General features: G+C 72.8%; 44 protein-coding genes and 1 pseudogene (1 of these 45 running past the window's edge). 24 read left to right on the top strand and 21 right to left on the bottom strand.

Annotated features, from left to right (window positions below; all coding sequences use genetic code 11):
• Together ABZ154_RS20780 and ABZ154_RS20775 are read left to right on the top strand one after the other, a co-directional pair.
• Positions 1 to 1241, top strand: the 3' portion of a protein-coding gene (locus ABZ154_RS20780) for a hemolysin family protein (protein WP_356834635.1). 148 nt of this gene lie to the left of the window's left edge; 1241 of the gene's 1389 nt are visible here — the last part of the coding sequence; its start codon lies beyond the left edge, outside the window; its stop codon occupies positions 1239 to 1241.
• Entirely contained in the window at positions 1238 to 2335 is a 1098-nt protein-coding gene (locus ABZ154_RS20775; protein WP_356834633.1) for a hemolysin family protein, read from the top strand. The genes ABZ154_RS20780 and ABZ154_RS20775 overlap by 4 nt, the downstream gene beginning before the upstream one ends.
• A 121-nt stretch (positions 2336 to 2456) precedes the next feature.
• Here ABZ154_RS20775 and ABZ154_RS20770 read toward each other — a convergent pair whose 3' ends face one another.
• Together ABZ154_RS20770 and ABZ154_RS20765 are read right to left on the bottom strand one after the other, a co-directional pair.
• A complete protein-coding gene (locus tag ABZ154_RS20770; RefSeq protein ID WP_356834696.1) occupies positions 2457 to 4367 on the bottom strand; it encodes an AAA family ATPase in 1911 nt (636 codons plus the stop codon).
• A 359-nt stretch (positions 4368 to 4726) separates the two neighbouring features.
• Positions 4727 to 5356 (bottom strand): hypothetical protein, encoded by a 630-nt coding sequence (locus ABZ154_RS20765; protein WP_356834631.1) that lies wholly within the window; start codon positions 5354 to 5356, stop codon positions 4727 to 4729.
• Between the two features lie 183 nt (positions 5357 to 5539).
• Here ABZ154_RS20765 and ABZ154_RS20760 point away from each other — a divergent pair, with 183 nt between their 5' ends.
• Together ABZ154_RS20760 and ABZ154_RS20755 are read left to right on the top strand one after the other, a co-directional pair.
• On the top strand, positions 5540 to 6916 hold the full coding sequence (locus tag ABZ154_RS20760) for a peptidase C39 family protein (RefSeq protein WP_356834629.1): 1377 nt from the start codon (positions 5540 to 5542) through the stop codon (positions 6914 to 6916).
• Between the two features lie 225 nt (positions 6917 to 7141).
• Positions 7142 to 7924 (top strand): SAM-dependent methyltransferase, encoded by a 783-nt coding sequence (locus ABZ154_RS20755; protein WP_356834627.1) that lies wholly within the window; start codon positions 7142 to 7144, stop codon positions 7922 to 7924.
• A 55-nt stretch (positions 7925 to 7979) separates the two neighbouring features.
• On the opposite strand, the gene ABZ154_RS20750 is transcribed toward ABZ154_RS20755, so the two are convergent.
• The 3 genes and pseudogenes from ABZ154_RS20750 to ABZ154_RS20740 all read right to left on the bottom strand — a co-directional run.
• A complete protein-coding gene (locus ABZ154_RS20750; RefSeq protein WP_356834625.1) occupies positions 7980 to 9539 on the bottom strand; it encodes a PepSY domain-containing protein in 1560 nt (519 codons plus the stop codon).
• A gap of 167 nt (positions 9540 to 9706) precedes the next feature.
• Complete coding sequence (locus ABZ154_RS20745; protein ID WP_356834623.1) at positions 9707 to 10234, bottom strand: hypothetical protein; 528 nt, start codon at positions 10232 to 10234, stop codon at positions 9707 to 9709.
• Between the two features lie 467 nt (positions 10235 to 10701).
• Positions 10702 to 11629, bottom strand: a pseudogene (locus ABZ154_RS20740) (glycosyl hydrolase family 18 protein); the annotation flags it as partial.
• A 439-nt stretch (positions 11630 to 12068) separates the two neighbouring features.
• Here ABZ154_RS20740 and ABZ154_RS20735 point away from each other — a divergent pair.
• Positions 12069 to 13241, top strand: a complete 1173-nt coding sequence (locus ABZ154_RS20735) for an acyl-CoA dehydrogenase family protein (protein ID WP_356834621.1) — start codon at positions 12069 to 12071, stop codon at positions 13239 to 13241.
• Between the two features lie 3 nt (positions 13242 to 13244).
• On the opposite strand, the gene ABZ154_RS20730 is transcribed toward ABZ154_RS20735, so the two are convergent.
• Positions 13245 to 13382 (bottom strand): hypothetical protein, encoded by a 138-nt coding sequence (locus ABZ154_RS20730; RefSeq protein ID WP_356834619.1) that lies wholly within the window; start codon positions 13380 to 13382, stop codon positions 13245 to 13247.
• Positions 13383 to 13606: 224 nt separating this feature from the next.
• On the bottom strand, positions 13607 to 14005 hold the full coding sequence (locus ABZ154_RS20725; protein ID WP_356834617.1) for a hypothetical protein: 399 nt from the start codon (positions 14003 to 14005) through the stop codon (positions 13607 to 13609).
• Between the two features lie 203 nt (positions 14006 to 14208).
• Here ABZ154_RS20725 and ABZ154_RS20720 point away from each other — a divergent pair, with 203 nt between their 5' ends.
• From ABZ154_RS20720 to fxsA, 4 genes are all read left to right on the top strand, one after another.
• A complete protein-coding gene (locus ABZ154_RS20720) occupies positions 14209 to 14649 on the top strand; it encodes an Lrp/AsnC family transcriptional regulator (RefSeq protein WP_015607305.1) in 441 nt (146 codons plus the stop codon).
• A 46-nt stretch (positions 14650 to 14695) separates the two neighbouring features.
• A complete protein-coding gene (locus ABZ154_RS20715; RefSeq protein WP_356834615.1) occupies positions 14696 to 16342 on the top strand; it encodes an amidohydrolase in 1647 nt (548 codons plus the stop codon).
• Between the two features lie 549 nt (positions 16343 to 16891).
• Positions 16892 to 17659 (top strand): polyprenol monophosphomannose synthase, encoded by a 768-nt coding sequence (locus tag ABZ154_RS20710; RefSeq protein WP_356834613.1) that lies wholly within the window; start codon positions 16892 to 16894, stop codon positions 17657 to 17659.
• 75 nt (positions 17660 to 17734) lie between these two features.
• A complete protein-coding gene (fxsA, locus tag ABZ154_RS20705) occupies positions 17735 to 18346 on the top strand; it encodes an FxsA family membrane protein (protein WP_356834611.1) in 612 nt (203 codons plus the stop codon).
• 153 nt (positions 18347 to 18499) lie between these two features.
• Here the strand turns inward: fxsA and ABZ154_RS20700 are convergent, their stop codons facing one another.
• From ABZ154_RS20700 to ABZ154_RS20685, 4 genes are all read right to left on the bottom strand, one after another.
• On the bottom strand, positions 18500 to 18874 hold the full coding sequence (locus ABZ154_RS20700; RefSeq protein WP_003959706.1) for an RNA polymerase-binding protein RbpA: 375 nt from the start codon (positions 18872 to 18874) through the stop codon (positions 18500 to 18502).
• A gap of 266 nt (positions 18875 to 19140) precedes the next feature.
• Positions 19141 to 20514, bottom strand: coding sequence for an MFS transporter (locus tag ABZ154_RS20695; protein WP_356834609.1), 1374 nt, complete (start codon positions 20512 to 20514; stop codon positions 19141 to 19143).
• A gap of 46 nt (positions 20515 to 20560) precedes the next feature.
• Positions 20561 to 21325 (bottom strand): glycerophosphodiester phosphodiesterase family protein, encoded by a 765-nt coding sequence (locus ABZ154_RS20690; RefSeq protein ID WP_356834607.1) that lies wholly within the window; start codon positions 21323 to 21325, stop codon positions 20561 to 20563.
• A complete protein-coding gene (locus tag ABZ154_RS20685; RefSeq protein WP_356834605.1) occupies positions 21322 to 22017 on the bottom strand; it encodes a hypothetical protein in 696 nt (231 codons plus the stop codon). Before ABZ154_RS20685 ends, ABZ154_RS20690 begins: the two co-directional genes overlap by 4 nt.
• 102 nt (positions 22018 to 22119) lie before the next feature.
• On the opposite strand from ABZ154_RS20685, the gene ABZ154_RS20680 reads away from it, so the two are divergent.
• Positions 22120 to 23619 (top strand): PLP-dependent aminotransferase family protein, encoded by a 1500-nt coding sequence (locus tag ABZ154_RS20680; protein ID WP_356834603.1) that lies wholly within the window; start codon positions 22120 to 22122, stop codon positions 23617 to 23619.
• Positions 23620 to 23703: 84 nt separating this feature from the next.
• Here the strand turns inward: ABZ154_RS20680 and ABZ154_RS20675 are convergent, their stop codons facing one another.
• Both ABZ154_RS20675 and ABZ154_RS20670 read right to left on the bottom strand, forming a co-directional pair.
• Positions 23704 to 25344, bottom strand: a complete 1641-nt coding sequence (locus ABZ154_RS20675; RefSeq protein WP_356834601.1) for a hypothetical protein — start codon at positions 25342 to 25344, stop codon at positions 23704 to 23706.
• A gap of 37 nt (positions 25345 to 25381) precedes the next feature.
• Positions 25382 to 25576 carry a hypothetical protein gene (locus ABZ154_RS20670; RefSeq protein ID WP_003970432.1) on the bottom strand — a complete coding sequence of 65 codons (195 nt, stop codon included), beginning with the start codon at positions 25574 to 25576 and terminating at the stop codon, positions 25382 to 25384.
• A 322-nt stretch (positions 25577 to 25898) separates the two neighbouring features.
• On the opposite strand from ABZ154_RS20670, the gene ABZ154_RS20665 reads away from it, so the two are divergent.
• From ABZ154_RS20665 to ABZ154_RS20635, 7 genes are all read left to right on the top strand, one after another.
• Positions 25899 to 26291: an ankyrin repeat domain-containing protein gene (locus tag ABZ154_RS20665; RefSeq protein ID WP_356834599.1), complete on the top strand. Its 393-nt coding sequence runs from the start codon at positions 25899 to 25901 to the stop codon at positions 26289 to 26291.
• 290 nt (positions 26292 to 26581) lie between these two features.
• Entirely contained in the window at positions 26582 to 28000 is a 1419-nt protein-coding gene (locus tag ABZ154_RS20660) for a HEAT repeat domain-containing protein (protein ID WP_356834597.1), read from the top strand.
• A gap of 55 nt (positions 28001 to 28055) precedes the next feature.
• Positions 28056 to 28628 (top strand): DUF4240 domain-containing protein, encoded by a 573-nt coding sequence (locus ABZ154_RS20655; protein WP_356834595.1) that lies wholly within the window; start codon positions 28056 to 28058, stop codon positions 28626 to 28628.
• A 51-nt stretch (positions 28629 to 28679) separates the two neighbouring features.
• The gene (locus ABZ154_RS20650) at positions 28680 to 32282 is read left to right on the top strand and encodes a hydantoinase B/oxoprolinase family protein (protein WP_356834593.1); all 3603 of its coding nucleotides are present in this window, start codon (positions 28680 to 28682) and stop codon (positions 32280 to 32282) included.
• Positions 32283 to 32384: 102 nt separating this feature from the next.
• Positions 32385 to 33911, top strand: coding sequence for a hypothetical protein (locus ABZ154_RS20645; RefSeq protein ID WP_356834591.1), 1527 nt, complete (start codon positions 32385 to 32387; stop codon positions 33909 to 33911).
• 55 nt (positions 33912 to 33966) lie between these two features.
• Entirely contained in the window at positions 33967 to 34893 is a 927-nt protein-coding gene (locus ABZ154_RS20640) for a hypothetical protein (protein ID WP_356834589.1), read from the top strand.
• 84 nt (positions 34894 to 34977) lie between these two features.
• Complete coding sequence (locus tag ABZ154_RS20635) at positions 34978 to 39756, top strand: hypothetical protein (protein ID WP_356834587.1); 4779 nt, start codon at positions 34978 to 34980, stop codon at positions 39754 to 39756.
• Between the two features lie 117 nt (positions 39757 to 39873).
• On the opposite strand, the gene ABZ154_RS20630 is transcribed toward ABZ154_RS20635, so the two are convergent.
• Positions 39874 to 40227: a hypothetical protein gene (locus tag ABZ154_RS20630; RefSeq protein WP_356834694.1), complete on the bottom strand. Its 354-nt coding sequence runs from the start codon at positions 40225 to 40227 to the stop codon at positions 39874 to 39876.
• A gap of 626 nt (positions 40228 to 40853) precedes the next feature.
• Between ABZ154_RS20630 and ABZ154_RS20625 the strand changes: the two genes are divergently transcribed.
• From ABZ154_RS20625 to ABZ154_RS20610, 4 genes are all read left to right on the top strand, one after another.
• Complete coding sequence (locus ABZ154_RS20625) at positions 40854 to 43835, top strand: nitrate- and nitrite sensing domain-containing protein (RefSeq protein WP_356834585.1); 2982 nt, start codon at positions 40854 to 40856, stop codon at positions 43833 to 43835.
• A complete protein-coding gene (locus ABZ154_RS20620) occupies positions 43832 to 44275 on the top strand; it encodes a roadblock/LC7 domain-containing protein (protein ID WP_015607287.1) in 444 nt (147 codons plus the stop codon). The genes ABZ154_RS20625 and ABZ154_RS20620 overlap by 4 nt, the downstream gene beginning before the upstream one ends.
• Before the next feature lie 114 nt (positions 44276 to 44389).
• On the top strand, positions 44390 to 44782 hold the full coding sequence (locus tag ABZ154_RS20615; RefSeq protein WP_356834583.1) for a DUF742 domain-containing protein: 393 nt from the start codon (positions 44390 to 44392) through the stop codon (positions 44780 to 44782).
• Positions 44763 to 45371 (top strand): ATP/GTP-binding protein, encoded by a 609-nt coding sequence (locus ABZ154_RS20610; protein ID WP_356834581.1) that lies wholly within the window; start codon positions 44763 to 44765, stop codon positions 45369 to 45371. The genes ABZ154_RS20615 and ABZ154_RS20610 overlap by 20 nt, the downstream gene beginning before the upstream one ends.
• A gap of 128 nt (positions 45372 to 45499) precedes the next feature.
• Here ABZ154_RS20610 and ABZ154_RS20605 read toward each other — a convergent pair whose 3' ends face one another.
• The 4 genes from ABZ154_RS20605 to ABZ154_RS20590 all read right to left on the bottom strand — a co-directional run bounded on the left by ABZ154_RS20605 (position 45500) and on the right by ABZ154_RS20590 (position 48581).
• A complete protein-coding gene (locus ABZ154_RS20605) occupies positions 45500 to 46690 on the bottom strand; it encodes a lipid-transfer protein (protein WP_356834579.1) in 1191 nt (396 codons plus the stop codon).
• Positions 46687 to 47181, bottom strand: a complete 495-nt coding sequence (locus ABZ154_RS20600; protein ID WP_356834577.1) for a zinc ribbon domain-containing protein — start codon at positions 47179 to 47181, stop codon at positions 46687 to 46689. Before ABZ154_RS20600 ends, ABZ154_RS20605 begins: the two co-directional genes overlap by 4 nt.
• A 100-nt stretch (positions 47182 to 47281) precedes the next feature.
• The gene (locus ABZ154_RS20595) at positions 47282 to 47629 is read right to left on the bottom strand and encodes a DUF962 domain-containing protein (protein ID WP_356834575.1); all 348 of its coding nucleotides are present in this window, start codon (positions 47627 to 47629) and stop codon (positions 47282 to 47284) included.
• Between the two features lie 106 nt (positions 47630 to 47735).
• Positions 47736 to 48581: a M15 family metallopeptidase gene (locus tag ABZ154_RS20590; RefSeq protein ID WP_356834692.1), complete on the bottom strand. Its 846-nt coding sequence runs from the start codon at positions 48579 to 48581 to the stop codon at positions 47736 to 47738.
• 69 nt (positions 48582 to 48650) lie between these two features.
• Here ABZ154_RS20590 and ABZ154_RS20585 point away from each other — a divergent pair, with 69 nt between their 5' ends.
• Entirely contained in the window at positions 48651 to 49217 is a 567-nt protein-coding gene (locus ABZ154_RS20585; protein WP_356834573.1) for an NUDIX domain-containing protein, read from the top strand.
• An 88-nt stretch (positions 49218 to 49305) separates the two neighbouring features.
• Here ABZ154_RS20585 and ABZ154_RS20580 read toward each other — a convergent pair whose 3' ends face one another.
• Positions 49306 to 51666: a glycoside hydrolase family 31 protein gene (locus ABZ154_RS20580; RefSeq protein WP_356834571.1), complete on the bottom strand. Its 2361-nt coding sequence runs from the start codon at positions 51664 to 51666 to the stop codon at positions 49306 to 49308.
• 215 nt (positions 51667 to 51881) lie between these two features.
• Here ABZ154_RS20580 and ABZ154_RS20575 point away from each other — a divergent pair, with 215 nt between their 5' ends.
• Both ABZ154_RS20575 and ABZ154_RS20570 read left to right on the top strand, forming a co-directional pair.
• The gene (locus ABZ154_RS20575) at positions 51882 to 53861 is read left to right on the top strand and encodes an acetoacetate--CoA ligase (protein ID WP_356834569.1); all 1980 of its coding nucleotides are present in this window, start codon (positions 51882 to 51884) and stop codon (positions 53859 to 53861) included.
• Positions 53862 to 53924: 63 nt separating this feature from the next.
• Positions 53925 to 54860: a hypothetical protein gene (locus tag ABZ154_RS20570; RefSeq protein ID WP_356834567.1), complete on the top strand. Its 936-nt coding sequence runs from the start codon at positions 53925 to 53927 to the stop codon at positions 54858 to 54860.
• A gap of 71 nt (positions 54861 to 54931) precedes the next feature.
• Here ABZ154_RS20570 and ptsP read toward each other — a convergent pair whose 3' ends face one another.
• Both ptsP and ABZ154_RS20560 read right to left on the bottom strand, forming a co-directional pair.
• Positions 54932 to 56602 carry a phosphoenolpyruvate--protein phosphotransferase gene (ptsP, locus tag ABZ154_RS20565; protein ID WP_356834565.1) on the bottom strand — a complete coding sequence of 557 codons (1671 nt, stop codon included), beginning with the start codon at positions 56600 to 56602 and terminating at the stop codon, positions 54932 to 54934.
• A gap of 76 nt (positions 56603 to 56678) precedes the next feature.
• Positions 56679 to 57128 carry a PTS glucose transporter subunit IIA gene (locus tag ABZ154_RS20560; protein WP_356834563.1) on the bottom strand — a complete coding sequence of 150 codons (450 nt, stop codon included), beginning with the start codon at positions 57126 to 57128 and terminating at the stop codon, positions 56679 to 56681.
• Positions 57129 to 57671 lie beyond the last annotated feature (543 nt).

The following is a 57671-nucleotide window of genomic DNA, read 5'->3' as shown; positions in this document are numbered from 1 at the left end:
TCGTCGACGCCCTGCGTGAACTCTCCTTCCAGCTCTCCGGCACCCAGCTCGGCATCACCATCACCTCCCTGGTCGTCGGCATGCTCGCCGAACCGGCCCTCGCCCAGCTGCTCGCCGGACCCCTCGCCGCCACCGGACTGCCCGCGGGCGCGGTCCCCGGCGTCGGCGTCGTCACCGGGATGCTGCTCGCCTCCGCCGTCCAGATGGTCGTCGGCGAACTCGTCCCCAAGAACTGGGCGGTCTCCCGGCCGCTCCAGGTCGCCCGCTTCGTCGCCGGACCGCAGGCCCGCTTCGCGACCCTGCTGCGGCCCGTCATCACCGCGCTGAACACGCTGGCCAACCGGCTGGTGAGGCTTTTCGGCGTCGAGCCCACCGACGAGCTGGCCTCCGCCCGTACCCCGGGCGAACTGGTCTCCCTGGCCCGCCACTCCGCCGAGGCCGGCACCCTGGAACAGGACACCGCCGACCTCTTCGTGCGGACCCTCTCGCTGGCCGGGCTCACCGCCCAGCACGTCATGACCCCCAGGGTGAGGGTCAGCGCCCTGCACGCCTCCGCGACCGCCGAGGACGTCCTCAACCTCACCCGCGCCACCGGCCTCTCCCGCTTCCCGGTCTACCGGGACCGGATCGACGAGATCGTCGGCATGGTCCACCTCAAGGACGCCCTCGCCGTCCCCGCCCACGAGCGGCTGCGCACCCCGGCCGGCCGGATCGCCGTCGCCCCGCTCCTGGTGCCCGGGACCCTGCCCGTGGAGCGGCTGCTGCGGCGGCTGCGCCATGAGCAGCCGATAGCCGTCGTCGTGGACGAGTACGGCGGCACCGCCGGGGTCGTCACCCTGGAGGACATCATCGAGGAACTCGTCGGCGAGGTCCGCGACGAGCACGACGCGGTCGGCTCCGACCGCCCCGAACTCACCCCCGCCACCGGCGATGACGGCCGCCCGGCCTGGGACGCCGAGGGCAGCTGCCGGGTCCACACCCTGAGCCGGGCGGGCCTGGAGCTGCCGGAGGGGCCGTACGAGACCGTCGCCGGGCTCGTCGCCGACCTGCTGGGCCGCATCCCCGCCCCCGGCGACCTGGCCGAACTCCCCGGCTGGCGGATCACCGTCCGCCAGGTCGGCCACAACCGCGCCGAACGGGTCCGCTTCACCCGCACGGCCGGTTCGCCGCCTGAGCCGCCCGTACGACGCGGCCCGCGGCCTCAGGAGCCCGCACACGCGCTGCTGGAGGCCGTGCGATGAGCCTGCTCCAACTCCTGTTCGCCGCCCTTCTCGTGCTGGCGAACGGCTTCTTCGTCGGCGCCGAGTTCGCCCTCGTCTCCGTCCGCCGCAGCCAGATCGAACCGCTGGCCGCACAGGGGTCGAGCCGGGCCCGCACGGTCCTGTACGGGCTGGAGAACCTGCCGCGCATGATGGCCGCGGCCCAGTTCGGCATCACCGTCTGCTCCCTCACCCTCGGAGCCGTGGCCGAACCGACCGTGGCCCGCCTCCTGGAGCCGGTCTTCCACGCGGCGCACATCCCCGAAGGGTTCATCCACCCGCTCGGCTTCGCCCTGGCGCTCGCCCTCGTCGTCGTCCTGCACCTGGTCATCGGCGAGATGGTCCCGAAGAACCTCGCGATGGCGGCCCCGGAGCGTACCGCGCTCTGGCTCAGCCCCGGCCTGGTCGGCTTCGCCCGGCTGTGCCGTCCGGTCACCACCGCACTGGGCGCCTGCGCCGGTCTGTTGCTGCGGCTCTTCGGAGTCGAACCCAAGGACGAGGTGGAGGCCGTCTTCACCAGCGAGCAGCTCAACCGCCTGGTCGAGGACTCCGGCCAGGCCGGGCTGCTCGGCCCGGACGCCCAGGGACGCCTGGAGGACGCGCTGGTCCTGGGCAGCCGGCCGGTCACCGACGTCCTGCTGGAGCGGGGCCAACTGGTGACCGTGGACCCGTCGGCGACCCCGCGCCGGATCGAGGAGCTGACGGTGCGGACCGGCTTCTCCCGCTTCCCCGTCTGCGCGGAGGGCGGGGAGGGCCCGTTCATGGGCTACCTGCACGTCAAGGACGTCCTGGACCTGGAGGACGCCGACCGGGCGGTCCCGCAGCAGATCTGGCGCCCGATGACGACCGTACGGGCCGAACTCCCGCTCGACGACGCCCTGACGGTGATGCGCCGCGCCGCGACGCACCTGGCCCAGGTCGCGGACGGCTCGGGCCGCATCCTCGGCCTGGTGGCGATGGAGGACGTCCTGGAGACGCTGGTGGGCGAGGTCCGAGACCCGGCCCACCGGGTGGTGCCGGTGCCCCTGCGCACGGTGGACGCGGCGGGGGCGGAGGACCGGGCGCTGGTTTCCTGAGGGGGCCGGATCCGAGAGGTACGGGGCCGGGCGGGCCGGGAACTGCCGGGCCTGCCCGGTCCCGGGCGGGCCGGGAACTTCTCCGGCCCGCCCCGGCCCCGAACAGCCTGGTCCTGAGGCTTCACACCCCGCCCGGCTCCTGCTTCCCCCGGCCCACCGGCCCGCGCCCCGACAGCACCTCGCCGTACGCCTGCATCAGGTCCGGCAGCCGCAGCGTGGACAGGTCCTCCCGGCTCAGCGTCCCGGCGTACCCGGAAAGCCGCAGATCGCGGTAGGCGCAGCTCTTCTCGTACAGCGTGCGCAGGAAGCGGCCGTTGCCCAGCTCGTCGATCCAGCCCTGGTCCACCACATGGCCGCTGATGGAGCGCAGCTCGTCGACCGCCTCCTCATCCCACACGTCGTCGTTCTCGGCGGCCAGCACGCTGCCGATCGCGGTGAGTTCGAGCGGGCGGTAGCTGGGGAAGTCCACCCGACTGGTGAACCGGGAGGAGAGCCCCGGGTTGGTGGCGAGCAGCCGGTCCATGCCCTCCGGGTAGCCCGCGAGGATGACGACGAGGTGGTCCCGGTTGTCCTCGGCCCGCTTCAGGAGGACCTGGAGGGCCTCGTCGCCGTACGCATCGCCCTTGCTGTAACCGGAGTTGGCCAGGCTGTACGCCTCGTCGACGAAGAGCACCCCGCCGAGCGCCGAGTCGATCAGCTCATTGGCCTTCACCGCCGTCTGCCCCAGGAACTCGCCCACCAGATCGGACCGTTGGGCCTCGATGAGATGGTCGCCGCCGAGCAGCCCCAGCGCGTAGAAGACCCGGCCCAGGATGCGGGCGACCGTCGTCTTGCCGGTGCCGGAGGGGCCCGAGAAGATGAAGTGGCGCTTCGGCGGCTGGACCGGGAGTTGCTGCTCGGCGCGCAGCCGGGCCATGTTCAGCTGCGCGGAGAGCGCCTTCACCTGCCGTTTGACGGGCTCCAGACCGACCATGCGCTCCAGCTGGGCCAGCGCCTCGGCCAGCAGGACCGGATCGCTCGGTCCGGCCGGGAAGGGCGGCGGCTTCCGGGTCTTCGTCCGGCGTACGCCCTCGACGGGGGCGGTCGGCGAGGGCACGGCGCCGTCGCCGTCGCCGAGCAGCCCGGCATCGGCCAACGGCCACGGCTCGCGGCCGTCCCCCAGGTCCGTCCCCAGCGTCGCGTCGCCGTCCGGGAGCGCGTCCGCCCCCGCACCTCCCGGGCCGAAGCCGGTCAGCATCACGGCGGCCAGATCGGCGGACTCGTCGTACCCGTCGCCCTCTACGAGCGCCGCGAGGCGGGCCGAGGTGTCCATGAACGCCGGGTCGACCCGGTGCACCGCCCGGTACAGCGGCAGCGCCGCCGCACTGCGCCCGGTGCCCTCGTGGGCCCGCGCCAGCCAGTAACGCAGCTCCTTGCGCTGCGGCTGCTCGCTGCGGCAGCGCATCAGGGCGGCCGAGAGCAGCGGTTCGGCCTGCCCGTACATCTCCAGCCGCACCCGGGCCATGCCCCCGAAGAGGCCCGCCTCGATGCCCAGCATCGGATCGTCGACGAGCTGCTCGGTGTAACGCACCAGCTGCTCCCAGTCCTTGACCAGGTACGAGCGGCAGGCGTGCAGGAACCGCACCTGCGGGTCCGCGTCCACGGGCGGCAGCCCGGCCAACGCCCGGTCCAGCTCCGGCACGTGGCGTCCGTCCAGCCAGTGCGAGGCGTGGGCGAGCAGCAGATCGCGAGGGCTCTCCAGCAGCGGCTGCACCCACCAGCCCAGCCAGTACCAGGAGTTGAGCGGCCGGCGGTGCCGGGCCCGCTGCTCGCCGAAGCGGTCACGGTGCCGGTACATGCGTAAGAGGGCGGTGGCGGTGTCGATGCGCAGCGCATGGAGGCCGAGCCAGCCGTCCGCCATGCCGGGATCGATCCGTACCGCAGCTCTGAACTCCTCCTCGGCCTGCGGGTAGGCGCCCATCGTGTAGGCGTCCATGCCACGCAGCCAGGCGAGGTCGGCGGGGGCTTGTGCGCCCGGTGTGCCGATGTCCATCAGGTCCCCCACGCCAACCGTTCCCCCAGGATGTCCCGCCCGCACAGCATGCCCACCTGAGCGTGCCGAATCACTGCGCTGAGGAAGGGAATTGACCGCACCGAGGGGCATCGTACCTGCGCACGGGGGAGAAGGCCGGTCAACGGCGGACCCGGCGGGCGGTGACCGAACGTGAGCGGATCGCTCTGCGTGGTCGCCGGGTGGCGGTGCGCGCACAGAACGAAGCCCCCGATCACGGGGGAACAACCGGGGGCTTCGCGTCTGCGGGGGCTCCGAAAAGCCGCACAATGAGAACGTAAGACCAGTACGGCCCCTCGGTCAAGCCGAGTTGAGGCACTTCCGGGCTGATTTCCGACTGCTCAGTACGGGGGAGTACGCCGCTTACCGTCGGTGACGAAACGGTTCGCTCCCGCTGTCGCGCCGGGCCCCTGCTGCCACCCGAAGCCCCCGGGCAACTGGCGTACCAGCACATCGGCGTACGGGCGCGAGGGGTCCTCGGCGAAGTGCGCCTCCTCGGCGGCGGTCCACCCGTCCCAGAACTCCGTGAGCCCCGTGCCGTCCCGCGCTCTCCCGCGCCCCCAGGACACCTCGCGCTCCAGCTCCATCCAGCACAGCGCCGCCAGCCACGGCCGCACCTCCCGGCGACCCGCCCCGACGCCCTCCACCAGCACCACCGGTGCCGGCTCCAGGGTCCGCGCCGGGCCGAAGCGCTGCTCGGTCCAGTCGTACGGCGCGTACCGGGCGGCCTCGCCGCGCGCGAGGGGCAGGAGCACCTGGTCCCGCAGCCGCCCCACCCAGCCGAACAGCTCCTCGTGGGTGGCGAGATCGTCCAGATGGAGCACCGGCGCACCGCCCAGGGCCCCCGCCAGCCGGGCGGCGAACGTGCTCTTGCCCGACCCCGCGTGCCCGTCCACCGCGACGAGCCGCACCGGCCCGCAGGAGGCGGGGAGCGAGCGCAGGGCGTCGGCGTGGCGGGCCAGGTCGTTCATGGCCCAAGGGTACGGGCGAGGCCCGGCACCCCGGTCGGCCGCAGGTCACGCCAGTGGTCCAGACCCATATTGGTGGCACGACGCAGGGCGAATCACTGGCCCGGCCGAGCCGGGAGACGGGATAGTTGGCCCACCGATCGGCATCCGCAGCCCCACTCCCATCCATGACCGGGGGTCTCGCCCATGACCAGTCCGACCTCACGCAGGACCGTCCTGACCGCCGCACTCGCGGCAGCGGCAGGAGCGGGCGCCGCGGCATCCGCCGGGCCCGCAGCGGCCACACCCGCGTCAACGCCTTCCGCCCGGCCCTCCGCGCCCCGGGCAGCCCCGTCCCTCGTGGACAACCGTTTCTGGCACACGTACACCGACTGGCGCTGGGGCTCCGGCGACGGTACCCGGGTCCTCGCCGGCGCCCGCCCCGGCCTGGCCATCGCCACCCCGGCCGGCCGCACCGACTACACCGACCCCCACACCGGCCAGACCGCCGCCTGGGAGTACGCCACCTGGACCTCGGCCGTCCACCGCTCCGCCGTCCCCGCCACCGAGCTGATCACCTCCTGGAACGCCCGTACGCCCGAGGGCACCTGGATCGCGATCGAGCTGAGCGCCACCTACGCGGACGGCACCACGACCCCCTGGTTCGTGATGGGCCGCTGGGCCTCGGGTGACGGCGACATCCGCCGCACCTCGGTGGACGGCCAGGGGGACCCGTACAGCTCGGTCTGGACCGATACGCTCTCGGTGGACGACGCGGCCGGCGGCGTACGGTTCGCCTCGTACCGCCTCCGGCTCACCCTGTACCGCACCCCGGGCAGCCGTCTCACCCCCACCGTCTGGCGCGTCGGCGCGATGGCCTCCGACATCCCCGACCGCTTCACCGTTCCGGCGACCACCCCGGCCCACGCCCGCGAACTGCGGGTCCCGCGCTACTCGCAGAACGTCCACATCGGCCAGTACCCCGAGTACGACAACGGCGGCGAGGCGTGGTGCAGCCCCACCTCCTCCCAGATGGTCGTCGAGCACTGGGGCCGCAAGCCGACGGCCGAGGACCTCGCCTGGGTCAGGCCGGGGCTGCCCGACCCCCAGGTCTGCCACGCCGCCCGCTACACGTACGACCATCAGTACGGCGGCTGCGGCAACTGGCCCTTCAACGCCGCCTACGCCGCCACCTACCAGGACCTGAACGCGGTCGTCACCCGCCTCGGCTCGCTCACCGACCTGGAGCGGCTGGTCCACGCCCAAATCCCCGTCATCACCTCGCAGTCCTTTCTGGAGGCGGAGCTGCCCGGGGCGGGTTACGGGACGGCGGGCCACCTGATGACGGTGGTCGGCTTCACCCCAGGGGGTGACGTGATCGCCAACGACCCCGCGTCCCCGGACAACGAGGCGGTACGCCGCGTCTACCGGCGGCGTGACTGGGAGAACATCTGGCTGCGCACCAAGCGCTACGACGCGAGCGGCCGGGTCAGGAGCGGCACGGGCGGGGTCTGTTATGTGTACTGGCCGTCGGGGCTGACTCCGGGGCAGCGCCGCGTGCTGAGGTCGCTCGGCCTGCTCTGAACTCCTGCCTCCGGCCGATCCGGGGTTCACACCGGCCCGATGGCGGGAAATCCCGCGGACGGTACGCGGGCGGTGATCACGTGATGCCACCGTTGTGTCGGCTGTCGGCTGTCGGCTGTCGGCTCGAGGCGTACGTGGCGACGCGTGCCTGACCGGGGCGGACAGCGGGGTCAACGAGTCGTCGCAGCAGGGGAGTTGTGGAGGGCGGTGCTACAAGTTGAGGGTGTGACCGACATCGAATCGCGCATCGACACGACCCGGCCGCACACCGCCCGGATATGGAACTACTGGACCGGCGGCAAGGACAACTACCCCGTCGACCGGGAGGCCGGAGACCGGATCCGGGCGCTGCACCCCGGCATCGGGGAGTACGCGAAGGCGGACCGCCTGTTCCTGGGACGGGCGGTACGTCACCTGGCCGGGCATGAGGGCATCCGGCAGTTCCTGGACATCGGGACGGGGCTGCCGAGCGCCGACAACACCCACGAGGTCGCCCAGCGCGTCGCCCCCGACGCGCGGGTCGTGTACGTGGACAACGACCCGCTCGTGCTGGCGCACGCCCGTGCCCTGCTGGTCGGGACGCCCGAGGGGCGCACCGACTACCTGGACGCCGATCTGCGGGACATCGACACGGTTCTGGCGGCCGCGGCGAAGACGCTCGACCTCTCGCAGCCGGTCGCGCTGATGCTGCTCGGGGTCGTCATCTTCATCGAGGACGACGAGGAGTCGTACGCCATCGTCCGCCGGCTCCTGGACGCGCTCGCTCCCGGCAGCCACCTCGTTCTGTCCCACACGGTCACGCACCCCGACATGCCGGACGTCGACGCGGCGGTGGCGTTCTGGAACGAGCACGGCACCCCGAAGCTCACGCAGCGGACCCCCGCCGCCGTCGCGCGCTACTTCGACGGCCTTGAGCTGCTGGAGCCCGGGGTGGTGTCCTGTTCCGCGTGGCGGCCGGAGAAGCCGGTGCCGGACGTCGCGATGTACGCGGGCATCGGCCGCAAGTAGAGCTCCGGTGAGGCGCTCGGCCGGCGACCCCGGCCGAGCGCCTCGAAGCGGATCGTCAGGCGGTACGCAGCTGTCGCCGGACCGCCCCCACCACCACGTCGACCACCAGGAACCCGGCCAGGGTCACCCCCAGGACGGGCAGCGCCCAGCCCAGGGCGATGACCGCCGGGATGCCCAGGACCAGGACCGGCAGCGGGAGCCGCCGCCACGCCCCGCGCTCCGGGGCCCGGCCGACGAGCGCCCGGCGGTCGGCGCGGGTGGGGCGCCGCTGCCACCACATGCGGTAGCCCCAGACGATCACCGCCGTCAGACCCAGGGCGACCAGCGCCAGCACGATCTGGTTGACGATTCCGAACAGCACGCCCATGTGCCCCTGCACGCCCAGTTTGCTGAGCTTGGACAGGGCGGGGTGGTCGGCCCAGTAGGTGCGCGAGGTGATCTCGCCGCTGGTGGTGTCCACGGCGACCCGGTCGTAGTGCACCGGCCAGACGTTGTCGTTCTGCGCCACGGTCCACGCGCTCGCCGCGTCCGCCGCGGGGGTGACCACCACCGTGCCGCCGAGCCCCGCGTCCCGGGCGGCCGTGAGGGCCGCGTCGAAGCCGGCCGGGTCGGCGCCGGCCGTCGCTTCGCCGGAACCGCCGTGGCCGGCGTGGTCCGAGTGGTCCTCAGCGGGAGCCTCCGCCCCCGGCAGCGCGGTGTCGAGGGCCGGGGCGTCGCCGCTCGCCGCGTCCAGCAGCCGGCCGAACCGCTCACCCGCGTAGTTCGACCAGGTGAGACCGGTGGCGCTGAGGAACAGCAGCCCCAGCGCCAGCCACACCCCGGTGGCCGCGTGCAGGCTGCGTGTCCGGCGGACCCCGCGGGCCCTGCGGTCCCCGAGCAGTGCGCCCCGGGCCGACTTCGCCCGCTGTCCCCGGCTGCGCCCGAGCCACAGGACGAGGCCGCCCGCGACGGCCACCCACAGCCAGCTCGCGGCGACCTCGGAGTACAGGCGGCCCGTCTCACCGAGGTTGAGGTTGCGGTGGAGGTCGTCGAGCCAGGTGGTGAGCGGCGTCGACCCGAACCAGGTCGTCAGCTCACCCCGTACCTCGGCGGTGTAGGGGTCGACGAAGACCGTGCGCTGCTTCTCGCCCAGTTCCGGCACAGCGAGCACCACCCGGGTGGTGTCCTCGGGGCCCGGCGGGGTGATCACCGACGCCGTGACGCCCTCGGGGTGCACCGCCCGCGCGGCGGCTATCTGCTCCGCCAGCGGACGGGGCGTGTCACCGACCCGCTCGACCCGCAACCGGTCGCCGTACATCAGCTGGTCGAGCTGGGGCGTGAAGGTGTAGGCCAGTCCGGTCAGCGCGGCCACCAGCAGGAAGGGAGCGACGAGCACACCGGCGTAGAAGTGCAGCCGGACCAGGAGGTGGCGTACGGCCTCCCAGGAACGGGCCGGCCGCGGCTGGTCGGAGCCGCGCCCCGGGAGGGTGCCGGGACCGTCGGCCGGTTCCGAGGGGTCCTCCGTCGTGGCGGCGGGTTCCGGGTGGCCTTCCGGTCTGTCGCTGTCCGGCTCGCCCTTCGCGGCGCCGGTGGGGTCGTGGTCGCTCTGCGGTACTTCTTCGGTTCTGCGGGACATGCGTGCTCCTCGGAGGGCAGGGCGGAGGGAGACTCCGTGGACCTGCCGGTGGGGACCGGGTTCTGCCCGGGTGGTGGGAAGCGGTGGCGTTCGCGGCCCGGTGGCTCCCGCACGCACGCCTCAGGGCGCCGGATCACATCCGGCGCTCGCGGCTGGGCGCGGGCCCGTCAGGCCACAGCAGCCGCCGGCGGCCCACGCCGGTGGCACGACCGGGCGAGGAGCGCCCCGAACAGGATCCGCGCGACCACCGGCGGCACCGGGCGGGACCGGGGAGGGCAGGGGAGCGGCGGCGGAGTGGGCCGGAGGGCGACGCGGGGGGCGAACAGGGCCGCGAGGCGTCGCAGCACCCGCTCCCCGTGGATCACGCAGAGGGCGCTCCCGAGCGTGGCCGCCGCGTGGGCCAGGACCATCCCGGTGTCCATCACGTGCCCACCGTCGTGCCCGCCGGGCGGCCCGGCCGCGTGGTGCTCGCCTCCGGCAGCCATCGCGGAGTGCCGGGCTCCGCCGGGCGCCGGGAGGAGGTGGAAGGCGCCGTGCAGGGCGAACTGTGTTCCGCCCAGCACCAGCGTCACGAGGTCGAGGCGCCGCCGCCGTCGGCTGCCGAAGAGCAGCGCCCCCTGCGCGCTCAGGGCGAGGAACAGGAGGGTGAGCACTCCGGCGCCGGGCAGTCGTCCGCCCGCCGCGACATGGCTCACGGCACCGAGAAGCAGGCAGGCGGAACCGCAGAGCAGGCCCCTGGCCGCTCGCCTCGGCCGGCCACCCCGCGCACGCATGGGGACAAGGTAGCCATCCCCTGCGCACGCTCCGACCCGGGGCCCTCCGTCATGGTCTCTTCCCATGGGGCAGTAGTCGGCCAGGTGGCCGAAAAGGTTCCCACGCGAAAGCCGAAAGAATTCCCGTCCGAAACGCGAGAGGTCTCCCGTCCGGGCGGGAGACGGTGTCGCCGCACGAACACCGTGTTGCCCGCCGCCTCCGCCTCCCGGTCCGCGGCCGGTGTACCCCTGTTGAGATGGCGCTCGGCCAACCGGTAACGGCTGTGGCCGAGCTGCTCGGCCCATGTGCGCCCTGCCGACGGGGACACCGAAGGCGGCGGGAGCGCCTCGGGGGCGGAGCGCGTCTGTCCGGCGCCCCGCCCCGCACCCCGCGTACCTGCGGGGAACGCCTAGCTGATCGCCTTGATCAGTTCGCCGTTCGTGGTGTCACCGCTCAGCTCCCAGAAGAACGTGCCCCCCAGGCCCTGCTCGTTCTTGTAGTCCATCTTGGTGCCGATGGTCTCCACGGTGTCGTAGCTCCACCACTCGTTCCCGCAGTGGGCGTACGCCGTACCGGCCACAGCGCCCGAGACGGGGCAGCTGCTCCTGAGGACCTTGTAGTCCTCGATGCCCGCCTCGTACGTTCCCGCCGCGGCCGTAGAAGCCGATGCCGAGGAGCAGCTTCTCCGACGGGACGCCCAGCGACTTCAGCTTGGAGATCGCCGCGTCGGAGTCGAAGCCCTCCGTCGGGATGCCCGGGTAGGAGGTCAGCGGGGAGTGCGGGGCCGTGGGGCCCTGCGCCGCGAACGCGCCGAAGAAGTCGTACGTCATCGGCAGGTACCAGTCCAGGTGCTTTGCCGCCCCCGCGTAGTCCACCGCGTCGATCTTGCCGCCGTCGGAGCCGTCCGCGGTGATCGCCGAGGTGATCAGGTTGCCGTTCCCGAAGGACTTGCGCAGCTCGCCCAGCAGCTCGCCGTAGGCGTCCCGGCCGCTCGTGTCACAGGTCGGACCGCAGGCGTTGGGGTACTCCCAGTCGATGTCGATGCCGTCGAAGACATCGGCCCACCGCGGGTCCTCCACCAGGTCGTAGCAGGACTTCGCGAACGCGGCGGGGTTCTGCGCGGCCTCACCGAACCCGCCCGACCAGCTCCAGCCGCCGAACGACCAGAGGATCCTGATGTCCGGGTGGGGTTCCTTGAGCTTGCGCAACTGGTTGAAGTTGCCACGCAGTTCCTGGTCCCAGGTGTCGGCGACCCCGTCGACGGACTCCTCGGCGGTGTAGGCCTTCTCGTAGTCGGCGTAGGAGTCGCCGATCGCGCACTTGCCGTTCTGCACGTTCGGCCGCGGCGGGCGCCTGGAGCCGGGCGCGGGGACGGTGCAGTGTGAGCATCGTGGCTCCTCGTGGGGGAGGGCTGGTGCGTGGGGGGTGCAGGCCGAACGCCGGGCCGTACGTGCCCGGTTTGGCATGAACGCGGTAAGTCGTTCGCTGGAACCGTAGAAGGACTAGACCAGTTGGGTCAATGGTTCGGACCAGTTCACCGATCTTCGCGGAGCCCTCCAACCCCTCCGACCAGCCCGTCACCCCGTGACGGGAGGCATCCGATCGGGCATACTCAACCCGCCACAGCCGCTGACCCGCGCCCCCCGAGACCCGGGAGGGCAGGATCGGCTGGGCAGTCTGTTTTCCCCGGCTCCGTTCCGGGAGATCACCCGGCGGCGCCTCTCACACCCCGAGCGCGCGACCGTCGCAACGCCCGACAGGGAGGAGAGCGCCGTCATGTCCGACCGTGCCCCGCAGCCGGTGGAACGCCGTCTGCCCACCGAGGAGTCCCGGCAGCTCGTCGCGCTCGTCCGCGACATCGTGTCCAAGGAGATCGCCCCCCGGGCGGCCGAGGAGGAGGACGCGGGCCACTTCCCGCGCGAGGTCTTCACCCTCCTCTCCGCCTCCGGCCTCCTCGGGCTTCCCTACGGCTCCGCCCACGGCGGCGGCGACCAGCCCTACGAGGTCTACCTCCAGGTGCTGGAGGAGCTGGCCGCGGCCCGTCTCACCGTCGGCCTCGGCGTCAGCGTCCACTCCCTGGCCTGCCACGCGCTCGCCGGCTACGGCACCGAGCAGCAGCAGGCCGCGCACCTCCCGGCGATGCTCTCCGGCGGTCTGCTGGGCGCCTACTGCCTCTCCGAACCGGCCTCCGGCTCCGACGCCGCGTCCCTGCGCACCAGGGCCGTACGCGACGGCGAGGACTGGGTCATCACCGGCACCAAGGCGTGGATCACCCACGGCGGCGTGGCCGACTTCTACACCGTGCTCGCCCGCACCGGCGTCGACGGCCCCCGCGGGATCACGGCCTTCCTCGTCCCCGGCGACGCCGAAGGCCTGAACGCCGCGCTCCCCGAGAAGAAGATGGGGATGAAGGGCTCGCCCACGGCCCAGCTCAACTTCGACGGCGTACGGGTCGCGGACGAGCGCCGCGTCGGCGACGAGGGCCAGGGCTTCGCCATCGCCCTGTCCGCGCTCGACTCCGGCCGCCTGGGCATCGCCGCCTGCGCGATCGGGGTCGCCCAGGCGGCCCTGGACGAAGCCGTCCGGTACGCCACCGACCGGCGCCAGTTCGGCCGCCCCATCGCGGACTTCCAGGGGCTGCGCTTCATGCTCGCGGACATGGCCACCCAGATCGAGGCCGGCCGGGCGCTCTACCTGGAGGCGGCACGGCTGCGCGACGCGGGCGAGGTCTTCTCCCGCCAGGCGGCCATGGCAAAGCTCTTCTGCACGGACGCGGCCATGCGCGTGACCACCGACGCCGTCCAGGTGCTCGGCGGCTACGGCTACACGCTCGACTTCCCGGTCGAGCGGCTGATGCGCGAGGCCAAGGTGCTCCAGATCGTGGAAGGCACCAACCAGATCCAGCGCATGGTCATCGCGCGTCACCTCGCGGGGCCGGAGACCCGCTGACCTCTAGGGGGTGTCCGACCAGGCGGGGAGCGCGGCGGCCTGGTTCCACTCCTGGTCCCGGTAGCCCGGCACGGTCCGGCCGCTGCCGCGCCAGTCCCGCAGCAGGGCGCTGTAGATGGGTGGATCGACGGGGGAGGCCATCGGGGAGTTCCCCGTCGACCGGCGCAGCGGCTGCGGAACCGATTCTTCGGCGGCCGGAGGAGCGAGACGGCGGCGACCCGAGCCGACTGGTGAATGCAGCGTCGTCATGCGGGGTCAACGCGCCGGAGCGGGCCCGGGTCACTGCCGTCCCGAACCGAGTGCCAGTTCGGCGGGTGCCCGGGGGCGCACCCGCCCGGAACGTCCCTACGGCCGCAGGCGGCGGCTCAGGCGGCCTCGCGCCGCATCCGGGGCACCCGCAGCGGGCGGGAGCCGGGGCCGCCGGCGTGGGAGAAGGGTTGCATCCGCCAGTCGAGCCCCTGGGGGAGCGTCAGCAGCAGCGCCGCCTCCTGCTCCTGGGGCTCCAGCGTCTCGTCGGCGGGCCGGGCGTCCGCCGCGACGCGGCCGGTGCCGGAGCAGACGGTGAGCACGAACGGGTTCCACGGAGTGGGGCACCGGGCGTGCTCCGGCAGGACGTCCTCGTCGGCGAGCAGCGCGATCGGCTGGGCGCAGTCCGGGCAGACCACCCGGAACATCTCGAACATGTCGTACACATCGGCGCCGTCGTCCTCGTCGGGATCGACGGGCTCCGGTTCGGTACGTCCGGTGAGCTTCATGCTCTGCATGAGATCTTCCCCCCTCGGGTGGGCCGGCACAGCGCCACGGCCTCGACCACAGCAAGCACTTCCCTCCGCTCGCGGGCGGTAACCGCGCGGGGGCCCGCTACCGACCCGTAGCTCTGTGGTGTTCGTCACATGCCCCCCGCAGGTGCCGTTCCGTGACCCGCGCGACTGTGCCGACAGGCACTCGGGGCCATAGGTTGATCCGCATGGAGGAGCTGGACCGTCAGATCGTGGAGTTGCTCGTCAAGGACGGGCGGATGAGCTACACCGACCTGGGCAAGGCCACCGGCCTGTCCACCTCGGCCGTTCATCAGCGCGTCCGCAGGCTTGAGCAGCGCGGGGTGATCCGCGGCTATGCCGCGGTCGTCGACCCCGAGGCCGTCGGGCTGCCCCTCACCGCGTTCATCTCGGTGAAGCCGTTCGACCCCAGCGCGCCCGACGACATCGCGGAGCGGCTCGCGGGCGTACCGGAGCTGGAGGCCTGTCACAGCGTCGCCGGGGACGAGAACTACATCCTCAAGGTGCGCGTGGCGACCCCGCTGGAGCTGGAGCACCTGCTCACCAGGATCCGTACGCTGGCGGGCGTCTCGACCCGGACGACCGTGGTCCTGTCCACGCCGTACGAGGCGCGGCCCCCGCGCGTCTGAGGGGGCCGCGGGCCTGCCGGGACCCGGCAGGCGCGAGACTGGTCCCATGACCGAGAGCACCGCCCCCCAGAGCGCCCCCGAACACCGCACCCTCCTGCTGCGCGGGGGAGACGTCCACAGCCCGGCCGACCCGTTCGCCACCGCGATGGTCGTCGAACGCGGGCATGTCGCCTGGGTGGGCTCCGAAGGGGCCGCCGACGCCTTCGTCAGCGGCGTCGACGAAGTCGTCGACCTGGAGGGCGCCCTGGTCACCCCGGCGTTCACCGACGCCCACGTCCACACCACCGCCACCGGACTGGCCCTCACCGGACTCGACCTCTCCGGCGCCCGTACGCTCTCCGAAGCCCTCGGCCTCGTCCGTGCGTTCGCGAACCGGCGCGCCCCCTCCGACGTCCTGCTCGGGCACGGCTGGGACGCCGCGCGGTGGCCCGAACAGCGTCACCCCTCGCGTGCCGAGCTCGACGAGGCGTCGGGCGGCCGCGCCCTGTACCTGCCCCGGATCGACGTGCACTCCGCCGTCGTCACCACTGCCCTGCTGGACCTCGTCCCGGGCGTCACCGTGCTGGCCGGATACCACCCCGACGCGCCGCTGACCGGCGACGCCCACCACGCCGTACGCGCCGCCGCGCATGCCGCGCTCGCCCCCGCGCAGCGGACGGCCGCCCAGCGCGCCGCACTCGACCACGCCGCCTCCCTCGGCATCGGCGCCCTCCACGAGTGCGGCGGACCCGAGATCTCCGACGAGGAGGACTTCACCTCGCTCCTGGCCCTCGCCGCCGAGCGGCCCGGGCCCCGGGTCTTCGGCCTCTGGGCCGAGGAGATCGCCGACGAGAAGGGTGCCCGCCGCATCCGGGAGCTCGGCGCGATCGGCGCGGCCGGAGACCTCTTCGTGGACGGCTCCCTCGGCTCGCACACCGCCTGCCTGCACGAGCCGTACGCCGACGACCCGCAGACCGGCACCGCCCACCTGGACGCCGCCCGGATCGCCGCCCATGTCACCGCCTGCACCGAGGCCGGCCTCCAGGCGGGCTTCCACGCCATCGGCGACGCGGCCGTCACCGCCGTCGTGGAGGGCGTACGGGCCGCCGCCGGGACGCTCGGCCTCGCCCGGATCCGCGCCGCCCGCCACCGGGTCGAGCACGCCGAGATGCTCACCCCCGAGACGATCGCCGCCTTCGCCGAGCTGGGGCTCACCGCCTCCGTCCAGCCCGCCTTCGACGCCGCCTGGGGCGGCCCCGAGGGCATGTACGCCCAGCGCCTGGGCGCGCCGCGGGCCGCTACCCTGAACCCGTACGCCGCCCTCCTGCGCGCCGGAGTGCCGCTCGCCTTCGGTTCCGACAGCCCGGTCACCCCGCTCGACCCGTGGGGGACCGTCCGGGCCGCCGCCCACCACCGCACCCCCGGGCACCGCATCTCCGTCCGGGCCGGCTTCACCGCGCACACCCGGGGCGGCTGGCGGGCCATCGGCCGCGACGACGCCGGGCTCCTGGTGCCGGGTGCGCCCGCCGACTACGCCGTCTGGCGGACCGCCGAACTCCTGGTCCAGGCCCCCGACGACCGGGTCGCCCGGTGGTCCACGGATCCCCGTTCCGGAACGCCCGGGCTGCCGGATCTGACCCCCGGCGCCGAACTGCCGGTCTGCCTGCGGACGGTGGTCTCCGGACAAACGGTCTACGTGCGCCCGAACGAGTGACGTCGGGGGATTCCGTACCGCCGATCGATGGCTCGGGCACGCGTTCACGACCTGCGTATCCCGGGCATTGACCAGGCGATATGGGCAAAAGCCGCAGGTCGCACGGGTGTTGACAGAACGCGCCCACGGGCCGGTAGGTTCGGCCGGGTCCACCACAGGACGTCCGACCGGTGAAACCTCCACGCAGTCGTCGAACGCCGCTGGGTCATGGGGTGGTGTGCCGCACCGGCTCACCACCCCTGACAGCCAGGTTCAGCGCCCGCGCCTCGGGGGCGAGGGAAGGTTTCAGCCGGACGGAGGGTGCGACCCGGGTGGGGCCCGGACGTTCAGTAGACAACGGCTTTCGGTCGACCCGCAGCCAGCGGGCCCCAGGTCGGCCCGAAGGGCGCCGGGCCCCGATCCGCAGTTCCGCACGTGTCGTCACGTGCTTCTGTCCGCAGTTCCCTCCTTCTGCCCGGCCTGTGCCACGCGCCCGCAGGGCCGCGTAGGAGCCCAGCGGCGGTGCGCTGGATATGGTGTCCCCCTGTGTACGGACTTTAAGGGGCAGTAGTGAACGACGGCGGTCAGAGGCAGTTCGGCCCGCTCGGCAAGGTCCTGGTGATCATTCCGACCTACAACGAGGTCGAGAACATCAGGCCGATCGTCGACCGGGTGCGCACGGCCGTGCCGGATGCCGACATCCTGGTGGCCGACGACAACAGCCCCGACGGCACCGGAAAGGCGGCCGACGAGATCGCGACCGCCGACGAGCAGGTCCACGTCCTGCACCGCAAGGGCAAGGAAGGGCTCGGCGCCGCCTACCTCGCGGGCTTCGCCTGGGGCACCGAGCGCGGCTACGGCGTCCTCGTCGAGATGGACGCCGACGGCTCCCACCAGCCCGAGGAGCTGCCCCGGCTGCTCACCGCGCTCAAGGGCGCCGACCTCGTCCTCGGCTCCCGCTGGGTACCCGGCGGCCGGGTCGTCAACTGGCCCAAGAGCCGCGAGGTCATCTCCCGCGGCGGCAGCCTGTACTCCCGCCTCGCACTCGGCCTCTCGGTCCGCGACGTCACCGGCGGTTACCGCGCCTTCCGGACCGAGACCCTCCAGGGCCTCGGGCTCGACGAGGTCGCCTCCCAGGGGTACTGCTTCCAGGTCGACCTGGCCCGCCGCTCCGTCGAGGCCGGCTACCACGTGGTCGAGGTTCCCATCACCTTCGTGGACCGCGAGGTCGGCGACTCCAAGATGAGCCGGGACATCCTCGTCGAGGCGCTGTGGCGGGTCACCGCCTGGGGCGTCACCTCCCGCGCCAACAAGGTCCTGGGCCGCAGGAAATCCTGACCCCCCGGCGTGCACGGGTCGGTCCATGATCACCCCCTTACGCCGCTTCCACCTCCGTACGGGCACACTGGTTGCATGACGACCGGCACTCCGCCCCCGACCCGTCCCCGGCGCTCGCGCGCCCGTAGATTCCTGCCGCTGGCCCTCGCCGCCTGGCTGGTCCTGGAGATCTGGCTCCTGACCGTGGTCGCCTCGGCCGCCGGCGGGCTCACCGTCCTGCTGCTCCTGGTCGCCGGGGCGGTGCTCGGCACCGTGGTGATCAAGCGCGCCGGGCGCCGCGCCTTCAAGAACCTCACCGAGACCCTTCAGCAGATGCCGGGGCAGCCCGGCGCCACGGAGGCCCCGCAGGTCACCGGCGGGAAGGCCTCCAAGGGCAACGGGCTGCTGATGCTCGGCGGCCTGCTGCTCCTGATCCCCGGCCTGATCTCGGACGTGGCCGGCCTCCTCCTGCTGGTCCCGCCGATCCGCACCCTGATCAGCCGCCGTGCGGAACGGACCCTGGAGCGCCGCATGCGGGCCGCGTCCCCCGGCGGCCTCTCGGATGCCTTCCAGCAGGCCCGTATGCACCGGCCGGACGGAAAGGTCGTCCAGGGGGAAGTCATCCGCGAGGACGGCACGCGGCCCCCTTCCCGCCCCTCAGGCCCCGACGACGACCCCCGGGGCCCGCGCCCGCCGCTCACCCCCTGACGTCGGACATGCGGCGTCGGACATGCCAAGAGCCGCGGGCCGTGACACATGTTCTGTGTCACGGCCCGCGGCTCTTGCTGCTGTGCTGTTGTCGCGCTCGGTGCGGTGGTTTCGCTGAGTGCGGTGATACGCGGTGCGGTGGCGCTACGCGGGTCAGGCAGACTTCCTGCTGTCCCGCGGGTGCACGGCGATGTTCATGGCTCCGGAGCGCAGAACCGCCAGCCTCTCGGCCAGCACCTCCTCCAGCTCCTCGCGGGTGCGCCGCTCCATGAGCATGTCCCAGTGCGTACGCGCAGGCTTGCCCTTCTTCTCCTCGGGGCCATCCCCGTCCACCAGGAGTGCCTGGGCGCCGCACGCCTTGCACTCCCACTCCGGCGGAATCTCCGCCTCCACCGAGAACGGCATCTCGAATCGATGTCCGTTCTGGCATGCGTACTCCACCGCCTGGCGCGGGGCCAGATCGATGCCGCGGTCCGTCTCGTAGCTGGTAACCACAAGTCGCGTGCCGCGAAGAGCTCGCTCACTCATGAATCGTGCCTCCCGGGCTTGTCGCCCACAGGACAAAATGTCGCTGTCGTCGTCATCCGGTCAACGTCCGGTCGCTGGCAAAGATTCCCGTCGCCGGTCATGCGTCGCCCGTTCGTGCCGCTGCTTTGTCTGGGTTGAGTACCCACCCTTGCCCGGTTTGTCACCTCTGGAGGGTGTTGTCACCCAACGGTTGAGCTGCTTCCACTCGCAGTAACGGTCCTCCGGGCAGGCCAAAGGCGTACACTACCGGCCTTTGACTTCAACGTCTAAACCCGTTCCGGCACGGGGTTGCCCGCGGCTGCGATCGCACGCCGTACGGGCACCCGCGCGAGCAGCACCGCGCCGAGGGCGAAGAACACGATCAGGGAGATGATCGCCTCCCGGTAACTGCCGGTCAGCTGGTACGCCAGACCGAACACCAGGGGCCCCAGCCAGCTCAGACCACGGTCGCTCATCTCGTACGCCGAGAAGTATTCGGCCTCCTTGCCCCGCGGCACCAGATGGGAGAACAGGGAGCGGGACAGGGCCTGGCTGCCGCCCAGCACCAGTCCGATGGCTGCCGCGAGAACGAAGAAGAAGACGGGCGCGTCGGCGGGCAGCAGGTAGGCGGCGATCAGGATCGCGGTCCACACGACGAGCGAGCCCAGGATCGTGCGCTTGGCGCCGTACACCCGCGCGAGCCGCCCCATGGAGAGCGCCCCCGCCACCGCCAGGATCTGCACCAGCAGGACGGCGACGATCAGGGTCGTCTGGTCGAGGCCCAGCTCCTCGGAGCCATACAGGGAGGCCTGGGAGATCACCGTCTGGATGCCGTCGTTGTAGACGAGGTACGCGAGCAGGAACGAGAGCGTCAGCGGATGGCGCCGCATGTCCTTCAGGGTCGCCCGCAGCTGTTTCCAGCCGGAACCGACCGCCCCCTCGCCGTCCGGCGCTACCCGCCGGTCGCGCAGCCGGCGCAGCGGTACGAGTGTGAACGCGCCCCACCACACACCCGCCGACGCGAGGCAGATCCGTACCGCGTCGGACTCCGCGAGTCCGAAGGACTCATGGCCGGTGTACAGGATCAGGTTGAGGACGAGGACCAGGGCGCCCGAGGTGTAGCCGAAGGCCCAGCCGCGCGAGGAGACCGCGTCCCGCTCCTCCGGCTCGGCGATCTGCGGCAGATAGGCGTTGTAAAGGACCATCGACACGGAGATCGACGCGTTGGCCACGATCAGCAGGAACGCGCCCAGCAGATAACGGTGGCCGTCCAGGAAGAACATCCCCGCTGTCGCCGCGGCACCTGTATAGGCGGCCGCCGCCAGCAGTGGCTTCTTACGGCCCGTACGGTCCGCTGCCGCGCCCACGATCGGCATCAGGATCACGGCCACGACGATGGAGGCCGACACCGAGTACGCGAACAGCGAGCCCGCGCGCACGGGTATGCCCAGCGGGTGGACGAAGCCCTCGGCATCGGCCGCCGCCTTGGCGATCGACGTCAGATACGGACCGAGGAAGACGGTCAGCACGCTGGTGGAGTAGACGGAACAGGCGAAGTCGTAGAAGTACCAGCCGTGCTGTTCACGCTTGAGGGCGGCTGCCGACCCCTTGCCCGGTGGCTGCCCCGCCGGATCGGCCGTCCCTGTGGTCCCGGTGCTCAACCCGCGCCCCCTCGATCGTCGCGTGCGGACGCGGACGGGCCCGGCGTCAGGCCCAGGCCCCTCGCTCGCTCAGCACCGTACGCAGCGTCTCGATGTGATCGGTCATGATGCCATCCACCCCGAGGTCCAGGAGGGCCGCCATCCGTTCGGGCTCGTTGACCGTCCAGACGTGCACCTGGAGCCCCAGCGCGTGCGCCGTACGCACGAAGCGCGCGTCGACGACCGGGATGCCGCTCTGCCGCTCCGGAACCTGCGCGCAGACCGCGCCCGCGCGCAGCGCCGCGGCGATCCCGTACGAGCGCAGCCGCAGCCCCAGGACCCCGCGTACCCCGTACGAGGTGGCCAGGCGCGGGCCCGCCAGGCGGTGCGCACGGGCCACCCGGGACTCCGAGAACGAGCCGACGCAGACCCGGTCCCAGGCGTCGGTCCTGCGGATCAGCTCCAGGAGGGGTTCCAGCGCCGGCTCCGCCTTGACGTCCACGTTCCAGCGGGCCTCGGGGAACTCCTCCAGCAGTTCCTCGAAGAGAGGGAGGGGCTCGGTGCCCCCGATCCTGGCCCCGCGCACCTCACTCCATGGCAGCGCGGAGATCCTGCCCCGGGCGTCGGTGACCCGGTCGAGCGTCGCGTCGTGGAAGGCGACGAGGCGGCCGTCCGCCGTGGTGTGGACGTCGGTCTCGAAGTAGCGGTAGCCCGCGGCGGCCGCCCGGCGGAAGGCGGCCGCGCTGTTCTCCACGCCGTCCGCCGCCCCGCCGCGGTGGGCGAAGGCGAGTGTCGACGGGTGGTCGAGATAGGGGTGGCGGCTCGGTTTCACTGCGGCAGTATGGCCTGCCCGGACGGAGGGGTGGCAAGGGGGCCGGGTCCGGCGGGAGACGCGGGGGTGACCGTCGCCGCGGCGGGAGCGGGGAGTTCGAAGACCCGCAGGAAGAGCTGGGCCAGCGGGCCGATCGCCAGGGCGTACAGGACCGTACCGGCCCCCAGTGAGCCGCCCAGCAGGAAGCCGGTGACGACGACGGCCACCTCGATCCCCGTACGGACCAGCCGGATGGAGCCGCCCGTGACCCGGTTCAGCCCGGTCATCAGCCCGTCGCGCGGGCCGGGGCCGAAGCGGGCCGAGATGTAGAGCCCGGTCGCCACCCCGTTGAGCACGATGCCCAGGACCATCACCGGGATCCGGATCCCGAAGCCGTCGAGATCGCCGACGAGGGCGAGCGTCCCGTCCATCGCCAGGCCGACCACGAAGACGTTCGAGACGGTGCCGAGCCCCGGGCGCTGCCGCAGCGGTATCCACAGCAGCAGCACGATCGCGCCGACGATGATCGAGACGACGCCTATCGAGATGCCGGTCAGCTCGGTGAGGCCCTGGTGCAGGACGCCCCACGGCTCCAGGCCGAGTCCGGCGCGGACAAGGAGCGCCGAACTCGCCCCGTACAGCGTCAGACCGACGTACAGCTGGACCAGCCGCCGGGTGAGGTGGGTGGCGCTCCGGGCGGTGGTGTCGGACACGTGTTGCCCCCTGGTGTGGTGGTAGTGGACTGCTGCATGTCACCCTGTGGCAGGGGATCGGTAGCCAACCATGGCCAATCCGAGGAAGGTGGACTGATTTCGATGGCTCAGTGGACTTCGACGGTGGGGGCGGCTCAGCTCGCCCGGCAGCTCCAGGCCCAGCACCCCCGGCCCACCGGCCCGGCCGGACGGAAGCCGCCCGCCTACCGCGCGCTCGCCGACGGCGTGCGGCTGCTGGTGCTGGAGGGCCGGGTCCCGGTCGCCGCCCGGCTGCCCGCCGAACGTGAACTCGCCCTCGCCCTCTCCGTCAGCCGCACCACCGTCGCCGCCGCCTACGAGGCGCTGCGCGCGGAGGGGTTCCTGGAGTCGCGGCGCGGCGCGGGCAGCTGGACCGCCGTCCCGGCCGGGAACCCGCTGCCCGCCCGCGGCCTCGAACCCCTGCCCCCGGAGTCGCTCGGCTCGATGATCGACCTCGGCTGCGCCTCCCTGCCCGCCCCCGAGCCCTGGCTGACCCGCGCCTTCCAGGGGGCGGTGGAGGAGCTGCCGCCGTACGCCCACACGCACGGCGACTACCCGGCCGGGCTGCCCGCGCTGCGTCAGACGATCGCCGACCGCTACACCGCGCTCGGCATCCCCACGATGCCCGAACAGATCATGGTCACCACCGGTGCGATGGGCGCCATCGACGCCATCTGCCACCTCTTCGCGGGCCGCGGAGAACGGATCGCGGTGGAGTCCCCTTCGTACGCCAACATCCTCCAGCTGATGCGGGAGACGGGCGCCCGCCTCGTCCCGGTCGCGATGGAGGAGGGCATCGGCGGCTGGGACATGAACCGGTGGCGCCAGGCGCTGCGGGACTCGGCCCCCCGGCTCGCCTATGTGGTGGCCGACTTCCACAACCCGACCGGCGCACTCGCCGACGAGCAGCAGCGGCGGGACCTGGTCGACGCCGCCCGCTCCGCCGGCACCGTCCTCGTCGTCGACGAGACGATGACCGAGCTCCGGCTGGACGCCGACATCGCCATGCCCCGCCGGGTCTGCGCCTTCGACCCGGCCGGCAGCACGGTGCTCACCGTCGGTTCGGCCAGCAAGGCGTTCTGGGCCGGGATGCGGATCGGCTGGGTCCGGGCGGCCCCGGACGTCATTCGCTCCCTGGTCTCCGCCCGTGCCTACGCGGACATGGGCACCCCGGTCCTGGAACAGCTCGCCATCGACTGGCTGATGGGTACGGGCGGCTGGGAGCAGGCGGTCGAGATCCGCCGGGACCAGGCAAGGGAGAACCGTGACGAGCTGGTCGCGGCCGTGCGCCGGGAGCTGCCGGACTGGGAGTTCGCGGTGCCGCGTGGCGGCCTGACCCTCTGGGTGCGCACGGGCGGCCTCTCCGGCTCCCGGCTGGCGGTGGCGGGCGAGCGCGTCGGCGTACGGGTGCCCTCCGGCCCGCGGTTCGGGGTCGACGGGGCGTTCGAGGGTTATGTGCGGCTGCCGTTCACGGTGGGCGGCCCGGTCGCGGAGGAGGCGGCGGTGCGGCTCGCGGCGGCGGTGGAGCTGGTGCGGTCGGGGGCGGGCGCGGGGGCGGACGCGCCACGGAGTTTCGTGGCCTGAGGGCCACGGGGAACGCCTGCGGGCGGGGAGCCGGCTGTCCGGCCCGTCTCCCCGCCCGCTGGGTCCTGCCTGCTGACGGGGGGCTCACCCCTCGGCGATCGCCGCCTGCGCCTTGGCCAGCTGCCCGGTCGGCGCCGCCTTCTCGGCCACCGGCACCTGCGCGGTGTCTTCGCCGTCGGCCGGTGCGTCGGGCTCGGCGGCCGGCTGCGGGGCGGAGGCGCCCGGCCGCTCCGGCAGCACGCCCAGCACCGCCTGCCGGTGCGTCTCGCTGGTGGCGTCGTCGTACGGGTCCGGGGTCGCCGGAACCTGGAGGCGCAGGACCGGCCCGGTGCCCAGGCGCGCGTACCCCCGACCCGCAGGGGCCTCCGGCGGCGGGGTCGTGTTCGGCCCGTCGCCCAGCACGGCGGTGATCTGCTCGCGGGACGCGGGGCCGAGGACGACGCGGGCCCGGGTGTGGGTCCGTACGGTCTCGGTGAGGGTCTCCAGGGCGTCGAACTGGTCGGCCAGGACGACGGTGACCCCGGCCGCCCGCCCGTGCCGCAGCGGCACCTGGAGCAGCTCCTGCGGGTCGGGCCTGCCGTCGGCCGCCGCGAGGTGGCCGAGGACGCCGGGCCGGTCCAGCAGGATCCAGAGCGGGCGCTTGATGTCCTCGGGGACGGGGTGGCCCCCTTGCCTGGCCCGGTTGGCGAAGATCAGCCGCCGTTCCGTCTCGTGTGCCGCCCACTCCAGGGTGGCCAGCGCCCCGCTGAGGCCGGACTCCACGGCGAGGACACCGGCGCAGCCGATGAGGGCGCCGTACTCACCCGTCCCGCTGCCGTCGACGATGAGGACATCGCCCTGCTGGAGGGCCTGGAGGGCGATGGAGCGGACCAGGGTGGTGGTGCCGCTGCCGGGCTGTCCGACGGCCAGGAGGTGGGGTTCGGTGGAGCGGTTGCCGGTCCGCCAGACGACAGGGGAGGCGTCCACGGTCGTGTCGCCGTCGCGCACCGGGACGGTGCGCCGGACCGCGTCGGGGTCGGTGAAGCCGAGGACCGTCTCGCCGGGGGCGGTGACGAAGCGCTGGGCGGCGATCGAGGTCGACAGGGGGGCCGGGACGCTCATGACGAGGCGGTTGGCCTCCTCGTCCCAGGCGAAGTGGTACTCGCGGGTGCGGCCCGACTTCGTGTGCAGCAGCTGTTCGATCCGCGACCGCGCGGCGGCCTCGCCGTCGGTGAAGTACGCCGGGTAGGAGACCTGGAGGCGGCAGATCCGCCCGTCGGCGTCGAAGGCGTACCCGTCGAAGGCCTTCTCCCAGTCGCCGCCGTGGGCGAAGAGCGGGTCGGGATCGTCGGGCACCGAGAAGTACGGCACCAGCGCCTCGTACAGCGCGCGGAGGCGGGTGGACTCCGCCTCGTCCGGGCCGGCCTTCACGGCGGTCCGCTCCCGCCCCTTCCACGCGGCGGCGCCCATCACCGTGATCAGGGCCAGGATCGGCCCGTACGGCACGAGCGCCACTGCCAGTACGCAGGACGCGGCCAGGAACAGCTTGGGACCACGCCGTTCCCTGGGTGTCGCGGCCCACTTCTGCCGGCCCGAGACGGCCAGCAGCCGCAGACCACGCAGGATCGTGATCAGCGGATGGAGCACATCGGTGGCACTGTCGGCGGCCGTACGCGCGATCTCTCTGCCGCGAGTGATCGAAGCGCCGCCGCTGCTCAGAATGCGGGGGAGTGGTCGCCGTGCCACAGCTGTCTCCTGAAGGGGTGGGAGCGGTTGCGGAGCGTCAGAACTTGATCCCGCCCAGCAGACCGGCGAGGCTCGCCCCGCCTGCCGTGATGCTCGGCGCGATCGCGGTGCCGGCCAGGTAGAAGCCGAACAGCGCGCAGACGATGGCGTGGGACGCCTTGAGCCCGTCCTTCTTGAAGAACAGGAAGACGACGATGGCGAGCAGTACCACGCCCGAGATGGAAAGGATCATGAGCGGATCTCCTGGTTGAGGGGACAGTCACCATGAGTCCTTCCAGGATCACGCGAAGTATCTATACGATAAAAGGTGTATTCGGGTGAATGCATAGCATTTTCACTTGACTGGCCGAGGGGAGCCTGTGGTCCGCGCGCGGTATTTCGCAGTCCGTGCCGGGCAGGAGTCACCCGCGGTGATCTTCTGCCGTATCCGGGCCCGGTCATGTCCGACCCGGAGCAGTACCCTGTCGATTCACTCGTACGGCCCCGTGCCGTACACCCCCCGGTCAACAGCGGCGGCGAGAGCCGCCGCACGGTCAAGGAAGGCGGCCCGCGCGATGAGCGAAACTCCCGATCCCGAGGTGGTCGAGCTGGCGACCAAGGTCTTCGACCTGGCCCGCACGGGCGAGACAGAGGCGCTCGCCGCGTACGTCGACGCCGGCGTCCCCGCCAACCTCACCAACGACCGGGGCGACTCGCTGCTGATGCTCGCCGCCTACCACGGGCACGCCGAGGCGGTCACCGCCCTCGTCGCCCGCGGCGCCGACCCGGACCGGTCCAACGACCGCGGCCAGACCCCGCTGGCCGGAGCCGTCTTCAAGAGTGAGGACGCCGTCGTCGAGGCCCTCCTCGCCGCGGGCGCCGACCCCGCCGCCGGAACACCGTCCGCGTGGGACACGGCCCAGATGTTCGGCAAGGCCGACCTGCTGGAACGCTTCGGTGCCCGTTGAGGGGGCGGCGGGCGCACCTGCGGGCGTGTCCGCCGAGAGGACCGCTGACCGGTCCGTCGTAAATGTGGTCGCGGTGGCGAAATGGCTGGGTCATCATGACGTCGCGGGTCCGTTTCGGGCCACCGACGAGAGGCAGAGGAAGATGCTCTACACCAAGCACCGGACGGCGGTCGGCCGATCATGTCGCTGCGCGGCGTAGGAGTGTCCCCCGGACACCCCCTCGTGCCCACGGGGCACGAGGCACTGCACAGTCCCGGTTGCGTCGACAGCTTGATGTGAGGCTTTCTCCCATGTTCGATCCGTTCATAGCGCCGAGCGGCACCCTGCTCGGCCTGCTGCAGAGGGGCCGCGGCGACGGCACGCTCCACGCGCTCGCCGCACCGCGCCCCGAGGCCCTCGCGGCCCTCAACCACTGCGTCGTGAGCGACCCCCGTCACGACTGGCAGGTGGAGAACCGCTCCCTCTACTACGCACGCCTGTACCTGGATCTCGACGGCGGTGTCGAGGAGATCGAGCGCCACCTCGGTGACCCCGACGATCACACGGACACCGACGACTCCCGTACCGGCCTCGCGCTCTCCGTTCTCGGCCACCTCGCTTCCTACGGACGTGACGACGCCCTGGCGCTGCTCCGCCGCTACGCGGCCACCGGGTCCAACTGGGCCTGGGCCCTGGACGAGCTCGCCCTGCGCGACGACGACGCGGGCCTGCGCTCCCTCGCCCTGCCCGTCCTGGGACGCTTCCCGGCCACCGCGGAAGGCACCGCCGAGCTCGCCGCCGCCGTACGCGACTCCTTCGAGCCGCGACCCTGGCGGCTCTGGGCCGACGACCCGCGCGAAGTGGTCGGCGCCCGCGTTCGGGCCGCCACCGAACAGGGCTCGTTCGACCGCTGGCAGCGCCAGATGCGCCCCGGTGGCCCCCGCCCCGGCTGGAGCGTCCAGGCCGTCTTCGACTGGGCCCAGCAAGCCCTGGAGCGCGGCAGTGAACTGCACGTCCCCGCAGCCCGCTGCCTCTCCGCCGTCGCCGGACCCGACGACCGTCCCCAGATCATCGAGGCCGCCCGCAACGGCTCCGAAGGCGCCCGCTGCGCCGCCCTGCACTACCTCGCCGAGGCGGCCGACCCAGCCGTCCTCGACCTCATCGAGGCCGCCGCCCTCAGCCCCGCCCGTACGGTCGCCGACGCGGCCGTCGCCGCCTTCGAGCGGATGGCCGGGGACGACGCCGTGGAACGCGCCCGGCGCTGGGCCCGGCGGCCCGACGCCCTCGGCGCCTCCGCCGCGGGGATCCTCGCCTGCCGCGGCACCGCCCAGGACGCTCCCCAAGTCCTCGGCGCGCTGCGGGAGGCCGTACGCGGCGACGGCCCCGACGCCCCCCGGCTCTGGACCCTCGTGGACGGCACCGGCCGCCTCGGTATCGCCTGCGCCGCCCCCGTACTGCGCCACGTCTACCGGGAGACGTCCTCCTCGCACCTGCGCGGCCGGGCCGCCCGGGCTCTCGCCGCCACCGACCCCTCCTTCGCGACCGGCTTCGCGGTGGAGTGCCTGTGGGACTGCGAGGAGACCACCCGCGAGGTGGCCGCCCTGCACGCCGAGACCGGAGACATCCGCGTCGCCGAACGCCTGCGCCGGCTCGCCGCCGACCCGGCCGAGGAGGCCGAGGTGCAGACCGCCGTACGGAGCCGGATCGGACCGGACGCACCGGCGCTCTGATCTTGCGCTTGTGTGGGGAGGGGAGTTGTCAGACCCCCCTCCTACGCTTCTCACCATGGACATCAACGCGTGGTGGGGGCTCGTCGGACGGGCACGTGAGGCGGCCGGGGACCGGGCGGACGACCGGGACCTGCCCGACGACCCCCTGCCGGGTGCGCTGACCGATGTGCTCGCGGCACTGGAGCCCGCCGAGCTCGTCGACTTCGCCGTGACGGCGTACGAGGTGACCGCGTCCGCCTACCGGTGGCCCTTGTGGAACGCGGCCTACCTCATCGAGGGCGGCTGCGGTGACGACGGATTCATGGACTTCCGCGACGGGCTCGTCCTGCTGGGGCGGGAGGTCTTCACCCGGGCGGTGGTTGAGCCCGACTCGCTGGCCGGGCTGCCCGTCGTGGTCCGCATGAGCCGTGAGGAGAGCGGCTGGATCGGCTACGAGTCGCTGGACGGGCCGGTGAAGGAGGCGTACGCACGCGCCGGGGGAGCGGCGGACGCCTTCCACGCGGCCGTTGAGGCGGCCGGCCGCGGCCGGATACGGACCGGGGAGCCGGGCGGCGACACCTGGGACGCCGAGGACGCCGACCTCACCCGGCGCCACCTGCCCCGGCTGGCGGCGCTCTTCCTGGACTGAGCGGGGCCGTCTCTTCCTGCGGGTTCGTGCCCGCGGGAACAGAATGGCGCCATGACCGGACGCTGGGAGTTCTGGATCGACCGGGGCGGCACCTTCACCGACGTGGTGGGCCGCCGCCCCGACGGCCGGCTGGTCACCCGCAAGCTCCTCTCGCACGACCCCGACCGCTACGACGACGCGGCCGTCGCCGGAATCCGCCTGCTCCTCGGCCTCGGCGACGGTGAACCCGTGCCCGCCGACCGGGTCGCCGCCGTCCGGATGGGCACCACCGTCGCCACCAACGCCCTGCTGGAGCGGCGCGGCGAGCCGACCGTCCTGCTCATCACCGAGGGCTTCCGGGACGCGCTGCGGATCGCGTACCAGAACCGCCCCCGCCTCTTCGACCGCCACATCGTCCTCCCGGAGGCCGTCCACGAGCGCGTGATCGAGGTCCCCGAACGTGTCGACGCCCAGGGGCACACCGTACGGCCCCTCGAACTCGACGCCGTACGCGAGCAGTTGCGCGCCGCGCACGCCGACGGGCTGCGCAGCGCCGCAGTCGTCCTGATGCACGGCTACCGTCACCCCGCCCACGAGAGGGCCGTCGCGGAAGCGGCCCGCGAGGCCGGGTTCACCCAGGTGAGCAGCTCCCACGAGGTCAGCCCGCTGATCAGACTCGTCCCCCGCGGCGACACCACGGTCGTCGACGCCTACCTCTCACCCGTCCTGCGCCGGTACGTCGACGAGGTCGCCGCCCGCCTGGAAGGCATCCGGCTCCTGTTCATGCAGTCCAACGGCGGACTGCGCGAGGCCGCCCGGTTCCGCGGCAAGGACGCCGTCCTCTCCGGCCCGGCCGGGGGCGTCGTCGGCATGGTCCGCACGTCGCAGCAGGCCGGGCACGGCCGCGTGATCGGCTTCGACATGGGCGGCACCTCCACCGACGTGTCGCACTACGCGGGGGAGTTCGAAAGGGAGCTGGGCACCCAGGTCGCCGGGGTGCGGATGCGCGCCCCGATGATGAGCATCCACACCGTCGCGGCGGGCGGCGGCTCCCTGCTCCACTTCGACGGCCGCCGCTACCGCGTCGGGCCCGACTCCGCAGGCGCCGAACCGGGCCCCGCCTGCTACCGCCGCGGCGGCCCCCTCACCGTCACCGACGCCAACGTCATGCTCGGCCGCATCCAGCCCGCCCACTTCCCCGCCGTCTTCGGCCCCGACGGCGACCAGCCGCTCGACGCCGACACCGTCCGCGAGCAGTTCGCGGACCTCGCCGACGAGATCGGACGGGCCACCGGGCAGGACCGGCCGGCCGAGGCCGAGGTGGCGGCGGGCTTCCTGGAGATCGCCGTGCTCGACATGGCCAACGCCGTCAAGAAGATCTCCGTGCAGCGCGGCCACGACATCACCCGCTACGCCCTCACCGGCTTCGGCGGCGCGGGCGGCCAGCACGTCTGTGCCGTCGCCGACGCGCTGGGCATCGACACCGTCCTCGTACCGCCGCTCGCCGGGGTGCTCTCCGCGTACGGCATCGGCCTGGCCGACGCCACCGCGATGCGCGAACAGTCCGTGGAGGCGGAACTCGGCGAGACCGTACGGGAACGGGTCGAACAGCTCTGCGGGGAGCTGGCCGAACGCACCCGGGAGAACCTGCGCGCCGACGGAGTGCCCGATTCCGCGATCGGCACGCGCGCCCGGGTCCTGCTGCGGTACGCGGGGACGGACGCGGCGCTCGCCGTGGCCCTGGACTCCGTGTCCGCGATGAGCGAGGAGTTCACCGCCGCGCACCGGACCCGGTTCGGCTTCACGATGGACAAGCCGATCGTGGTCGAGACGGTCTCGGTGGAGGCCACGGGGACAACAGGGGAGCACGGCTCCGAGCGCCATGACCCCGCACCCCGCGAGGGTCCACTCCGGCCCCGCGACACCGTCACGATGTACGCCGGGGGCCGGGAGCAGCAGGCCCCCCTCCACCGGCGCGAGGACCTCCACCCCACCGACACCGTCACCGGGCCCGCCGTCGTCGCGGAGGACGACGCCACCACCGTGGTCGACCCCGGCTGGCAGGCGGCGGGCAGCACCACCGGGCACCTGGTGCTCACCCGCGCCCGCCCCCGGCCGGACCGGACGGCGGTCGGCACCCGCGTGGACCCGGTGATGCTGGAGGTCTTCAACAGCCTCTTCATGTCGATCGCCGAACAGATGGGCGTCCGCCTGGAGAACACCGCCCACTCGGTCAACATCAAGGAGCGCCTCGACTTCTCCTGCGCCCTGTTCGACGCCGACGGCAACCTGATCGCCAACGCTCCGCACATCCCGGTGCACCTCGGCTCCATGGGCGAGTCCATCAAGGAGGTGCTCCGGCGCAACGAGGGCACCCTGCGCCCCGGGGACGTGTACGCCATCAACGACCCGTACCACGGGGGCACGCACCTGCCCGATGTCACCGTGGTGACCCCCGTGTTCGAGGAGGACGGGCTCCGCTTCCTGGTGGCCTCGCGCGGCCACCACGCCGAGATCGGCGGCACCACCCCCGGCTCCATGCCCGCCTTCAGCCGGACGATCCACGAGGAGGGCGTGCTCTTCGACAACTGGCTCCTGGTCCGCGACGGCACGCTCCGCGAGGCCGAGACCCGCGAACTGCTCACCTCCGCCCCGTACCCCTCCCGCTCCCCGGACACCAACCTCGCCGACCTCCGTGCCCAGATCGCCGCCAACGAGAAGGGCGTCGCGGAGCTCCGTCGCATGACCGACCAGTTCGGGGCCGACGTCGTGCAGGCCTATATGGGGCACGTCCAGGACAACGCGGAGGAGTCCGTACGCCGGATCATCGCCGGGCTCCACGACGGCAGCTTCCGCTACGAGACCGACGCCGGAGCTGTCATCCAGGTGGCGCTCACCGTCGACCGCGACGCCCGTAGTGCCGTCCTCGACTTCACCGGCACCTCGCCGCAGCAGCCCGGTAACGCCAACGCCCCCCGCTCGGTGGTGATGGCCGCCGTCCTGTACGTCTTCCGCACCCTCGTCGGGGAGGACATCCCGCTCAACAGCGGTTGCCTGAAGCCGCTGGACGTGCGGATTCCGCCCGGATCGATGCTCGACCCCACCTACCCGGCGGCGACCGTCGCGGGCAATGTGGAAACCTCCCAGGCCGTCACCGGAGCCCTGTACGGAGCGCTCGGCGGCCAGGCCGAGGGGTCGGGCACCATGAACAACCTCACCTTCGGCAACGACCGCGTCCAGTACTACGAGACGGTCGCCAGCGGCTCAGGGGCGGGCGAGGGCTTCGACGGCACCGATGCCGTCCAGACCCATATGACCAACTCCCGGCTCACCGACCCCGAGATCCTGGAGTGGCGGCTGCCCGTACTCCTGGAAGGCTTCGCCGTCCGGGAAGGCAGCGGGGGAGCGGGGCGGTGGCACGGCGGCGGGGGCGTGGAGCGCCGGATCCGCTTCCTGGAGCCGGTCACGGTGGCGCTCCTCTCCGGGCACCGCCGGATCCCGCCGTACGGAGCGGGGGGCGGGGAACCGGGGGCGCCAGGGGAGCAGTACATCGAGCGGGCGGACGGCGGCATCGACCGGCTGGAGGGGTGCGACACCGCTGAAATGGAGGCCGGTGACGTGCTGGTGGTGCGGACGCCGGGCGGCGGTGGGTACGGGCCAGGGGCCCGCCGGTGAGCTGGCCGGCACCCGTCGGGCGGCCCACCGGTGAGCCGCCCGGCTCCGGTCGCATAAGCGCCGTTTCGACCGTTGTCAGTGCGAGGACCTAATCTGTCCCTCGTGACTTCGCCTGCCGACACGGAAAACGCTGCGCCCCAGCTCAGCGCGGGGCCGAGGCCTGCCCCGGGCCCCGCCGCCGACGAGGGGCTCTCGCGGCGGCTGCGCGCGCTCGCGTGCACGGCGCCGCTGCACGACCTCGACGTGCGCAAGGCGAATCTGGCCGGTGAGTACACGGTCTACGCCATGGCGGAGGTCGCCCTCGCGGCGATCGACCACGTCACGCTCAACATGGACTTCGACACCGGTGCCGACCACGACCAGATAGTGGCCAGACTGCTGCCCCGCGTCGGTGCCCAGGCCCCCGACCGCCCCGTCGCCGAGCACGAACGGGTCGCGCGCTGGGTCCTGGAGAACCTGATCAACGTCGGCAGCGTCGACCGCGGCTTCCGCGCGGTCTACGGCACCTTCGGGCCCGACGGGGTCTACGTCCGCCGGGACTACGACTTCAAGCTGATCGAGGAGGTCCCCGGCTACGGCGGCACGGTCTACCTCCGCGCCACCGACGAAGCGGTCAACGTCCTCGTCGGCGCCCTGGACACCGATGTCACCAGCGCCCAGATCGCCGCCGAGGTCAAGCTGGAGGTCCTGATCAGCCGGGGCCGCCTCGCCGACGCCCAGCTCGCCGCCGAGCAGGCCCGCTACCGCACCGTGCAGTACGCCGAGACGCTGCGCCGCACACTGGAGGCCACCCGGCGCAACGTCCGAGCGGTCGACTGGCTCACCACCGTCCCGGACATGATCGCCGAAGCCCTGGACCACGTGGCCGACCGCTACCGCCACGAGAACGCGATCCTCACCAACATCCGCAAGGCGCGCGACGAGGCCGAGGACCCCGAGCACAAGCGCCGGGCCGCCGAGCTCGTCGACATCGTCAAGGACTGCATCCGCCGCCACACCCAGCTCCAGTCCCGGCTGCTGGAGGCAGGGCCGCTCTTCCGCGCCGAGCAGGACCGGCAGGCGTTCGCCACGCCGACCGCCCACGTGGGCCTCGATCTGTACGGGCAGCTCCTCGCCCCGCTCCTCCCGCTCCCCGTCGAGCGGTCCCTCCGGGCCACCGACGCCTTCTTCGCCCACGGCACCGGGCTGCGCACCCCCACCTCCGTCCGCGTCGGCGACCTGGTCGACCTGCTCCTGACCCCACCGCTGGAGCGGGAGCACCTCGGCATGGAGATGCCCGAGCCCGACCTCATCGCCACCCCGGACGACAGCCGGTTCAGCGACGCGCAGCTGAGCAGCGCGATGGCTCTGCTCGACCTGGAGCACGACGCCCCGCGCAGGCTCTCCGGGCTGCTCGCCGAGGCCCGCCGCAGCGACCCCGAGCTGCCCTATCTCGTCGCCCTGCTCGCTTTCCATGCCGCCAGCCCTCCGGTCGGCACCGCCTACCGCCAGGGCGAGCGCCGCCTGCTGTTCGCGGTGGACGACGGCACGGAGCTGGACGACCCGGAGTTCGGCGGCGCCGACCTGATCGTGTGTACCGCCCTGCTGGACGCCGCCGGAATGGCCGCGGACCGCAAGGAGGCGTCATGACCTGCCCCGTACGTCCTGTGCACCCCCACCTGTTCTGTACCGAGGAGTCCCAGCCGTGAGCGACCACGACGCCGAGCACCCCGACGCGTGGACCGAGCCCTCCGCGTACGTGGCCGACTCCGCGCCCGCGCACACCGCCGAGCCCACCGGCCAGCCGGCCGTCACCCCGGCCGACGCCGCCGACGCCGCCCGCCTCGTCTCCTTCGGGCTCCAGCCCAAACTGCTGCCCGCCCGCGACGCCGAATACGCCGACCTGCTCCGCCGCTACCGGCAGGAGAGCGCCTTCGCCCGGCTCGCCGACGCCGTCGCCACCGGGCTCGGCCTCATCGTCCTGGAGGTCTCCCCGCGCGCCGGGATGGCCGTCACCGCGGGCGAGGACTCCGTCTTCGCCGTCCGCATGGGCGACTACGCCCGCCGCGCCTCCTCCGACGCCGCCGACCGCTTCCTCCACGGCCTCGCCCACCTCGCCGTCGCCGCTCTCGCCTTCCCCCGCCCCGAGGACCTCGCCGACGACGCGTACATCGGCCGCATCACGGTCAACGGCGTCGACGCCTTCGTACGCCAGGCCTGCCGGCGGCTGGAGGAGCGCGCCGAGGAGCAGGGCGACAACACCGACCCCGCCACCGACAGCCCCGGCCTCGAATCCGGCTGGCGGATCTACGCCCGCCGCAGCTCCACCGGCGCCACCAAGGACGCCCGGCGCCTCGCCGGATCCACCACCGGCATCATCGGCAAGGCCGTCGCCTTCCTCACCGACTCCGGCTTCCTCCAGCGCACCGGCGACGACGCGGGCGGCGCCTACCGCACCACCGCGCGCTACCAGCTCCAGGTCCGCGACCTGGCGGGCAGCGCCGCCATGGCCGAGCTGCTGGAGCTCGGCGTCGTCCCCGTCACCGACGGCTCCGCCACCCTGCTGCCGCCGTCGGATCCCGACGACCTGGAGCTCGCCGCCGACGCGGGCCTGCCCTTCCATTCCTCCTGACCCCGCCCGCACTCCTTCCGCCCCCCTCCTCATCGCAACGCCCAGCTCCGCCACCGCTTCTCCGAACGACGAGAGTCCGCCGCCATGTACGAGTTGTCCCGGGTCCGCCTCTACTCCATCGGGCCTGCCGGTGCGCGCTACGCCGACACCGTCCTCGACCTGCGCGGCGTCGGTGCGCCTGTCCCCGACCCGGCCCCCGCCCAGGCGGAGTTCTTCGAGGACGAGCCGGTCGGCCCGCCGCGCCGCCCCGCCCCGGCGGGTGTGCTCTTCCTGGAGAACGGCGGCGGCAAGTCCGTCCTGCTCAAGCTGATCTTCTCGGTGATGCTCCCCGGCCACCGCAACACCCTCGGCGGCGCCAGCTCCGGCGTGCTGCGCAAGTTCCTGCTCGCCGACGACTGCGGCCATGTCGCCCTGGAGTGGCAGCACACCCTGACCGGTGAGTGCGTCGTCGTGGGCAAGGTCAGCGAGTGGCGGGGGCGGCAGGTCTCCAACGACCCGCGGAAGTTCGCGGAGGCCTGGTACTCCTTCCGGCCCGGTCCCGGGCTCAGCCTGGACAGCCTCCCCGTCGCGGAGGCCACTGCCGTCGGCCGTCCCGCCGAAGGGGTCTCCGGAGCCCGGGGCAGGCGCCGCACCATGAAGGGGTTCCGCGACGCCCTGGTGGACGCGGGCAAGTTCTACCAGCACCTCGACGTCCACTGGGAAGAGATCCACGACCGCTGGAACGAACACCTCGGCGACCTCGGCCTCGACCCCGAACTCTTCCGCTACCAGCGCGAGATGAACGCAGACGAGGGCGAGGCCGCCGGGCTCTTCGCGGTCAAGAAGGACTCCGACTTCACCGACCTGCTGCTCCGCGCCGTCACCGACACCCGTGACACCGACGGCCTCGCCGACCTGGTCAGCGGCTTCGGCAACAAGCTGGGCCGCCGCGCCGAGCTCACCGCCGAGCGCGACTTCACCGCCGGCTCCGTCGACCTGCTGGGCCGGATCGTCGAGGCCACCGCGGCCCGCGCGCGCAGCCGCGACATCCACACCGCCGCCGAGCGCCGCACCCGCACCCTGGCTCGCCGGCTGACCGCCCGCGCCGCCGAGGAGCGCGGCCGCACCGCCGAGCTGGCCGAGCGGGTCACGGCCGCCGCGCACACCGTCACCGAAGCCGAGTCCACGCGCGGCCGGTGCTCCCTGATCGCCGCCGAACTCGCCTACCGGCACGCCTCCCTGGCCCTCGCCGACGCCGAGAAGAGCGCCGCCGCCGGACGCAGGGAGCTGGCCGAGGCCCGCACCCTGCACGCCGCCTGGCAGGCCGCCGAGGCCGTCCTGCGCCACCGTGCCGCCGCCGACCGCTCCGCCAGGGTCGCCGTCGCCATCCGCGAGGCCGAGCGCGACGCCGCCCCGGCCCTCGCCGCCCGCGCCACTGCCGCCGCCGACCTCGTACGGGCGCTGCACACCGCCGCTGAGGACGGCGAGCGCGTCGCCAACGAGCAGGAGGAGCGCTCCGACACCCTCCAGGCCACCGGCGAGCGCGCCCACCGAGACGCCACGGTCGCCGCCACCGAGGCCCAGCGCGCCCGCAGCGAGGCCGGCCACCTGCGCCAACGCCTCGCCGAGGTCGAGCAGGAGACCACGGAGGCCGTCCAGGCCGGCTGGCTGGACAACACCGAGCCCGACGCCGACCCCGCCCGCGCCGCCCTGGCCGCCAGCGACGCCGAACAGTCCGCCGTCGCCGCCTGGGACACGGCCCGCGAGGCCGCCCGCACCGCGGCCGACCACGCCCGGGAGGCGGCGGCCACCGAGAGCCGCGCCGAGCTGGCGGCCGCCCGCGCCGCCGACGGAGCCAAGGCGGCGGTGCAGAGTTACGAGGACGAGCTCAGGGCCGCCGAGTCCATCGCCGCCGACCCCCGCCTCGCCGACCTGCTCGGCCTGCCCTCCGGCACGGGCGTCCCGCACCCCCGCCGGGGTGCGGGCGAGGAGACACCGGGCGGGGCACAGCGGGACACAGCCCGCACAGCCTCCCGGAATGGCGCCACGAGTGGCCGCCAAGGCGACGGCACCGCCACCGAGGCCGCCCCGGACAGCGCGGTCGCCCTCGCCGACCAGCCCGCCCCGTCCCACCAGCCGCTCAGCGCCCAGGAGTTCGACCGCAGCGCCGACGAGCTCCGCGACCTCCTCGACCAGTCCGTCAGCGCCGCCGAGCGCCGCCTCTTCGATCTGCGCACCGCCGCCGCCGACGACGCCCGCATCCTCGGCGCCCTCGGCGAGGGCGGGCTGCTGCCCCCGGGCCCCGACGTCCTCGCCACCGTGGAGTATCTCGGCGAGCACGGCATCCCCGCCCTGCCCGGCTGGCGCTATCTCGCCCAGGCCGTCGACCCGGCCGATCACGCCGCCGTCCTCGCCGCCCGCCCGGAGCTGGTCGACGGTGTCGTCATCACCGACCCCGACGCCCACACCCGCGCCCGCGAAGTCCTCGGCAGCGCCGCCCTGCTACCCCGCTCGGCCGTCGCCGTCGGCACCGCGGCCGCGCTCCTCGCCCCCGTCCCGGATCCCGCCACCGGGTCCGACGCGCAGCACGACGGCGTCTTCCTCGTACCGCCGAACCCGGCCATGCACGACGAGCACGCCGCCGACGAGGAGCGCCACGCCCTGCGCTCCCGCGCCGCCGCGCGCGACGAGGGCATCAGGGCGCTCGCCGCCCGCCTCTCGGGCGACCGCGCCCTCGCGTCCCGCATCGGCTCCTGGCGCGCCGACTGCCCGCCCGGCATGCTCGCCGAGCTGGCCGAGGCCGCCGCCACCGCCCGTACGGCGGCCGAGAGCGCCGAAACCGTCCTCGCCGAGGCCCGCACCGCCCGCGCCGAGGCCGACGAGGCCGCCGCCGACACCGCGCGGGTCCGCGACGAGCGCCAGGAGGCCGCCCAGCGCGCCCGCCGGGTCGCCGACGCACTGGCCGGGCTCGCCCACCGGCTGCGCGAGCGGGCCCGCTGGCAGGTCCGGCTCCGCGAACTGGTCGACGAGGCCGCCGAGTCCGAGGCCCGCGCTGCCGTCTGCCTCGACCTGGCCCGCTCCGCCGATGAAGACCGCAGGGCCGCCCAGCGCGCCGGGGACGACGCCCGCCGCACCGCCCGCGCCCTGCGCGCCGAGCGCGCGGAGATCGCCGGAGCCCCGGAGATCCTCCCGGAGCCCGACGAGACGAAGCCCCGCACCGCGCTGCCCACCCTCCGCGAGGCCTACCGAGCCGCTTCCCAGCTGTACGAGAAGGTCGGCGTCGGCGCCGACCTGCGCGCCGAGCAGGCCCGTGCCGAGAGCGACGAGAGCGCCGCCCTCGCCGAGCTGGACCGCCTCACCAACAAGGTCCGCACCCGCGCCGCCCAGCTCCTGGAAGGCACCGACGGAGCCGATGGCCCTTCCCGCCAGGCGGCGGCGGCCCGCGCCGAATCCCACGTACAGCTGCTGGAGACGCGGGCCTCCACCGCCAGCGAGCAGCTCGGCCGGTTCCGCGGTGAGGCCGAGCGGCTCGCCCCCGACGACGAGCGGCCGCACCACACCGAGCTGCCCGAGGAGCTGGTTCCGGCCGACGCCGAGCAGGCCCAGGCCCGACTGCGTACGGCCACCGGCGAACTGGCCTCCGCCACCGCCGCCCTGGACACCGCCCGCGCCGCCCACAGCGAGCTGCTCCACGCCCACCGCACCGCCGAGGACTCCGCGGGCGGCTTCGACGAGACCGCCGCCCTCCTGCGCGACCTCCTGCGCGACCACGGCACGGAGGACGGCACCGAGGCCCCCGACACCTACCCCGGCACCCTGGAGGAGGCCCGGCAGTCCGCCGCCGAGGCCCGCCGCTCCCTGCGCGGCTGCACCACCGACCTCTCGGCCGCGGAGAGCGCCGTACGGGAAGCGAGCGACATCCTCGTACGCCACGCCAACTCCACCCGCTACGAGCAGGTCCGCACCCCGGCCCGCCAGCAGATCCGCGAACTGCCCGCATCCGCGCTGCCGGAGCACGCCCAGAAGTGGGCCGACGCCTTCGCGCCCCGGCTGCGCGTCCTGACCGACGAGCTGGTCCAGCTGGAGCGCAACCGCGACTCCATCGTCGACCGGCTGCGCGGACTGGTCGAGTCGGCCCTCGCCACACTGCGCTCCGCCCAGCGGCTCTCCCAGCTCCCCGAAGGACTGGGGGAGTGGTCGGGGCAGGAGTTCCTCCGGATCCGCTTCGAGGAGCCCGACCAGGCCACTCTCACCGAACGCCTGGGCGAGGTCATCGACGAGGCGACGCACGCCGCCCTCAAGAAGAACTCCGACCTGCGCCGGGACGGCATGTCCCTGCTGCTACGGGGAGTCGAGGCAGCCCTGCGGCCCAAGGGCATCGCCGTGGAGATCCTCAAGCCGGACGCGGTGCTCCGCGCCGAGCGGGTCCCGGTCGGGCAGATGGGCGACGTCTTCTCCGGCGGCCAGCTGCTGACCGCCGCCATCGCCCTGTACTGCACGATGGCGGCGCTGCGCAGCAACGACCGGGGCCGCGACCGCCACCGGCACGCGGGCACCCTCTTCCTGGACAACCCGATCGGCCGCGCCAACGCCACGTATCTGCTGGAGCTCCAGCGCGCGGTCTCCGACGCGCTCGGAGTGCAGCTGCTCTACACGACCGGCCTCTTCGACACCACCGCGCTCGCCGAATTCCCCTTGGTCATCCGGTTGCGCAACGACGCCGACCTGAGGGCCGGGCTGAAATACATCAGCGTGGAGGAGCACCTTCGCCCCGGGCTGCCGCAGCAGGACCCGGACGGTGAGACGGTCCACGGTGAGATCACGGCGACCCGCATGTTCAAGCGGAGCACACAGCAGGCCGCGGAGCCGCAGCCGGAGGCATGACCCCCGGATCCCGCGGAACCGATGAGGCATCGGGCCCGCGGGCCGGGTTCACGTCCGGGAGAGCTGGGCCCGCGGGCCGGGTTCACGTCCGGGAGAGCTGGGCCCCCGGGACAGGCCTCACGCCCGGGAGAGACCGCCGGCGTTCCGGCGGCCGCGTATCCCGCCGCCTGCCTCGTCCCGCTCGGCCGCTCGCGCCGCCCCCTGGGCCCGCCGTCGCTCCCGGCGCATCTGCCGGGCGGTGCTGCTCGGCTCGGACACCACGCCGTGGCGTTGGTTCCACACCTGCCGGGTGACCCAGACGTCCAGCACCGCCCAAGTGGCGACCACCGTGCTCGCCACACTGCTGAGCACCATCGGGAAGGCCAGCCAGGAGCCGGTCAACGTGCTCAGGAAGGCGACCATCGCCTGGATGATCGTCAGCGACGTGATGAGGACGGCGCGCACCGCCGCCGTCCGCACCGCATCGGGCATCCGCCGTTTCCTGGCCGGCTCCTCCACCCACAACTGCCGCGGAACCCGCGCCCCGTACGCGGCGTCCGCCCTCGCGGTGCCGACCGGTGCTCCGACGCTCCCGCGCTCCTGCGTGCTCAAGGTTCTTCAACTCCCCACCACTGTCCGACTTCAGGGTGGCTGCCCGGCTTGCGCCGGTTCTACGCCGGCGGATGGACTCCGTACCGCCGCGCGCGCCCCCGCCCTGCGTCTACCCCGTACATATGGACGAACCACCCGCTCCGAAGATTCCCGCAGAAAGCCACCGCAGGGCCCCAGAAGGCTACGGAACGAATAATTCCAGCCAACTGATCCGCGCCCGTCCTCGGGGGATCGGTGGGGATCCTCTGTCGCTTTCGCGAATTTCATCTCCGGGAATACCGGGACAACTCATGATCAAATCCTGGCCGGACGGCTGAAAATCATATGGACGTGTCTTCGAGTTGTCTCTGTGTCAGTAGTAGGCTCGCGCCGTTTATTGACGCAGGACGGACCTCGCAGGCCTCGTCCGATGCGCGCCGGTGTACGCACGGCGAACGTCGGGGCAGGGGCGAGGGACGACCGGGAGAAGACCACCCCCGCGGTGCGGGGCCGATCTGGGGGAGGCCATGCGCTTTCGCGGGAAGTCCATCCGCAGGAAGATCGTGGCGTTGTTGCTGGTGCCGCTCGTCTCCCTCACGGGCCTCTGGGTGCTCGCCACCTACGTCACCGGCCGTCAGGCGACCGAGCTGATGAGCGTCAGCAGCACCGTCGAGAAGGTCGCCGCCCCTCTGGAGGAGGCGGTCCGGGTCGTGCAGGCGGAACGCCGACAGACTCTGGTCTTCCTGGCCGATCCCCGCGCCTCCGACGCCCTGCCCCTGCTGCTGAGCCAACGAGCCGACACCGACCGGGTCGTGGCCGAGGTCAGGCACAGCGCCCGGCAGAACGACGTCCGCGAGGCGCTCGACGCCGAGGCCCGCACCCGACTCGACGCGATCCTGAGCGCCGTCGACGGGCTGGACTCCCTGCGCGAATCCGTCGAGAAGCGCACCATCGGCCGGGCGAAGGCGCTGGACTTCTACAACGGCCTCGTCGACCCCGCATACCGCTTCCTCAACGGCCTCCACACCACGGAGAACGGAGCGCTGGACAAGCAGATGCGGGCGCTCGTCGGGATATCCAGGGCCCGCGAGACACTGTCGCGCGAGGACGCGCTGGTCGCGTCGAGCCTCATCGCGGGCCGCTTCACCACCGCCGAACTGCGCCAGATATCCGGCCTGGTGGCCCAGCGCGACCTGCTCTACGAGGTCAGCCTGGAGAACCTCCCCGCCGCCGAACGCCGCCGGGTCGAGCAGTTCTGGAGCAGTCCGGACGCCGAACCGCTGCGCACCGCCGAGGACGTCCTGATCGCCGCCGGGCCCACCAAACGCCCCGGCGCCGTCGACACCGAGCGCTGGCAGGAGGCGGCGCCGCCCGTCCTCGACCGGCTGGCCGACGACTCCACGGAGATGGGCAACCGCTTCCAGGACCGCGCGGAACCGGCCGGATACCGGGTCCTCGCCCAGGCCGGCATCGCCGGAGTCCTCGGCTTCCTGGCCCTGATCGTCTCGGTCTTCGTCTCCGTACGCATCGGCCGTGAACTCGTCCGTGACCTCTCCCGGCTGCGCAAGGACGCCCACGAGGTCTCCGGCGTACGCCTGCCGAGCGTCATGCGGCGGCTGGCCTCCGGAGAACAGGTCGACGTCGAGACCGAGGCCCCGCACCTCACCTACGAGCGCGACGAGATCGGCCAGGTCGGCCAGGCGCTCAACACCCTTCAGCGCGCCGCTGTCGAGGCCGCCGTCAAGCAGGCGGACATGCGCCGCGGCGTCTCCGAGGTCTTCGTCAACCTCGCCCGTCGCAACCAGGTCCTCCTGCACCGCCAGCTGACCCTGCTGGACACCATGGAGCGCCGCACCGAGAACAGCGACGAGCTCGCCGACCTCTTCCGCCTCGACCACCTCACCACCCGTATGCGGCGCCACGCCGAAGGGCTCGTGATCCTCTCCGGCGCCGCCCCCTCCCGCCAGTGGCGCAAGCCCATCCAGCTCATGGACGTGGTCCGGGCCGCCGTCGCCGAAGTCGAGGACTACGAACGCATCGAGGTCCGGCGGCTGCCCCGGATCGGCGTGGGCGGTCCCGCCGTCGCCGACCTCACCCACCTCATCGCCGAACTCCTGGAGAACGCCACCGTCTTCTCACCCCCGCACACCGCGGTCCAGGTGCACGGCGAACGCGTCTCCAACGGCTTCACCCTCGAGATCCACGACCGCGGCCTCGGCATGCCCCCCGAGGTCCTTCTCGACGCCAACCTGAGGCTCGCCGAGACCCCCGACTCCGAGCTCTCCGACACCGACCGCCTCGGCCTCTTCGTGGTCAGCCGGCTCGCCCAGCGGCAGAACGTCCGGGTCTCCCTGCAGAAATCGCCGTACGGAGGCACCACCGCGGTCGTCTTCATCCCGGCGGCCCTCCTCACCGAGGCCCCTGACACCCACGGCACCGGCTTCCGCCTCGACCGCCGCGCCGAGCGGGCCATCGGCAGCGGCCGCACCGACGGCGACGCCCCGTCCGCCGACGGCACCCCGACGGGCGGCGACCGCAGGGCGAACGGCCGGTCCGCCGTCCTCTCCCCGGTCCCCACCGGGCTCACCGGACCGGCGGTGCTCGACGGCCCGGTGGAACTGGAAGCCTTGGTCGGCCCCCTGGACGTCGTCGGTGACCGCCTTGACCGCGCCTCGGACCCGGCCCTCGATCCGGCCCTGGGGCCCGTGCTCGACGGCGTCTCCGACCTGGAGGACACCGAGAGCGAGCGCGGCGGCATCTTCCGCGCCCGCGACCTGCGCCGCGACGACGCCCGGGACCCGCGCGGTGACGACGGCCGAAGCCGGCGCCGAGCCACCGACCGCGAACAGCACCAGCAGGCCCACGACCTCGGCGAAGGCGCCACCGCCGAGGTCCGCCCGATGCGCCCCACGGGCCCGGTACCGCTGCCGCGCCGTACGCCGCCGACCCTGGTCACCGACCGGGGCCGCCGGGTGGACGACCAGGACCGTGACCAGGACGATGCCACCGCCGCCGAGCCGCCCGCGACCGCGCCCCGCGCCCCGACCGGTCCGGTCGCGCACACCACCCCCTGGGCCGCCCGCGCCGCCCAGCGCACACCTGCACCGCTCAGCACCACCGAACGGCCGGGCGCCCCCGAACCGCTCAGCACCACCGACGAACCACCCCGCACCCCAGAGCCACCCCGCACCACCGAGACGCGGCCCGAGGAAACCCCGGCGCCGAACGGCCCGACGGCCCCCGACACCGTGGGCGGCCTGCCCCGGCGGGTCCGGCAGGCCAGCCTCGCCCATCAGCTCCGTGAGGAGTCCGCCGACCGGACTCCTCACCGGGCGCCCGTGGACACGGTCGACGACTACGACCGTGACGCGGACGAGGTACGCAACCGCATGGCTTCACTCCAGCGCGGCTGGCAGCGCGGTCGTCGGCAGAACGCCGAGGACGCTCACGACGCGACCGGCCCCGAGGGAACAGCACCAGGAACCACTCCGGGAGGGAACGGTCGATGACCGCACCGAACGCCGCAGCACCCAACCCCGCACGCCACGGCTCAGGCGAACTGAACTGGCTGCTCGACGAACTCGTCCAGCGCGTGGCCAGCATCCGCAAGGCGCTGGTGCTCTCCAGCGACGGGCTCGCCACCGGCACCTCGCAGGATCTGACCCGGGAGGACAGCGAACATCTGGCCGCCGTCGCATCCGGTTTCCACAGCCTCGCCAAGGGCGTGGGCCGCCACTTCGACGCGGGCCGGGTGCGCCAGACCGTCGTCGAACTGGACGAGGCGTTCCTCTTCGTGACTGCGGCCGGGGACGGCAGCTGTCTCGCCGTCCTGGCCGACGCGGACTCCGACGTGGGCCAGGTGGCGTACGAGATGACGCTGATGGTCAAGCGCGTGGGGGCCCACCTGGCCAACGCCCCACGGACGACCGGTCTGCCCGCCGGAGGGTGAGGGGCGGGCATGAGTGCTGACTCCCGCCGGGGCACGGACCCCGGATCCATGGATCGCGGGTCCACGGGCCCCGGTTCGTCGGACCTCGGGTCCAGGGACCCCGGATCCCCGGGCATGACGGCCGACCCCCAGTCCTCGCGGTGGTACGACGCGGAGGCCGGGCCGGTCGTCCGCCCGTACGCCATGACCCGGGGGCGTACCAGCAGTGCCTCCCGGCACCGGCTCGACCTGATCGCCCTCGTCGTGCCCGAACCGGCCGCCGAGGACCCCGGCCGGGACCAGACGCTCGCGCCCGAACACGTCACGATCGTCGAACTCTGCAGCGACATGCCCCAGTCGATCGCCGAGCTCGCCGCCGAACTCGATCTCCCGGTAGGGGTGGTACGGGTCCTGGTAGGCGATCTCGTCGAGGACGAGCTGGTGCACGTCACCCGTCCCGTTCCACCGGCCGAGCTGCCGGACGTGAACATTCTTCGCGAGGTAATCAATGGCCTTCGGGCGCTCTAGCCGCGTCAAGCAGCGGCCCGTCGAGCCCGTCACCCTGAAGATCCTGGTGGCGGGAGGCTTCGGCGTCGGCAAGACGACCGCGGTCGGCGCGGTCAGCGAGATCAGACCGCTGCGTACGGAGGAGCGCCTGAGCGAGGCGGGCCGCCCGGTGGACGACCTGGAGGGGGTCGAGTCCAAGACCACGACCACAGTCGCGATGGACTTCGGCCGGATCACGGTCCGCGAGGACCTGGTCCTCTACCTCTTCGGCACGCCGGGCCAGGACCGTTTCTGGTTCCTCTGGGACGAGCTGGCCCAGGGCGCGCTGGGGGCGGTCGTCCTCGCCGACACCCGGCGTCTTGAGGACTGCTTCGCCGCGGTCGACTACTTCGAACGCCGCCGGATCCCGTTCACCGTGGCCGTCAACTGCTTTGACGGGGCGGGACAGTTCCCCGCCGAGACCGTGCAGGCGGCCCTCGATCTGGATCCCGAGGTCCCGGTGCTGCTGTGCGACGCACGGGACCGTTCCTCGGTACGTGACGTTCTGGTCGCGGTCGTCGAGCACGCCCTGGAGCGCGCGGCACGGGACCGCCGGCCCGTCGCCACCTGACAGGGGTACGCGAGCGGCCCGTACCCCCGCCGACAGGGGTACGGGCCGCACGTCGTCCGGCGGACCCGGGCTGTGAGTGTTCTGCGGTCGTGACGGGCCGTCAAGTCAAGCGCGGGCAAAAGGTGTGCTCACCGGACCACCACCACCGCCGAGCCGTGCCCGAACAGCCCCTGGTTGGCCGTGATGCCCACCCGGGCTCGCGGAACCTGCCGGTCCCCGGCCCGGCCGCGCAACTGCCAGGTCAACTCGCAGACCTGAGCGATCGCCTGTGCGGGCACCGCCTCGCCGAACGAGGCGAGCCCTCCGCTCACGTTGACCGGGATCCGGCCGCCCAGCGCGGTGGCTCCCTCCCGCACCAGCTTGGCGCCCTCACCCGGACCGCAGAGTCCGATGTCCTCGTACCACTCCAACTCCAGCGCGGTGGACAGGTCGTAGACCTCCGCGAGCGACAGATCCTCCGGCCCGATCCCCGCCTCTTCGTACGCGGCCCGGGCGATCGACGCCCGGAAGCTGTCCGCCGGGGGCTCCACGGCCACCGCCGAGTCCGTGCCGATGTCCGGCAGATCGAGGACGGTCCGCGGGAACGTCGGCGTCACGGTGGAGACGGCCGGGATGCGCACCGGGCCGGCCACTCCGCGCCGCCGCGCGAACTCCATGCTGCACAGCACCAGAGCGGCGGCCCCGTCGGAGGTGGCGCAGATGTCCAGCAGCCGCAGCGGGTCGGCGACCATCGCGGAGGCGGCGACCTCCTCGGCCGTCACCGGCGTCCGGTAGCGGGCGTACGTGTTGAGCGCCCCCGCCGCCGCGTTCTTGACCTTGACCAGCGCGAAGTCCTCCGGCGCATCCCCGTACAGGGCCATCCGGCGGCGCGCGTACAGCCCAAAGTACGCCGGGTTCGTCGCCCCGAGCACCCGGAACCGCAGCCAGTCCGGGTCGTCCGGCCGCTCCCCGCCCGCCGGGGCGAAGAACCCCTTGGGCGCCGCGTCGGCCCCGACCACCAGGACCACGTCCGCCATACCCGACAGGATCTGGGCCCGCGCGGTGTTGATCGCCTGTGCCCCCGACGCGCACGCGGCGTACACGGAGGTCACCCGCGCCCCCTGCCACCCCAGTGCCCGCGCGAACGTCGCTCCGGCCACGTACCCCGGGTAGCCGCCCCGGACCGTCTGCGCACCCACCACCGACCCCACCTCGGGCCACCCGATGCCCGCGTCGTCGAGAGCGGCACGCGCGGCGGCACGCCCGTACGCCACGAAGCTGCGCCCCCACTTGCCCCACGGGTGCATCCCGGCCCCGAGGACGGCCACATCGCCGGTCATGACCGAGCCTCTCCCGCCGGAGCGGCCGGAACGGCCGGGAAGGCCGCGACGGGCCGCCAGTTCCACGTCGTGTGTACGGTGCCTGCCGCCGAGTCCTCGTCCAGGACGCCCGGCACCACCTCCACCACCGAGCCGACGGGGAGATCGTCCACGCCCACCCCGGGCGCGGCCTGCCCCAGCACCACCATGCGCTCGGCCGCCAGCTCCACGGCGACCAGGGTGTACGGCACCCAGGGCACCTCGGGATCGCTGGCGTACGGGGGAGGGGGCCGGTAACGCCCGTCGGTGCAGGACCACACCGTGCCCCGCTTCGACAGCGGTACCTCCACCAGCTCCCCGCCGGGGCAGCCCGGATTGCGGCAGTGGCCGTCCTCGCGGGGGAAGTGGACCGACCGGCAGCCCGAGCAGCGGGTGCCCAGCAGCCGGAACTCCTCGTCCGCGGTGTGCTCGGTGAACCAACCGGCCACCACGGGTTTGCGCGTGCGCGGCAAAGCCCCTCCCGTACCCTGGATCTGACGAAACGTCAGCAGTTTGTCACGGGCGGTCTTCCCCTGCGAGAGGGGAGGCCGGCAGAGCTTCTCCGTACGGGGCTCAGCCGTTCTCGGCCAGCCAGTTCGCCGCGGTCTCCGCCAGCTCGGCGTCCCGGCCGGCCAGCATCATCCCGATCATCCGAGCGTCCCCTCGCAGCGACCACGCCGGATGCCCGAACGTCGCCGGGTTGTTCTTCTCGATCAGGAAGTGCGCGGGCCAGGCCGTGCCGTACCCGATCAGCGGCAGCGCCGCCAGGTACCGCTTCCGGCCCCGCGCCAGCCCGTAGGCGGCGATGGTGAGGCCGGTGAGCGTGCCGGTCAGATGGACCCAGCGCGTAGCGGCGCGGGAGTGCATCGCGACGTAGTACGGCCAGAATTCCTCGTACGAATCGAACGTCTGCTGTGACATACGGGCACCGTAGTCGCCGGGCCGGCAACCGAACACGCCCCTTTCGCGTCCGAAGTGGAGAACGGGCGGCCGGAGCCCACGGGGGTGGTCCCGGTCGCCCGTTCTTTCAGTGCCCGGCTACCGGCCTCCGGCCCACCGGGAAGTCGAAATAGGTGTCCGGGAACAGCTCGGGCTTGAAGGTGAAGTGCCACCACTCCTCGGGCAGGTTCACGAACCCCACCTCGGTCAACGTCCGCTTCAGGAACTGCCGGTTGGCGCGCTGCACGCCCTGAATGCGGGGGTCGTCCGTGTGTGACAGGGTGTCGAAGCAGTCGTAACCGGTCCCCATGTCCACCGAGCTGTCGGGGAACCGCTCGCCCCGCGGGGCGAAACAGGGCGTCAGTCGCTCGCCCGGACGGTACGGCCTGGTCGGCAGAGCCGGCAGCCGGACCAGCGTCAGGTCCACCGTGCTGCCCCTGCTGTGTCCGGACTTCTCCGCGATGTAACCGTCCTCGAACAACCGGCTCTTGTCGACCACCGGATAGAACTCGCCCTTCATGGATTGGTCGTCGAGATCCTTCGCCCAGCGCACGAAGTGGTCCACCGCTCGCTGCGGCCGGTAGCAGTCGTACACCTTCAGTGAATACCCCTGCCGCAGCAGCTGCTTCTGCGCCAGGTGCAGGGCACGTGCGGCGGGCCGGGTCAGGATGCAGACCGGCTGCCGATAGCCGTCCACGCGTTCGCCGAGGAAGGTGTGCGCCGTGGCGTAGCGCATCTCCTGGATGATCGTCGCATCCACCGAACGCAACGGCACGAACCCGTCGGGTGCCTTCGGTTCGGCACGGGCCGGTGCCTGAGCCGATCCGGGAGGGGACTGTGCGGGCGTGGGGGAGGCGGCGGGCGCGGGGGAGGCGGCCGTGGCCACGAGCAGGGCGGCGGCAGCGGTGGCCAGGGCGCGGAGAGCGGTACGCATTCCTGTCATGGGCACATCGTCCATCAGCTTCGCCGCCCCGGCGAAAGGACGATCGGATACAGTCCGCCCGTGTCCGAGCCCGTCAGCAGCCCCGCCCCGACGCCCGGTCGGCGGCCGTCCCCGTACGTCAAGGACTCCCACTGCTCCACCTGCGGAGCCCCCTACACCGCTCTGCCGGCCCCCGGCGCCTGGCCGCGCTCCTGCGCACGCTGCGGCATGACGGCCTACCGCAACCCGCTCCCGGTCGCCGTGGCCCTGCTCCCCGTGACCGGCCCGAGCTCAGCCGGACTCGTCGTCATCACGCGCACCATTCAGCCGCTGAAGGGCGGCACAGCGCTGCCCGGCGGCTTCGTCGACCACGCCGAGGACTGGCGCCACGCGGTGGTGCGCGAACTGCGTGAGGAGACCGGGATCGAGGCCGACGAACAGGACGTCCGTCTCGCCGACGCCCTCAGCGACACCGCCGGCCACCTCCTGGTCTTCGGGCTCCTCCCGCAGCGGCCCATCGCGAGCCTGCCGCCCTCCGTCCCCACCCACGAGACATCGGGCTACGAGATCCTCCACGCCCCGCGCCCGCTGGCCTTCCCGCTGCACACGGAAGCGGTGAACGCCTGGTTCGCGGGCCGCTACGGCTGAGACCACCGCCCCCGGCGTACGACGCTCCGCGCGAAGGACCGGTCAGGTACGGGGGCTCGGCCCGAGGGCCCCGCCGTAGGGCGCTCCGCTACCCTTCCACCACCCCCCGCACCCGCACCGGAAGCCCGACCGCCCCCGCCCCACCGTCCCGCTCCACCACGACCCGCTCGCCCTCCCACCGCGACACATACCGCTCCACCTCGGCCTCGGCCCACCCGTCACCCGGGTCGCGGACCACCAGCCCGCCTCCGGTACGCCCCGGAGCCGGCGCCCACACCTCCAGCTCCAGCTCACCGTCCGCGTCCCGCACCGGAATCACCGCCCCGGCCCGCGCCAACACCGGTATGCGGGAGAGCGGCGCGTCGGCCACCACGGGCCCCGGCCCCTCGTACGCCTGTCCGGTCACCGTGTCGTACCAGCGCCCCCGGGGCAGCCGCACCACCCTCCGGTCCGCCCCGCTCTCCATCACCGGCGCCACCAGCAGCGCATCGCCCAGCAGGAACGCGTCCTCGCACCCCCGCAACGCCCGGTCACCCGGCGCCGCCCACCACAGCGGCCGCACATAGGGCGCCCCCGACAGCCGCGCCACCTGGGACAGGGTCACGAAGTACGGGTGCAGCCGCTCCCGCTCCACCAGTGCCGCCCGCGCGTGCTCCAGGACCTCGGGCCCGAACTCCCACGGCTCACGGCGCCCCGCGTCGATCGCCGAATGAGTCCGGAACAACGGCAGGTACGCGCCCATCTGGAACCACCGCAGATACAGCTCCGGCGACGGGAAGCCGTCGAACCCGCCCACGTCCGGGCCCGAGTACGGCACCCCGCACAGCCCGAGACCCAGCACCAGCGACAGCGAGGCCCGCAGCCCCGGCCACCCGGTCGACACATCACCGGACCAGGTGCCCCCGTACCTCTGCATCCCCGCCCACCCCGAGCGTGAGAAGAGGAACGGCCGCTCCTCGGGACGCAGCCGGAGCAGTCCCTCGTACCCGGCACGCGCCATCGCCAGCCCGTACACGTTGTGTGCCTCGCGATGATCACCACCCGCGCCCTCGAGGACGTGCCGGGCCGAACGCGGCAGGGACGGATCTCCGAACGCGGTGAACGACACCGGCTCGTTCATGTCGTGCCAGACCCCCGAGAAGCCCTGCGCAAGCCGCTCCCCGTACAGAGATCCCCACCATTCCCGCACAACCGGATCGGTGAAATCCGGATAGACGCAGGCGCCGGGCCACACCTCGCCCACCACGACCCGCCCCCGCGCGTCCCGGACGTACGCCCCACGTTCCCCGACCGCCACGCCCGCGTCGAACACGGTGTCCCCCGGCGCCGCCTTCACCGCCGGATCCACGATCGACACCAGCCGCACACCCTCGTCGCGCATCTCCTTCGCCAGCCCGGGCAGCGAAGGGAACCGCTCGCGGTCGACCGTGAACACCCGGTGCGCGTCGTAGTGGTCGATGTCCAGATGCAGCGCGGACAGCGGAAGCCCCCGCTCCCGGTACCCGGCCACCACCCGCCGCACCTCCCGCTCACTCCCGAACCCCCACCGGGAGTGCTGCGGCCCCAGCGCCCACGACGGCGGCACCGCCGGCGCACCCGTCAGCGCCGTCCAGCCCCGCAGTACCCGGGCCGGCGTCCCCGCCACCACCCAGCACCGCAGCGGACCGCCCTCCATCCGCACCTCACAGGTCCCCGGCCGGTCATGCCCGGAACCCGCGCCCTCCTCGCCCTCATGTACGACCACCCGGCCCGCCCAGGTGTTGTCGTGGAACGCCAGATGCGTCCCCGCGTCCGACACCACCACCTGCACCGGCATCGTCAGATAGAGCGGATCGTCCCCCGGGCCGAACCGCCCGCCCGGGTCCGTGTTCCACAGCCCGTACGCCCCGTCCCGCAGCCGGGGTCCCGAAGCCCGCCCGCCAAGACCGAAGAACCGCGCGTCCGCCGGCACCTCCGACCGCTGCACCCACCGCACCACACCCCCGCCCACCGGCTCCCACCAGCGCGGCGGCAGCTCCCGCCGCAGCAGCACCCCGCCCGGCGTCCGCAGCTCCACCGCACCGGTCCGCGACACCACCACGGTCAGCCGCTCGGAGACCACCTGCCAGCCACCGTCCTTGTCCGGCTCCAGCACCGCCCGCGGATCCGGCCCGGGCACCTCACCCGCCAACGCGTACGACGGCAGCGGACCGGCCCCGTCCCACGCCCAGAACACCGCACCGCCCACCGCCACCCGGATCCGCAGCTCCGAACGGGCGAACCGCACCACACCCCCGCCGGGCCCCGGCTCCGCCCCCAGCAGGGCACCGGGCACCCGAGCCCGCTCCGCACCGCGCGGAGGCAGCGCACGTGCATCCGCCGACCGGCGCCGCCAGGCCGCGCGCACCGTACGCATCCCCCGTACCGAACCGACCAATTTCACCCGACGCACCAGGTCACGACCGTCCATGGCGCACACCCTGCCACCCGCCAGGACCGCAGAACCTCCCGTTCAACTCCCGTTCACCCGCTCCGGCCGAGGAAACAGAAGTCCGCCTCACGCCGGCCCACTCTGGTGCCGAAGACGATCACATGGCATCGTCCGTGTCAGCCGCTCACGCGCACACCCCAGCCCGTGCGCGCCGACACGCCACCCGCGTACCCGTCCAGCCAGGGAGCCGCCCGATGACCGCAGCCACGCCCGACGCCCCCCTCTGGCAGCCCAGCCCCGAGCGCATCGAGGCCGCGGCCGTGACCCGCTTCCAGAGCTGGGCCGCGAGCCGCTTCGGCGCCCCGGCCGACGGCGGGTACGCGGCCCTGCACCGCTGGTCCGTCGAGGAGCTCGACACCTTCTGGCAGGCCGTCGCCGAGTGGTTCGACATCCGCTTCTCCACCCCGTACGAGAGCGTCATCGGCGACCGCACCATGCCCGGCGCCACATGGTTCCCCGGCGCCACCCTCAACTACGCCGAACACGCCCTGCGCACCGCCGAGGACCCGGCCCGCGCGGACAGCCCCGCCCTCCTGTACGTCGACGAGACGCACACCCAGGTCCCCGTCAGCTGGGCCGACCTCCGCCGCCAGGTCGGCGCCCTGGCCGCCGAACTCCGCGCCCTCGGCGTCACCCCCGGCGACCGCGTCAGCGGCTACCTCCCGAACATCCCGCAGGCCGTCGTCGCCTTCCTGGCCACCGCGGCCGTCGGCGGCGTCTGGACCTCCTGCGCTCCCGACTTCGGCGCCCGCAGCGTCCTCGACCGGTTCCAGCAGATCGAACCCGTCGTCCTGTTCACCGTCGACGGCTACCGCTACGGCGGCAAGGAGCACGACCGTACGGAGACCGTCGCCGAACTCCGCCGCGAACTGCCCACCCTGCGCGCCGTCGTCCACATCCCGCTGCTCGGCACCGACACCCCCGAAGGCGCCCGCGCCTGGGCCGCCCTCACCTCCGCCGACACCGAGCCGGTCTTCGAGCAGGTCCCCTTCGACCACCCGCTCTGGGTTCTCTACTCCTCCGGCACCACCGGCCTGCCCAAGGCCATCGTCCAGTCCCAGGGCGGCATCCTGCTCGAACACTTCAAGCAGATCGGCCTGCACTGCGACCTCGGCCCCGAGGACCGCTTCTTCTGGTACACCTCCACCGGCTGGATGATGTGGAACTTCCTCGTCTCCGGCCTCCTCACCGGCACCACCGTCGTCCTGTACGACGGCAGCCCCGGCTACCCGGACGTCAGCGCCCAGTGGCGGGTCGCCGAACAGACCGGCGCCACCCTCTACGGCACCTCCGCCGCGTACGTCATGGCCTGCCGCAAGGCCGGCATCCACCCGGGCCGCGACTTCGACCTCTCCCGCGTCCAGTGCGTGGCCACCACCGGCTCCCCGCTCCCGCCCGACGGCTTTTGCTGGCTCCACGACGAGGTGGCAGAGGACCTCTGGATCGCCTCGGTCAGCGGCGGCACCGACGTCTGCAGCTGCTTCGCCGGAGCCGTCCCCACACTCCCCGTCCACATCGGCGAACTCCAGGCGCCCTGCCTCGGCACCGACCTCCAGTCCTGGGACCCGTCCGGCAAGCCCCTTACCGGCGAGGTCGGCGAACTGGTCGTCACCAACCCCCTCCCCTCCATGCCGGTCCGCTTCTGGAACGACCCCGACGGTTCTCGCTACCACGACAGCTACTTCGACATGTACCCCGGCGTCTGGCGCCACGGCGACTGGATCACCATCACCGCCCACGGCTCGGTGATCATCCACGGCCGCTCCGACTCCACCCTGAACCGCCAGGGCGTCCGCATGGGCTCCGCCGACATCTACGAGGCCGTCGAACGGCTCCCAGAGATCCGCGAGTCCCTCGTCATCGGCCTCGAAGAGCCCGACGGCGGATACTGGATGCCGCTCTTCGTCCACCTCGCCGAAGGGGCCACCCTCGACGACGACCTGCGAGCGGCGATCAAGGCGACCATCCGCGAGAACCTCTCCCCGCGCCACGTACCGGACGAGGTCATCGAGGTCCCCGCGATCCCGCACACCCTCACCGGCAAACGCATCGAGGTTCCGGTCAAGCGCCTGCTCCAGGGCACCGAGCTCGCCAAGGCGGTCAACCCGGGCTCCGTCGACAACCTCGAACTCCTCCATTTCTACGCCGAGCTGGCCGCGAACCGCCGCAGCTAGGCCGCTTGTCAGTCCCCCTGGTTACGCTGAGTGAGCAAGAGTTCACCGCGCACAGGGGGACACATGGCGCAGACGGAAAACACCGAACACGGCTCCGCACACAACGCGAAGCACCGCACCAAACCCGGCACGACCCTGCGACGCACACTGCGCCGCGAAGCCCCCAGCACCGTCGGCCTCCTGGTCGACGAGCAGGACTTCGCAGCCATGCGGCGCTACCGCACCTTCCCCTTCGACGACCACACCGCCTACCTGCACCAGGTCGAGGGCCTGCTCAAAGCACTGGCCGCCCAGGGCATGCACACCACGATCGCCCTCTTCGACCCCGAGGACTACGCAGAGTTCTGCGCGGAGTCCGGACTCGACGCGGACACCGGCGCCAGCCGCAGCCGCTTCACCGCCGAGATCGCCGCCGCCGGAGCCACGGTCGCCTACACCGGCCAACGCCTGACCGACCTCATCCCGCTCCTGGTCTCCCGCGCGGTCCGCCAGGCCACCTGGGAGTACGCCACCCTTCTCCTCGCGGACCTCGGCGCCTGCGTGGACTGCGGCCAGGACATCGGACGGGCGGCCTTCGACCGGGCCTCCCACCTCCTGACGCGCCTGCTGGAAACGGCAGGACCGGGCACCCACCACCTGGTCTGCTCCACCCCGACGGAGAGCGACCAGCTCCTGGCGGTGCTCCACACCCACCGCGACACCACGGGACCGGCCCGCCTGGACACCTCGGAAGGAGCGGAATTCGCCACCGTGCTCGCGGTGGCGATCGCCCTGGAGTCGCCCGGGGGAGTGGTGCTCCGCACCAGCGCCCCCGGCAGTCCGGACCGCGTCCACGGCTGGCGACTGGCCCACGGTGCCCTCGCCCCGCTCACCGCGGGCGAGGTCTTCAACGCCTACTGCACCGACGCCGAGACCGGAGAGCCCGTCTCCCCGGAATCCGGCGTGGAGTACAGCGCGGGATTCGACATCGGAGCCGATCCCGCGGAGCCCCACCGCTGACACCCGCACACAACAGGAGGGGCTCCCCGCCACATGACGGGAAGCCCCTCCGACGGAACAGCGCGGTGTGGCTACTCGCCCGACAGCACAGCCTGAGCGGCGTTGCGCGCCTCTTCGGCGGAGTCGGCCGACCGGGCGGCGTTCGCCGCACGCTCGCACTGGGCCAGCGTGTACTTGGCCAGCGTGGCCCGCACATAAGGAATGGACGCGGCACCCATGGAGAGCGAGGTGACACCCAGACCGGTCAGCACACAGGCCAGCAGCGGATCCGCGGCGGCCTCCCCACAGACACCACAGCTCTTGCCCTCGGCATGAGCCGCCTCGGCGGAGAGCGCGACGAGATCCAGCAGAGCCGGCTGCCACGGGTCCTGGAGCCGCGACACCGCACCCACCTGACGGTCGGCCGCGAAGGTGTACTGCGCCAGGTCGTTGGTGCCGAGCGAAAGGAACTCGACCTCCTGGAGGATCGACCGCGCCCGCAGAGCGGCGGACGGAATCTCCACCATCGCGCCGAACTTCGCCTGCAGTCCGGCCTCACGGCACGCGTCCGCGAACGCCTTGGCGTCGATGCGGTCGGCCACCATGGGCGCCATGACCTCCAGGTACACCGGCAGACCCTCGGCGGCCTTCGCCAGCGCGGTCAGCTGGGTACGCAGCACGTCGGGGTGGTCCAGCAGGCTGCGCAACCCCCGGACACCGAGCGCCGGGTTCGGCTCGTCGGCCGGCGTCAGGAAGTCCAGCGGCTTGTCGGCGCCCGCGTCCAGTACGCGCACGACGACACGCCCCTCGGGGAACGCCTCCAGCACCGCTCGGTAGGCCGCGACCTGCTTCTCCTCGGAAGGAGCCTGCTTGCTGTCGTCCAGGAAGAGGAACTCGGTGCGGAACAGCCCGACACCCTCGGCCCCCGCCTCGACCGCCGCGGGCACATCGCCCGGACCGCCGACGTTGGCGAGCAGCGGCACCTTGTGCCCGTCCGACGTGGCACCCGGACCCGTCGAGGAGGACAGCGCCGCCTTACGAGCGGCAGCCGCGGCCTCCATCTCCTCACGCTTCTCGGCGCTCGGGTCGACGAAGATCTCGCCCGTGCTGCCGTCCACCGCGACGACCGTGCCCTCGGCCAGCTCACCGGCGCCCGGCAGAGCGACCACGGCGGGGACGCCGAGCGCCCGCGCCAGGATCGCGCTGTGGCTGGTCGGCCCGCCCTCCTCGGTGACGAAGCCGAGCACCAGGGTCGGGTCGAGCAGTGCGGTGTCGGCCGGCGCGAGGTCGCGCGCGATCAGTACATAGGGCTCGTCGCTGTCCGGAACTCCGGGCATCGGCACGCCGAGCAGCCGCGCCACGATCCGGTTCCGTACGTCGTCGAGGTCGGCGACCCGCCCCGCCAGGTACTCCCCGGCATTGGCGAGCAGCGCCCGGTACGCGGCGAACGCGTCGTACACAGCGCGCTCGGCGGTGCTGCCCACCGCGATGCGCCGGTCGACATCGGACATCAGCTCGGGGTCCTGGGCCATCATGGCCTGCGCCTCGAGCACGTGCTGTGCCTCGCCGCCGGCCAGATTGCCGCGCGCGATCAGATCGGCCGCGACCGCCTCCACCGCCTGCCGGGCGCGCCCCTGTTCGCGACCGGCCTCCTCGGCGGGAATCGATTTGGCGGGCGGCTCCAGCACCGCCGTACCCATGTGCCGAACCTCGCCGATGGCCACACCGTGGCTCACGCCGACGCCTCGCAGCGTTGTCTCCATTTCACCCGTCTCCGGTTGTGCGGCGACCGAGTCACCGCGGTGGTTGTGCACCTGGCTTGTCACTGCGCCCGACGCGTCACTGCCAGCCGAACAGCGTGTCGCCGATCTTCACGTCCCCGTCCTCACGGACATCGGAGAGCGACTCGGCGGTGGCCTCCAGGGCCACGATCGGGCAGATGGGTGACTTACCGGCCGCCTCGACGCCGGCCGGGTCCCAGCGCACGATGCTCTGGCCCCGGGTCACCGTGTCCCCCTTGTTGACGAGAAGCTCGAAGCCCTCGCCGTTGAGCTGGACGGTGTCGATACCGAGGTGCGTCAGAACCCCGTGCCCGTCGGCGTCGACGACGACGAACGCGTGGGGGTGCAGAGAGACGACGATGCCGTCGACCGGGGAAACGGCTTCGGAGGGCTCACGTACGGGGTCGATGGCGGTGCCGGGACCGACCATCGCGCCGGAGAAGACCGGGTCGGGAACCGCGGTGAGTCCGATGGCGCGTCCAGCAAGAGGGGACGTCACGTTGGTCATGGGGAGCCTCCCAGGGGGTGGAGATTCAGGTGTCGCCGCCGCGGCTGATGTTGGGGACGGCGTACTGCTCAGCAGAGTAAGTCATATGAAGTCCCGGTTCCGCCCGAGACCGCCCGGTTGACAGGCCCAGGGATGCACCGCAAGCGATTTGCCTCGATCCCCGGCGGCCTGTACTGTCGTACTCCTGCCTGACCCCAACGCGACTTTGAGTCGGGGGTCGGCGGCGACCTTTAAGCCCAGATCCTAACCCTGAACCTCTCTTCGGCGTGCCTGTGAGACGTGGTCAGGGAAACGGAAAGGGCCTGATAGAGTCGGACTCGCCGAAAGGGAAGACCGCGAAAGCGAATTACCTGGAAGCAAAAAGCAGAACCCGCTTCGACCGGGAATCGGACACGAAAGAGTCTGATAGAGTCGGAAACGCAAGAACGAAGGGAAGCGCCCGGAGGGGCCCGGTGAAACGGGACCGAAGGAAGCGTCCGTTCCTTGAGAACTCAACAGCGTGCCAAAAGTCAACGCCAGATATGTTGATACCCCGGCCTGCTT

It is taken from the genome of Streptomyces sp. NPDC006261 (assembly GCF_040613515.1).
Taxonomy (GTDB): domain Bacteria; phylum Actinomycetota; class Actinomycetes; order Streptomycetales; family Streptomycetaceae; genus Streptomyces.
Note: the sequence above shows the minus strand (reverse complement) of the source record. Positions and strands in the feature narration are given on the sequence as shown.

Bases quoted from the DNA above. Each gene is read 5' to 3' on its own strand.
- ABZ154_RS20635 (WP_356834587.1), top strand. From the start codon at position 34,978: ATGTACGAGTTGTCCCGGGTCCGCCTCTACTCCATCGGGCCTGCCGGT.
- ABZ154_RS20700 (WP_003959706.1), bottom strand. From the start codon at position 18,874: ATGAGTGAGCGAGCTCTTCGCGGCACGCGACTTGTGGTTACCAGCTAC.
- ABZ154_RS20670 (WP_003970432.1), bottom strand. From the start codon at position 25,576: ATGATCCTTTCCATCTCGGGCGTGGTACTGCTCGCCATCGTCGTCTTC.
- ABZ154_RS20575 (WP_356834569.1), top strand. From the start codon at position 51,882: ATGACCGCAGCCACGCCCGACGCCCCCCTCTGGCAGCCCAGCCCCGAG.
- ABZ154_RS20660 (WP_356834597.1), top strand. From the start codon at position 26,582: ATGTTCGATCCGTTCATAGCGCCGAGCGGCACCCTGCTCGGCCTGCTG.
- ABZ154_RS20655 (WP_356834595.1), top strand. From the start codon at position 28,056: ATGGACATCAACGCGTGGTGGGGGCTCGTCGGACGGGCACGTGAGGCG.
- fxsA (WP_356834611.1), top strand. From the start codon at position 17,735: ATGACGACCGGCACTCCGCCCCCGACCCGTCCCCGGCGCTCGCGCGCC.
- ABZ154_RS20605 (WP_356834579.1), bottom strand. From the start codon at position 46,690: ATGACCGGCGATGTGGCCGTCCTCGGGGCCGGGATGCACCCGTGGGGC.
- ABZ154_RS20725 (WP_356834617.1), bottom strand. From the start codon at position 14,005: ATGCAGAGCATGAAGCTCACCGGACGTACCGAACCGGAGCCCGTCGAT.
- ABZ154_RS20630 (WP_356834694.1), bottom strand. From the start codon at position 40,227: ATGCCCGATGCGGTGCGGACGGCGGCGGTGCGCGCCGTCCTCATCACG.
- ABZ154_RS20610 (WP_356834581.1), top strand. From the start codon at position 44,763: ATGGCCTTCGGGCGCTCTAGCCGCGTCAAGCAGCGGCCCGTCGAGCCC.
- ABZ154_RS20590 (WP_356834692.1), bottom strand. From the start codon at position 48,581: ATGCGTACCGCTCTCCGCGCCCTGGCCACCGCTGCCGCCGCCCTGCTC.
- ABZ154_RS20750 (WP_356834625.1), bottom strand. From the start codon at position 9,539: ATGTCCCGCAGAACCGAAGAAGTACCGCAGAGCGACCACGACCCCACC.
- ABZ154_RS20665 (WP_356834599.1), top strand. From the start codon at position 25,899: ATGAGCGAAACTCCCGATCCCGAGGTGGTCGAGCTGGCGACCAAGGTC.
- ABZ154_RS20650 (WP_356834593.1), top strand. From the start codon at position 28,680: ATGACCGGACGCTGGGAGTTCTGGATCGACCGGGGCGGCACCTTCACC.
- ABZ154_RS20625 (WP_356834585.1), top strand. From the start codon at position 40,854: ATGCGCTTTCGCGGGAAGTCCATCCGCAGGAAGATCGTGGCGTTGTTG.
- ABZ154_RS20615 (WP_356834583.1), top strand. From the start codon at position 44,390: ATGACGGCCGACCCCCAGTCCTCGCGGTGGTACGACGCGGAGGCCGGG.
- ABZ154_RS20770 (WP_356834696.1), bottom strand. From the start codon at position 4,367: ATGGACATCGGCACACCGGGCGCACAAGCCCCCGCCGACCTCGCCTGG.
- ABZ154_RS20760 (WP_356834629.1), top strand. From the start codon at position 5,540: ATGACCAGTCCGACCTCACGCAGGACCGTCCTGACCGCCGCACTCGCG.
- ABZ154_RS20730 (WP_356834619.1), bottom strand. From the start codon at position 13,382: ATGGCCTCCCCCGTCGATCCACCCATCTACAGCGCCCTGCTGCGGGAC.
- ABZ154_RS20680 (WP_356834603.1), top strand. From the start codon at position 22,120: ATGGCTCAGTGGACTTCGACGGTGGGGGCGGCTCAGCTCGCCCGGCAG.
- ABZ154_RS20775 (WP_356834633.1), top strand. From the start codon at position 1,238: ATGAGCCTGCTCCAACTCCTGTTCGCCGCCCTTCTCGTGCTGGCGAAC.
- ABZ154_RS20620 (WP_015607287.1), top strand. From the start codon at position 43,832: ATGACCGCACCGAACGCCGCAGCACCCAACCCCGCACGCCACGGCTCA.
- ptsP (WP_356834565.1), bottom strand. From the start codon at position 56,602: ATGGAGACAACGCTGCGAGGCGTCGGCGTGAGCCACGGTGTGGCCATC.
- ABZ154_RS20560 (WP_356834563.1), bottom strand. From the start codon at position 57,128: ATGACCAACGTGACGTCCCCTCTTGCTGGACGCGCCATCGGACTCACC.
- ABZ154_RS20765 (WP_356834631.1), bottom strand. From the start codon at position 5,356: ATGAACGACCTGGCCCGCCACGCCGACGCCCTGCGCTCGCTCCCCGCC.
- ABZ154_RS20570 (WP_356834567.1), top strand. From the start codon at position 53,925: ATGGCGCAGACGGAAAACACCGAACACGGCTCCGCACACAACGCGAAG.
- ABZ154_RS20715 (WP_356834615.1), top strand. From the start codon at position 14,696: ATGACCGAGAGCACCGCCCCCCAGAGCGCCCCCGAACACCGCACCCTC.
- ABZ154_RS20580 (WP_356834571.1), bottom strand. From the start codon at position 51,666: ATGGACGGTCGTGACCTGGTGCGTCGGGTGAAATTGGTCGGTTCGGTA.
- ABZ154_RS20735 (WP_356834621.1), top strand. From the start codon at position 12,069: ATGTCCGACCGTGCCCCGCAGCCGGTGGAACGCCGTCTGCCCACCGAG.
- ABZ154_RS20720 (WP_015607305.1), top strand. From the start codon at position 14,209: ATGGAGGAGCTGGACCGTCAGATCGTGGAGTTGCTCGTCAAGGACGGG.
- ABZ154_RS20595 (WP_356834575.1), bottom strand. From the start codon at position 47,629: ATGTCACAGCAGACGTTCGATTCGTACGAGGAATTCTGGCCGTACTAC.